The 57,027-nt window shown below is 59.6% G+C and carries 53 protein-coding genes and 4 tRNA genes (1 of these 57 running past the window's edge); 36 read left to right on the top strand and 21 right to left on the bottom strand.

The window, feature by feature from the left end; translation table 11 throughout:
- The first annotated feature begins 212 nt into the window (after positions 1-212).
- Positions 213-635, top strand: coding sequence for a DUF4124 domain-containing protein (locus ACWIKB_RS19725; RefSeq protein ID WP_475268931.1), 423 nt, complete (start codon positions 213-215; stop codon positions 633-635).
- Positions 636-742: 107 nt separating this feature from the next.
- Here ACWIKB_RS19725 and ACWIKB_RS19720 read toward each other — a convergent pair whose 3' ends face one another.
- Genes ACWIKB_RS19720 through mrcB form a run of 3 tightly spaced genes read right to left on the bottom strand, consistent with a single transcriptional unit; the run spans position 743 to position 4,156 of the window.
- Positions 743-1,078, bottom strand: a complete 336-nt coding sequence (locus ACWIKB_RS19720; protein WP_462019592.1) for a YqcC family protein — start codon at positions 1,076-1,078, stop codon at positions 743-745.
- Entirely contained in the window at positions 1,078-1,815 is a 738-nt protein-coding gene (locus ACWIKB_RS19715; protein ID WP_475268930.1) for a tetratricopeptide repeat protein, read from the bottom strand. Before ACWIKB_RS19715 ends, ACWIKB_RS19720 begins: the two co-directional genes overlap by 1 nt.
- A gap of 16 nt (positions 1,816-1,831) precedes the next feature.
- Positions 1,832-4,156, bottom strand: coding sequence for a penicillin-binding protein 1B (mrcB, locus tag ACWIKB_RS19710; protein ID WP_475268929.1), 2,325 nt, complete (start codon positions 4,154-4,156; stop codon positions 1,832-1,834).
- Between the two features lie 119 nt (positions 4,157-4,275).
- Here mrcB and ACWIKB_RS19705 point away from each other — a divergent pair, with 119 nt between their 5' ends.
- The 4 genes from ACWIKB_RS19705 (at position 4,276) to ACWIKB_RS19690 (ending at position 7,642) form a co-directional block, all read left to right on the top strand.
- Complete coding sequence (locus ACWIKB_RS19705) at positions 4,276-5,832, top strand: bifunctional aminoglycoside phosphotransferase/ATP-binding protein (RefSeq protein WP_475268928.1); 1,557 nt, start codon at positions 4,276-4,278, stop codon at positions 5,830-5,832.
- A gap of 91 nt (positions 5,833-5,923) precedes the next feature.
- Complete coding sequence (locus ACWIKB_RS19700) at positions 5,924-6,268, top strand: pentapeptide repeat-containing protein (RefSeq protein ID WP_149661078.1); 345 nt, start codon at positions 5,924-5,926, stop codon at positions 6,266-6,268.
- A 285-nt stretch (positions 6,269-6,553) separates the two neighbouring features.
- The gene (locus tag ACWIKB_RS19695) at positions 6,554-6,826 is read left to right on the top strand and encodes a TfoX/Sxy family protein (protein WP_007971093.1); all 273 of its coding nucleotides are present in this window, start codon (positions 6,554-6,556) and stop codon (positions 6,824-6,826) included.
- Between the two features lie 15 nt (positions 6,827-6,841).
- Positions 6,842-7,642: a Crp/Fnr family transcriptional regulator gene (locus tag ACWIKB_RS19690; RefSeq protein ID WP_475268927.1), complete on the top strand. Its 801-nt coding sequence runs from the start codon at positions 6,842-6,844 to the stop codon at positions 7,640-7,642.
- Between the two features lie 225 nt (positions 7,643-7,867).
- Here the strand turns inward: ACWIKB_RS19690 and ACWIKB_RS19685 are convergent, their stop codons facing one another.
- The 4 genes from ACWIKB_RS19685 to ACWIKB_RS19670 are packed head-to-tail and all read right to left on the bottom strand — an operon-like array spanning position 7,868 to position 11,414.
- A complete protein-coding gene (locus tag ACWIKB_RS19685; RefSeq protein ID WP_475268926.1) occupies positions 7,868-8,719 on the bottom strand; it encodes a ChaN family lipoprotein in 852 nt (283 codons plus the stop codon).
- A gap of 21 nt (positions 8,720-8,740) precedes the next feature.
- Positions 8,741-9,508, bottom strand: coding sequence for a heme ABC transporter ATP-binding protein (locus ACWIKB_RS19680; protein ID WP_475268925.1), 768 nt, complete (start codon positions 9,506-9,508; stop codon positions 8,741-8,743).
- Positions 9,508-10,491 carry a FecCD family ABC transporter permease gene (locus tag ACWIKB_RS19675; protein WP_475268946.1) on the bottom strand — a complete coding sequence of 328 codons (984 nt, stop codon included), beginning with the start codon at positions 10,489-10,491 and terminating at the stop codon, positions 9,508-9,510. The genes ACWIKB_RS19680 and ACWIKB_RS19675 overlap by 1 nt, the downstream gene beginning before the upstream one ends.
- A 50-nt stretch (positions 10,492-10,541) precedes the next feature.
- Entirely contained in the window at positions 10,542-11,414 is an 873-nt protein-coding gene (locus tag ACWIKB_RS19670; RefSeq protein WP_475268924.1) for a heme/hemin ABC transporter substrate-binding protein, read from the bottom strand.
- A gap of 163 nt (positions 11,415-11,577) precedes the next feature.
- Between ACWIKB_RS19670 and ACWIKB_RS19665 the strand changes: the two genes are divergently transcribed.
- The gene (locus ACWIKB_RS19665) at positions 11,578-11,895 is read left to right on the top strand and encodes a Rieske (2Fe-2S) protein (protein WP_475268923.1); all 318 of its coding nucleotides are present in this window, start codon (positions 11,578-11,580) and stop codon (positions 11,893-11,895) included.
- Here ACWIKB_RS19665 and sfsA read toward each other — a convergent pair.
- Positions 11,892-12,605, bottom strand: coding sequence for a DNA/RNA nuclease SfsA (gene sfsA, locus ACWIKB_RS19660; protein ID WP_475268922.1), 714 nt, complete (start codon positions 12,603-12,605; stop codon positions 11,892-11,894). The genes ACWIKB_RS19665 and sfsA overlap by 4 nt on opposite strands.
- Complete coding sequence (locus tag ACWIKB_RS19655) at positions 12,605-13,777, bottom strand: pyridoxal phosphate-dependent aminotransferase (RefSeq protein WP_475268921.1); 1,173 nt, start codon at positions 13,775-13,777, stop codon at positions 12,605-12,607. The genes sfsA and ACWIKB_RS19655 overlap by 1 nt, the downstream gene beginning before the upstream one ends.
- A 332-nt stretch (positions 13,778-14,109) precedes the next feature.
- On the opposite strand from ACWIKB_RS19655, the gene dksA reads away from it, so the two are divergent.
- The 16 genes from dksA to ACWIKB_RS19575 all read left to right on the top strand — a co-directional run bounded on the left by dksA (position 14,110) and on the right by ACWIKB_RS19575 (position 35,556).
- Complete coding sequence (dksA, locus tag ACWIKB_RS19650) at positions 14,110-14,550, top strand: RNA polymerase-binding protein DksA (RefSeq protein ID WP_007902025.1); 441 nt, start codon at positions 14,110-14,112, stop codon at positions 14,548-14,550.
- A gap of 222 nt (positions 14,551-14,772) precedes the next feature.
- Positions 14,773-15,657 (top strand): tRNA glutamyl-Q(34) synthetase GluQRS, encoded by an 885-nt coding sequence (gluQRS, locus tag ACWIKB_RS19645; protein WP_475268945.1) that lies wholly within the window; start codon positions 14,773-14,775, stop codon positions 15,655-15,657.
- Positions 15,658-15,734: 77 nt separating this feature from the next.
- Positions 15,735-15,911, top strand: coding sequence for a hypothetical protein (locus tag ACWIKB_RS19640; protein WP_003176118.1), 177 nt, complete (start codon positions 15,735-15,737; stop codon positions 15,909-15,911).
- Positions 15,895-18,849 (top strand): sensor histidine kinase, encoded by a 2,955-nt coding sequence (locus ACWIKB_RS19635; RefSeq protein WP_475268920.1) that lies wholly within the window; start codon positions 15,895-15,897, stop codon positions 18,847-18,849. Before ACWIKB_RS19640 ends, ACWIKB_RS19635 begins: the two co-directional genes overlap by 17 nt.
- 22 nt (positions 18,850-18,871) lie before the next feature.
- The gene (locus ACWIKB_RS19630; protein ID WP_475268919.1) at positions 18,872-20,308 is read left to right on the top strand and encodes a sigma-54-dependent transcriptional regulator; all 1,437 of its coding nucleotides are present in this window, start codon (positions 18,872-18,874) and stop codon (positions 20,306-20,308) included.
- A gap of 1,011 nt (positions 20,309-21,319) precedes the next feature.
- On the top strand, positions 21,320-22,720 hold the full coding sequence (locus tag ACWIKB_RS19625; RefSeq protein ID WP_149418339.1) for a polynucleotide adenylyltransferase PcnB: 1,401 nt from the start codon (positions 21,320-21,322) through the stop codon (positions 22,718-22,720).
- Between the two features lie 3 nt (positions 22,721-22,723).
- The gene (gene folK / locus ACWIKB_RS19620; protein WP_475268918.1) at positions 22,724-23,209 is read left to right on the top strand and encodes a 2-amino-4-hydroxy-6-hydroxymethyldihydropteridine diphosphokinase; all 486 of its coding nucleotides are present in this window, start codon (positions 22,724-22,726) and stop codon (positions 23,207-23,209) included.
- A 355-nt stretch (positions 23,210-23,564) separates the two neighbouring features.
- On the top strand, positions 23,565-24,365 hold the full coding sequence (panB, locus tag ACWIKB_RS19615) for a 3-methyl-2-oxobutanoate hydroxymethyltransferase (protein ID WP_475268917.1): 801 nt from the start codon (positions 23,565-23,567) through the stop codon (positions 24,363-24,365).
- Positions 24,362-25,222, top strand: a complete 861-nt coding sequence (gene panC, locus ACWIKB_RS19610) for a pantoate--beta-alanine ligase (RefSeq protein WP_475268916.1) — start codon at positions 24,362-24,364, stop codon at positions 25,220-25,222. Before panB ends, panC begins: the two co-directional genes overlap by 4 nt.
- Positions 25,223-25,417: 195 nt before the next feature.
- Complete coding sequence (gene panD, locus ACWIKB_RS19605; protein WP_084323050.1) at positions 25,418-25,798, top strand: aspartate 1-decarboxylase; 381 nt, start codon at positions 25,418-25,420, stop codon at positions 25,796-25,798.
- Positions 25,799-26,045: 247 nt separating this feature from the next.
- A complete protein-coding gene (gene pgi, locus ACWIKB_RS19600) occupies positions 26,046-27,710 on the top strand; it encodes a glucose-6-phosphate isomerase (protein ID WP_475268915.1) in 1,665 nt (554 codons plus the stop codon).
- Between the two features lie 335 nt (positions 27,711-28,045).
- Complete coding sequence (gene acs, locus ACWIKB_RS19595; protein WP_475268914.1) at positions 28,046-29,983, top strand: acetate--CoA ligase; 1,938 nt, start codon at positions 28,046-28,048, stop codon at positions 29,981-29,983.
- Between the two features lie 143 nt (positions 29,984-30,126).
- Positions 30,127-30,999 (top strand): oxygenase MpaB family protein, encoded by an 873-nt coding sequence (locus ACWIKB_RS19590; RefSeq protein WP_475268913.1) that lies wholly within the window; start codon positions 30,127-30,129, stop codon positions 30,997-30,999.
- Between the two features lie 185 nt (positions 31,000-31,184).
- Positions 31,185-32,201 (top strand): class I SAM-dependent rRNA methyltransferase, encoded by a 1,017-nt coding sequence (locus ACWIKB_RS19585; RefSeq protein WP_475268912.1) that lies wholly within the window; start codon positions 31,185-31,187, stop codon positions 32,199-32,201.
- 116 nt (positions 32,202-32,317) lie between these two features.
- Positions 32,318-35,260, top strand: a complete 2,943-nt coding sequence (locus ACWIKB_RS19580) for a DUF748 domain-containing protein (RefSeq protein WP_475268911.1) — start codon at positions 32,318-32,320, stop codon at positions 35,258-35,260.
- Complete coding sequence (locus ACWIKB_RS19575) at positions 35,260-35,556, top strand: DUF2845 domain-containing protein (RefSeq protein WP_475268910.1); 297 nt, start codon at positions 35,260-35,262, stop codon at positions 35,554-35,556. The genes ACWIKB_RS19580 and ACWIKB_RS19575 overlap by 1 nt, the downstream gene beginning before the upstream one ends.
- A 241-nt stretch (positions 35,557-35,797) precedes the next feature.
- On the opposite strand, the gene ACWIKB_RS19570 is transcribed toward ACWIKB_RS19575, so the two are convergent.
- Both ACWIKB_RS19570 and ACWIKB_RS19565 read right to left on the bottom strand, forming a co-directional pair.
- Positions 35,798-36,148 (bottom strand): BON domain-containing protein, encoded by a 351-nt coding sequence (locus ACWIKB_RS19570; RefSeq protein ID WP_475268909.1) that lies wholly within the window; start codon positions 36,146-36,148, stop codon positions 35,798-35,800.
- A 355-nt stretch (positions 36,149-36,503) separates the two neighbouring features.
- Entirely contained in the window at positions 36,504-36,920 is a 417-nt protein-coding gene (locus ACWIKB_RS19565; RefSeq protein ID WP_475268908.1) for a pilin, read from the bottom strand.
- Positions 36,921-37,145: 225 nt separating this feature from the next.
- Here ACWIKB_RS19565 and pilB point away from each other — a divergent pair, with 225 nt between their 5' ends.
- The 5 genes from pilB to yacG are packed head-to-tail and all read left to right on the top strand — an operon-like array spanning position 37,146 to position 41,757.
- Positions 37,146-38,846 carry a type IV-A pilus assembly ATPase PilB gene (gene pilB / locus ACWIKB_RS19560; RefSeq protein WP_475268907.1) on the top strand — a complete coding sequence of 567 codons (1,701 nt, stop codon included), beginning with the start codon at positions 37,146-37,148 and terminating at the stop codon, positions 38,844-38,846.
- Between the two features lie 2 nt (positions 38,847-38,848).
- Complete coding sequence (locus ACWIKB_RS19555; RefSeq protein ID WP_475268906.1) at positions 38,849-40,066, top strand: type II secretion system F family protein; 1,218 nt, start codon at positions 38,849-38,851, stop codon at positions 40,064-40,066.
- A gap of 1 nt (position 40,067) precedes the next feature.
- Positions 40,068-40,940 carry a prepilin peptidase gene (locus ACWIKB_RS19550; RefSeq protein WP_475268905.1) on the top strand — a complete coding sequence of 291 codons (873 nt, stop codon included), beginning with the start codon at positions 40,068-40,070 and terminating at the stop codon, positions 40,938-40,940.
- Complete coding sequence (coaE, locus tag ACWIKB_RS19545; protein WP_475268904.1) at positions 40,937-41,560, top strand: dephospho-CoA kinase; 624 nt, start codon at positions 40,937-40,939, stop codon at positions 41,558-41,560. The genes ACWIKB_RS19550 and coaE overlap by 4 nt, the downstream gene beginning before the upstream one ends.
- Complete coding sequence (gene yacG, locus ACWIKB_RS19540) at positions 41,557-41,757, top strand: DNA gyrase inhibitor YacG (RefSeq protein WP_123404924.1); 201 nt, start codon at positions 41,557-41,559, stop codon at positions 41,755-41,757. The genes coaE and yacG overlap by 4 nt, the downstream gene beginning before the upstream one ends.
- Before the next feature lie 23 nt (positions 41,758-41,780).
- Here the strand turns inward: yacG and ACWIKB_RS19535 are convergent, their stop codons facing one another.
- Together ACWIKB_RS19535 and ACWIKB_RS19530 are read right to left on the bottom strand one after the other, a co-directional pair.
- On the bottom strand, positions 41,781-41,996 hold the full coding sequence (locus tag ACWIKB_RS19535) for a hypothetical protein (RefSeq protein WP_008033212.1): 216 nt from the start codon (positions 41,994-41,996) through the stop codon (positions 41,781-41,783).
- Positions 41,997-42,060: 64 nt separating this feature from the next.
- Positions 42,061-42,750 (bottom strand): energy-coupling factor ABC transporter permease, encoded by a 690-nt coding sequence (locus ACWIKB_RS19530; RefSeq protein ID WP_475268903.1) that lies wholly within the window; start codon positions 42,748-42,750, stop codon positions 42,061-42,063.
- A 133-nt stretch (positions 42,751-42,883) separates the two neighbouring features.
- Between ACWIKB_RS19530 and ACWIKB_RS19525 the strand changes: the two genes are divergently transcribed.
- From ACWIKB_RS19525 to ACWIKB_RS19505, 5 genes are all read left to right on the top strand, one after another.
- Complete coding sequence (locus ACWIKB_RS19525; RefSeq protein WP_008154887.1) at positions 42,884-43,510, top strand: DUF1780 domain-containing protein; 627 nt, start codon at positions 42,884-42,886, stop codon at positions 43,508-43,510.
- A complete protein-coding gene (locus tag ACWIKB_RS19520) occupies positions 43,507-44,034 on the top strand; it encodes an MOSC domain-containing protein (protein WP_475268902.1) in 528 nt (175 codons plus the stop codon). The genes ACWIKB_RS19525 and ACWIKB_RS19520 overlap by 4 nt, the downstream gene beginning before the upstream one ends.
- Before the next feature lie 54 nt (positions 44,035-44,088).
- Positions 44,089-44,262 (top strand): DUF3094 family protein, encoded by a 174-nt coding sequence (locus ACWIKB_RS19515; RefSeq protein WP_054051322.1) that lies wholly within the window; start codon positions 44,089-44,091, stop codon positions 44,260-44,262.
- Between the two features lie 60 nt (positions 44,263-44,322).
- A complete protein-coding gene (locus ACWIKB_RS19510) occupies positions 44,323-45,621 on the top strand; it encodes an NAD(P)/FAD-dependent oxidoreductase (RefSeq protein ID WP_475268901.1) in 1,299 nt (432 codons plus the stop codon).
- A gap of 317 nt (positions 45,622-45,938) precedes the next feature.
- A complete protein-coding gene (locus ACWIKB_RS19505) occupies positions 45,939-46,337 on the top strand; it encodes an HvfA family oxazolone/thioamide-modified RiPP metallophore (RefSeq protein ID WP_475268900.1) in 399 nt (132 codons plus the stop codon).
- A 63-nt stretch (positions 46,338-46,400) separates the two neighbouring features.
- Here the strand turns inward: ACWIKB_RS19505 and ACWIKB_RS19500 are convergent, their stop codons facing one another.
- The 8 genes from ACWIKB_RS19500 to rluD form a co-directional block, all read right to left on the bottom strand.
- On the bottom strand, positions 46,401-48,026 hold the full coding sequence (locus ACWIKB_RS19500; protein WP_475268899.1) for a methyl-accepting chemotaxis protein: 1,626 nt from the start codon (positions 48,024-48,026) through the stop codon (positions 46,401-46,403).
- 152 nt (positions 48,027-48,178) lie between these two features.
- Positions 48,179-48,255: transfer RNA gene (locus tag ACWIKB_RS19495), tRNA-Pro, on the bottom strand.
- A 96-nt stretch (positions 48,256-48,351) separates the two neighbouring features.
- Positions 48,352-48,427: transfer RNA gene (locus ACWIKB_RS19490), tRNA-Lys, on the bottom strand.
- A gap of 5 nt (positions 48,428-48,432) precedes the next feature.
- Positions 48,433-48,509 (bottom strand) — tRNA-Pro (locus ACWIKB_RS19485).
- Between the two features lie 9 nt (positions 48,510-48,518).
- Positions 48,519-48,594 (bottom strand) — tRNA-Asn (locus ACWIKB_RS19480).
- A gap of 298 nt (positions 48,595-48,892) precedes the next feature.
- The gene (gene clpB, locus ACWIKB_RS19475) at positions 48,893-51,457 is read right to left on the bottom strand and encodes an ATP-dependent chaperone ClpB (RefSeq protein ID WP_475268898.1); all 2,565 of its coding nucleotides are present in this window, start codon (positions 51,455-51,457) and stop codon (positions 48,893-48,895) included.
- A 131-nt stretch (positions 51,458-51,588) separates the two neighbouring features.
- A complete protein-coding gene (gene pgeF, locus ACWIKB_RS19470; RefSeq protein WP_475268897.1) occupies positions 51,589-52,314 on the bottom strand; it encodes a peptidoglycan editing factor PgeF in 726 nt (241 codons plus the stop codon).
- Entirely contained in the window at positions 52,311-53,273 is a 963-nt protein-coding gene (gene rluD, locus ACWIKB_RS19465; protein ID WP_007942311.1) for a 23S rRNA pseudouridine(1911/1915/1917) synthase RluD, read from the bottom strand. The genes pgeF and rluD overlap by 4 nt, the downstream gene beginning before the upstream one ends.
- A gap of 151 nt (positions 53,274-53,424) precedes the next feature.
- Between rluD and ACWIKB_RS19460 the strand changes: the two genes are divergently transcribed.
- The 4 genes from ACWIKB_RS19460 to ACWIKB_RS19445 all read left to right on the top strand — a co-directional run.
- Positions 53,425-54,447, top strand: a complete 1,023-nt coding sequence (locus ACWIKB_RS19460; RefSeq protein WP_475268896.1) for an outer membrane protein assembly factor BamD — start codon at positions 53,425-53,427, stop codon at positions 54,445-54,447.
- Between the two features lie 136 nt (positions 54,448-54,583).
- On the top strand, positions 54,584-54,817 hold the full coding sequence (locus ACWIKB_RS19455) for a PP0621 family protein (protein ID WP_475268895.1): 234 nt from the start codon (positions 54,584-54,586) through the stop codon (positions 54,815-54,817).
- On the top strand, positions 54,807-56,396 hold the full coding sequence (locus ACWIKB_RS19450) for a sensor histidine kinase (protein ID WP_475268894.1): 1,590 nt from the start codon (positions 54,807-54,809) through the stop codon (positions 56,394-56,396). The genes ACWIKB_RS19455 and ACWIKB_RS19450 overlap by 11 nt, the downstream gene beginning before the upstream one ends.
- A 2-nt stretch (positions 56,397-56,398) precedes the next feature.
- Positions 56,399-57,027, top strand: the 5' portion of a protein-coding gene (locus tag ACWIKB_RS19445) for a sigma-54-dependent transcriptional regulator (RefSeq protein WP_475268893.1). Its footprint extends 712 nt past the window's final position; 629 of the gene's 1,341 nt are visible here — the first part of the coding sequence; the start codon lies at positions 56,399-56,401; its stop codon lies off the right edge, out of view.

Genomic DNA, 57,027 nt, shown 5'->3' with positions numbered 1-57,027 from the left:
ACAGGTCGGCGCGGGTATGCGCCTCATGATCTACCGAGTGGGTCTGCTTCTGGCAGTCCCTCTACAGCGGACTTTGGATTCTTCTGTTTCGTCCCCTGCAAGTCAAGTCGTCTATGTGCTTTATTGTGAGTAAGCACATGAGAACGCAAGAAAAAACCCGTAAACCGCGAGTGTGTTAGCTTCAATTGCGCAACTTATGACAAGGAAATGGCATGCGTACGTTCTTCTTCACCGCCAGTCTGCTGATCAGCCTGAGCCCTTTGTGCATGGCCGCTCAGATCTATAAGTGGGTAGATGCCCAAGGCGTGACCCACTTCGACGCCCAGCCGCCCCAAGACCAGCAAGCCACAACGGTGGTCACGCCCGCCTCGCCCGCCGGCAAACCGCCCGCACCTGAACGCAGCAATGTGCTTGGCGATCAGAAGGCCATCGATAAGACTGTGAAAAAGCAGGTGGCCGAGCAGCAAGCCCAGCTCAAGGCGTTCTGTGAGCAGGCGCGGACGAACCTCGCTCAACTGCAGAACAATCCGCGACTACGGGAAGAGGTCGATGGCGAGATGCAACGCCTGACTGACCAGACACGTCAGGAGCGCATGACCGAAGCACAGAAACAGATTGCAGATAACTGCCAATAACCCCTGTAGGAGCGAAGCTTGCTCGCGAAGGCGGCGTAACCTTCAACAAATGAGCTGAATGTTACGCCGCCTTCGCGAGCAAGCTTCGCTCCTACAAAGGATCAGTGTCAGCGGGAGGCGGTGATCAGCAGGTCAAACTCTTTGAGCAGGACCTGAAGCTGCCGATCCTTGCCCTGGACATTGCGAGCGGCGAAGACCATTTCGGCCATCTCCTGAATGCCCGACGCATTGGGCAGCGGCAGATCCTGTTCCAGGATCGCCTTCATGCGCGGCAAGAAGATCCATTGCAGCCATTGCTCGAAGTCCAGTGTGTCGACCGAAAACGGCTCGACACTGGACAGCGCTTCAGCACTCGGAGAGACATCGTCCCACCAGCCCTGAACCCGCAGCTCACGCTCGATCAGCAGCAACTGCTCGGCAATCTTTGGGAAACGTGCATCCATCACAGCGCAACCTTGGCCTTCTGACGGGCCAGTGCTGCGCCAGCGGAATCACCCTGTTTCTCACGCGCCTGAGCGATCAATTCCCACAGGTTGGCCTGAAGATCCGGACGACCATTGGCGAACGTCAGACCACGACGCGCGAACTGCTCGGCCTGTGGTGCATCGCCTTGGGCCATGCGCACTTGCGCCAGGCGATAAAGCACTTGCGGCTCACGTGGCGCAACACGTTGCGCACGCTCCAGGCTGGAGGACGCGCCATTGAGGTCGCCACCGGCCTGTTGCTGTTGAGCGGTAGTCAGCAATGCCAACACTGGACCGTCCAACTGCTCGTCCGCAGACAAGCCACCACCGGTACTCGCCGACGGAATCCCGCTCGGCGTCGACGGCATGCTGTAGCTGCCCTGATTGATCGGCGCAGACTGAACCGGCGACGTATCAATCGGCCCCGGCGTGATCGGACCTGGAGTGATCGGCGAAGTGCTGATCGGTGCCGAGGAAACGGCGCCACCGCCTGGAACCATCACCACCACACCGGTATCACCTTGCGGGATTGCCTGGGTCTGGGCTTGTGCAGGACGTTTCACGGTTGTCTGACGGAAACCGCCATTCGCCGAAATCCGCTCACTGTTCGACACTGCGCTGCCGGAATCCACAACCGGGATCGAACCGCGCTGTACGGTGGAGCAACCGCTGAGCAAAGCCACGGCGGTAACTGCTGGAATCAACCACTTGTTCACTTGAAACCCTCTTTGCTTAATTCATCCAGCCCTTGACCCAATCCATCACCGTTTCACCGGAAGCAGGGGTTTGACCACCGCAAGCGGCGCCGGGAGGCGGTTCGCTGCCGCGAATATACGGCATCTGCACCGCACCTGGGCAGTTGGCATCGGAGCCCTGCCCGGTGCGCGAATCAACCCAGGCCTGAACAATGTTATCCGGCTGCGGCATATCCAGCGGCAGCGGATCGGCCTTGCGCATGAAACTGGTCCAGACCTGCAACGCACCGGTGGCACCGGTGAACGGCGTCTTGCCGTTATCGTCGCGTCCCAGCCAGACCACCGCCAGCAGATCCTGGCTGAAACCGGCGAACCAGCTGTCACGGGAATCGTTACTGGTACCGGTTTTACCGGCCAATGTCAGAGTCTTGGGCAGCACGTTGTAGACAGAGCTGCCGGTGCCTTCACGCATGACTCGCTGCATGGCGCTCTGAATCAGGAAAATCGACGCGGGATCGAAGCGCTGCTGAATCTGGAACGGATAACGCTTGAGCGGCTCGCCCTCGGCGGTCAGCACACTGCGAATCCCGCGCATCGGCGTATTGAAACCGCCGTTAGCCAGGGTCTGGTACATGGTCGCCACTTCCATCGGCGTCAAACCACCCGCACCCAAGAGCATCGACGGGAACGCCGGGAACTCGCGACTCACACCCAGGCGCGCCAAAGTCTTGAGAACGTTCGGCACACCTAGCTCCAACCCGAGACGTGCGGTCGACAGGTTGTAGGAATGCGCCAATCCTTGATACAGGAACACCGTGCCATGGGAGCGGCGGTCGTAGTTCTGCGGTTTCCAGACCTGACCGTCCGCGCCCTTCACCGAAAAGGTGTCATCCGACAGCCAACTGGTCAAAGTGTACTGGCTTGGTTTCTCAAGGGCTGTCAGATAAACCGCCGGCTTGATCAACGAGCCGATCGGCCGTACCGCATCCAGTGCACGGTTGAAACCGGCAAAACTCGCCTGACGGCTGCCGATCATGGCCTGAACTTCGCCGGTTTCCGGGTTGGTCACGACCATGGCCGCTTCGACATCATCCGAACCTTTGCGCCCGGCCAGTCGTTTAAAGGTGTCGTTGACCGACGCTTCGGCTTTCATCTGCAGGATCGGATCGAAACTGGTGAAAATCCGCAGGCCTTCTTCGGTCAAGTCTTCGTCGCGATAGTCTTCACGCAACTGACGTTTGACCAGATCGATAAAGCCCGGGAACGAGCTGTCGGCCAATTTGCCGCGAGTGGTCACGCCCAACGGCATAGCCTTCGCTGCAGCGACCTGTTCGGCGGTGGCGACGCCTTGCTGCTCAAGCACATCGAGCACCAGGTTGCGCCGTTCAAGCGCACGCTCAGGATTGCGACGCGGGTTGTAATAGGACGGTCCCTTGACCATGCCCACCAGTAACGCGACTTGATGCAGTTTCAGCTCAGACAATGGCTGCCCGAAAAAAAACTGACTGGCCAGGCCGAAACCGTGCACCGCGCGCTGACCATCCTGGCCAACGAACACTTCGTTGAGGTAAGCCTCAAGAATGTCCTGTTTGTTGTAATGCAGCTCAAGCAACATCGCCATCATGGCTTCGGTGAGTTTGCGGGTCAGGCTGCGCTCATTGGTCAGGTAGAAGTTTTTGACCAACTGCTGCGTCAGCGTACTGCCACCCTGGGTCATCTTGCCACCAGAAGTGTTGACCCAAATAGCTCGGGCAATCGACTTGGGAGACACGCCCCAGTGGCTGTAATAATCCCGATCTTCCACCGCAACGAGGGTGTCGAGCAGGTACGGCGGAACCTGATCGAGCTTGATCAGAATGCGGTCTTCGAGGTTTTTCGGGTAAATCCCGCCGATCATCAGCGGCTCGAGCCGCACCACAGAAAGCTTCGAACCGTTGGTCGCCGAGAGTTCGGCCACATAGTCGCCGGAGAACCGAACCCGTACGGGTTGGGGCTTCTCCATGCCTTCATAAAACTGGAAGCCGCGGGTATTCAAGTCGACGGTATTGCCGTTGACCGCCGCAGCACCGGGGCCGTTGCTCACAGCTTCGCGCCGGTAGCCCAAGGCGTCGAGTTCGGTAAGGAAGTCGTCCTTGCTCAGCTTCTGGCCGGTAAACAGCTCGAGCGGGCGGGCATACACCTTGGCCGGAATGGTCCAGCGCTTGCCGGAGAACTTCTCCTGGACGATGGCGTCGAGGTAAACCGCAAACCCGGCGAGCACGACGAGGCCGACCAGGCTGAGTTTAATGGCCCAGCTCAGCCAGGGGCTAAGGCCCTTGGAAGGTGGTTTTTTTTTGCTGCGAGGGGATCGAGTACGAGTCATGGCGGCGGATTATACGCACTTTATTCATACTCAACAGGAGCCTGCCGAGGTTTGCGTCAGCCGGACTTGCAGCCATAATGACGGCCGTGAATTTTCCCCCAGACTCTGAAGGATCGCCTGTGAGCCAGTCCCTGATCGCCGCCCTGCAAAACCCGGCCCTCTACCCGCATCCCGTCGACGGGTTCCAGGTTATCGAGACCCATATCTCCTGGGTCATCCTTACGGGTCCCTTTGCTTATAAAGTGAAGAAGCCGGTAAATTTCGGCTTCCTCGACTTCACCAACCTCGACGCCCGTGAACATTTCTGCGGCGAAGAGCTGCGCCTTAACCAGCGTCTGACCAACGACTTGTATCTGGAAGTGTTGCCGATCACCGGCAGCGCCGAAGCACCACAACTGGGCGGCGATGGTCCGGTTGTCGATTACGCACTGAAAATGCGCCAGTTCCCGCAAAGCCAATTGCTCAGCACCCTGCAGGCCAACGGCGAGCTGACCACCGCGCACATCGACGAGATGGCGGCGCAAATTGCGCAGTTCCACCTTACCGCGCCGAAAGTACCGGCCGAACACGAAGCCGGCACCCCGGACAGCGTGATGGCGCCAGTACGCCAGAACTTCGAGCAGATCCGTCCGTTCCTCAGCGACAAGGCCGACCTGTTGCAACTCGACGCTCTGCAAGCCTGGGCCGAAAGCAGCTTCGAACGCCTCAAGCCACTGTTTGCCCAACGCAAGGCTGACGGTTTCATCCGCGAATGCCACGGTGACATTCACCTGGGTAACGCGACTGTGATCGACGGCAAGGTCGTGATCTTCGACTGCATCGAATTCAACGAGCCATTCCGCTTCACCGACGTCTACGCCGACACCGGTTTCCTGGCGATGGACCTTGAAGACCGTGGCCTGAAGAGCCTGGCACGCCGCTTTATCAGCCAGTACCTGGAGCTGACCGGCGACTATCAGGGTCTTGAACTGCTGAACTTCTATAAAGCCTACCGCGCACTGGTTCGTGCCAAGGTCAGCCTGTTCAGCATGCCAGCCGAGGCCGACCCGGTGCAGCGCGCCACCACGTTGCGCCAGTACCGCAACTACGCCAACCTGGCGGAAAGCTATAGCACCATCCCTTCACGTTTCCTGGCCATTACCCACGGCGTATCCGCTGTCGGCAAGAGCCGCGTTGCCATGCGCCTGGTAGAAGCGTTGGGCGCAATTCGCCTGCGTTCCGATGTAGAGCGCAAACGCCTGTTCGGCGAACAAACCGTGCCGAACGATCCACAGGCCGGTATTTATAGCGCCGACGCCAGCGCCGCGACTTACACCCACCTGCATGAAATCGCCTCGGTGATCCTGCGCGCCGGTTTCCCGGTGGTGATCGATGCCACCTACCTCAAGCGCGATCAGCGTGACGGCGCGGCAAAAATTGCCGAAGCCACTGGTGCACCGTTCCTGATTCTGGACTGCAATGCGCCGCAAGCTGTAATAGAGAGCTGGCTGGCCCTGCGCCAAGCAGACAAAAAAGATCCGTCCGACGCCAACCTGGCCGTTATTGCCGCCCAGCAAGCCAGTCGCGAAGCGCTGACGCCAGCCGAGATTCTTTGCAGCAAACGCGTTCAGACCAATGAAAGCGGGACTTTGGACACTGTCGTGGCGCAGATTCGCCAACGCATGCCAGGCCTGTAAGAAACTATTTCAGCCGTGGAGCCTTCGCCGGCTTCACGGCTGTCAAATAGTGGCACTATACTGGCGTCATAAAACCAACAGGTGATGTGACATGAGCCAGCCGAAACTTCTCGACACCCCGCTTTATGCCTTGCTGCACAAAGACGACATCACAGGTTTTAACAAGGAGCGTCCGGTGGACGGCCCAATCGATATGGTTGGTGGCGATTTCCGTGGTCTTGACCTGCGTGAGCTGAACGCCGACGGCGTCGACTTCACCGATGCGTACTTCCGTTCCGCCGACTTGCGCGGTATCGACTTTCGCAATGCGTCCCTGGAAGGCGCGAGCCTGGCCCATGCGCAAATCTCCGGCGCCTACTTCCCGCCAGAGCTGAGTGCCGACGAGATCCTGATGTCGATGAATTTCGGGACACGCCTGCGTTATCGCACCCGCTGATCCCCTGACACGACGCAATCCCTGTGGGAGCGGGCTTGCTCGCGAAAGCGGTTTAACATTCAACATTCATTTCGCCTGACACACCGCTTTCGCGAGCAAGCCCGCTCCCACAAGGGTTTGCGCTGCCCTCCTTCCACTGCGTTCGCAGACATTCCTTCGCTGCCAAACACCCGCCTCTTAGAAGCTTTTGCGTCGAAACCGACCAAACAATCACGCTTTTCCTACTGATGGCTACACTCCTCAAAGGCTCGCCCACGCACCGTTCGGCCGTCGCAAGGAGGCTTGATGAATGATGAACTGCAACACCTGAAGAATCTTGGCAAGACGTCAGCGCAGTGGCTGCATGCCGTGGGCATCCACAGCGCTTCGGACTTGCGTCGCCTGGGGGCGGTGGACGCTTATCGGGCCGTACGCACGCGCGGGTTCCGGGCGTCCAAGGTGTTGCTGTATGCGATCGAAGGCGCGCTGATGGATGTGCACTGGAACGACATCCCTGCCGAACGCAAGGAAGCCCTGAACAAACAACTGGAAGCCATCTCTTCACGCCACAAAAATTGAACATGCGCCATCGCCATGTACCTGCTCGGGGAACAACCGGCTTACGCCGACGCATTGATCAACCGCCTGCAAAACATGCCTGCCCGGTTGCTGGAGGGGTTATCACCCTGCGGCCCGGTCTTGGAACTGCCTGCTGTTGAAGACCTCTCGACGGTACTGCCCGGCGATCAGCTGTTCTTGCTGGACAGCGGTTTGCTGCATGGTTGCGTCGATGAGCGCGCCTTGTTCTATTTGCACGAGGGCGACCTGGTCGGTCTGCGCCAGGACGTTGAACTGCCCCATTGCCGCTTGCGCAGCGACGGCCCGCTGTCCTTGATTCCCTATCTGCGTGCCGAAGTGTTCCAGCATATTTATGCCGACCCGCAACGCTCGGAGTTATTCCTGCAATACCTGGGCGGCCAGACTTCCCTGCTGTCAGACGCTGTCGCGCGCCTGAAACAACCCGAATTTCGCAGCACCCACGGCTTTCAGCGTGTGGCCAGGGGCGAAGTGCTGATTCAGCAAGGCGATGAGCCGGACCATGTGTTCGTCATCATCGAAGGCCACGCCGAAGCGTTTGTCGACGGATATAAAGTCGGCGACGTGCCCAAGGATGAGATTTTCGGCGCCATGGCGGTGTTCACCGGCGAGAAACGCAATGCCAGTGTGATCACCAGCGAACCGAGCACGGTGATGCTGATTCCCAAAGACCAGTTTCTGAGCCTGACGCAAAGCAATCCGAAGATCGCCCACAGCCTGATCGAGAGCATGGCGCGGCGCATCGGTCTGCTGAACAAACAGATCACCCAACTGAGCGCCGCTAAAATTCCGGGTTGAAGCCCAATGAATACGGGGCTTCCAGACGAATCTAAAATTAATGAGAAACAGCGGTTGACTTGGTAATGAGAATCGCTATGATTATCACAACTGGTCGCGAGACTGGTCGATATTCTGAAAAGCCCTTGGTTCGGACTCTCAGATTATCTCCTCATCAGGCTAATCACGGTTATTTGACCCGGCTCTTGCCGGGTCTTTTTTTGCCTGTGGAAAAGTCGCTCTAACTTACTTGCCCATCTGCTTACGCATCTCCGCGCAATAATCCTGCGCCGGCGTAGCAGGCGTGTACCAGACGTAATCGGCCATGGCCGACGTGACCTCACTGCCCTGCTCTGCCAGCATCAAGACGATTGGCGCTTCGGGTTCGCCCAGATCCAGCACATGCAGCGGCACACCGACATCCTTGCGCGCATGGTAGGCACCGGCCAACAGCATTGACGGGGTCGGCGCCGCGAGTAGTCGCTGCGCCATACGCCGATCACGTTGCTGTTGCACCGCCAGCATGGCCGGCATTTGTGAGGTGGGCAGCAGGCCGCAATGGGACCCGCTGATTTGCGCCAGCAACTCTTTCTTGACCGACGGGGCATTGGAGCGCGAACCGCTCACGGTCGGGGATTGGGCGTAGAAGGCACGAACTTCAGCGTTGTCCAGATTGGCCGACAGCAGTGAGTAAGGCTGACTCAAGGCAAAACGCACAATCGGCCCATACAAATCCCAGTCCCAACCAGATTGCCAGGCCAATGCGCCGGGAAGATCAGTTGGCAACGTCGAGGCATGGCGCACGTCATCGACGCGCGGTTGTTGATCCGGCGTGAGCATTTCCAGCAATAGGCTGCCTTGTGCTCGCCGCTGCCCCAGCTCCTGGAGCAACCACAATTGCAGTTGATGGTGATCGCGGTTGTCGTGCTGCTCGCCGACGATCAGCCGCTCAGGCTTGGCCAATCGCGCAACCAGTTCTGGCGCCGTCAGTGACTGACCGCTGCGAAAATCGCGAATCTGGCCGGTAATCGGTGGCGGTGCCGAAACGTGCTGACAGGCACTCAGCAAAAGCACAGCCAGCAGCAAAATCCCTCGCATGTTCTCACCTCGATGAGTGACTCAGCGGGCGATGATCAGCGGATGCCCACGCTCCGGGTGCGGTTGCACCAGCACTTCCAGGCCGAACACCGCTTTGAGCGGTTCCGGGCGCAGCACTTGCTCCGGCGTATCCAGCGCCACCGGGCGCCCGCCTTCGAGCAGCAACAGGCGATCACAATAACGCGCCGCCAGGTTCAGATCATGCAGGATCACCATCACCGCCGCACCGCGATCAGCGAATTCGCGCACCGCTTGCAGTGTGGTGTGCTGATGCAGCGGATCGAGCATCGAGGTCGGCTCATCCAGCAGTAACGTCTGCCCCGCCTCCCCCGGCCAGAGCTGCGCCAATACCCTCGCCAGATGCACACGCTGACGTTCGCCGCCGGACAGCGCCAAATAACTGCGACCGCTCAGATGCCCGGCATCGGCGGCGCCTAATGCGGCGGCGACGATTTCATCATCGCGCACCCGGCCAGTCTGATAGGGCAAGCGGCCCATGCCGACCACTTCCTCGACGCGAAAGCCGAAGTCCAGTGTCGACACTTGCGGTAACACTGCCAGCCGTTGAGCGCGCTGGACGCCGGTGCAATGCCGCAACTCCTGCTCATCCAGCCAGACACGTCCTTCATCGGGATGCAGTTCACCGCACAACGCGCCGAGCAACGTACTCTTGCCAGCCCCGTTTGGTCCCAACACGCCCAGCACTTCGCCGGGTTTGAGTTCGAGGGTGATATCCGTCAGCACGGTTTTGCTGCCCCGGCGGATCAACAGGTTTTCCGTGCGCAGCATCAGGCAGGCCTCCTGAGCAGCAAAAACAGAAAGAATGGCGCACCAATAAACGCCGTGACGATACCGATCGGCAACTCGGCCGGCGCCAGGGCCAGGCGCGCCACCAGATCGGCGAACAGCAGCAGACTGGCCCCCGCCAGCACTGAGGCCGGCAACAATACCTTGTGATCCGGCCCGGCCAGCAGCCGCACCAGATGCGGCACCACCAGCCCGACAAAGCCAATCATGCCTGCCGCCGCCACCGCCGCGCCGACACCCAGCGCGGTGCAGAACACCAATTCACGCTTGAGCCCTTCGACATCAATGCCCAGGTGGCCCGCCTCCGACTCGCCTAGTAACAAAGCATTCAGCGCTTTGGCCCTGCGCGGTAACCACAGCGCCACACCAGCAGTGACCAACAGCAACGGCCAGAGCCGCGAATAACTGGCGCCGTTGAGGCTGCCCAGGTTCCAGAACGTCAGCGTGCGCAAGGTTGCGTCGTCCGCCAGATAGGTAAACAAACCCACGGCCGAACCGGCCAGCGCCGTCAACGCGATCCCCGCCAGCAACATAGTTGCAACGTTGGTTTGGCCGTTACGCCGGCCCAGTCGATACACCAGCGCCGTCACCCCTAGCCCGCCCAGAAAGGCGCACAACGACAGAAGATAAGGCCCGAAGGACTCGGGCAAGCCGCCGAACGCCGAGCCGCCGACAATCGCAATCGCCGCGCCCAGTGCTGCACCGCTGGAAACCCCCACCAGCCCCGGATCGGCCAATGGATTGCGAAACAAGCCCTGCATCGCCACCCCGGACAACGCCAGCACGCCCCCGACCGCAAGGCCCAACAAGGTTCGTGGCAGGCGAATCTGCCCGAGGATCAGTTCAGCCTGCTCCAGTCCATCGGGCGCAATCGGCACACCGATCAGGCGCAGCGCAGCACGCAAAGTGTCGAGCAATGGCAAGCTCACGGGGCCAAGAGCCAACGACAACCAGATCGCCAGCAAACACAGCACACTCAGGCCAATAAACAGCGCGCGAGGTTTAACCAGCGTGGTCATTGGCCGGTCGCGCCGGGATAAAAACCGTCAGACAGCTTTTTCAGCGCCTCGGGCAATCGCGGTCCGAGCCCGCCCACCAACAAAGTCGGGTCGAGTTCCATCACTCGCCCAGCCTTGGCCGCGCGAGTCGAAGACAGGATTGGATTCTCTTTGAACAACGCCGCACGGGCCGCGTCGCCGGTCAGGGCGCGATCGGCGAACACCAGCACTTCAGGGTTCAGGCTGGCCAGGGATTCGTTGGAAAACGGTTTGTAACCGGTATGCGTTGCCAGATTGTGGCCGCCGGCCTGTTGCAGCAACCAATCGGCGGCAGTGTCCTTGCCGGCAATCATCGGCTTGCCGCCCATATGTCCGAGCAACAACAGCACGCCCGGCGCTTTCTGCTTGAGCTGCGCCTGGGTAACCCGGACCTTTTGCTGATCCAGTTGCTGCTGATACGCCTGCAAGGCTTGGGATGCCTGAGCCTCAGCACCGAGCAACTTGCCCAGATGCTCCAGGTTACTTTGCAGTGCGGGCAAATCCGGCTGGGCCGAGAACAGCTCGACTTGAACGCCCGCCGTGCGAATCTGCGAAAGCACCGGCGGCGGCCCCATTTCTTCGGTGCCGACCAGAATCTGCGGGCGCAGGCTCAAGATGCCTTCCGCCGACAACTGCCGCTGATAACCGATGCTCGGCAGGGCCTTGAGGGACTCCGGATGCTGGCTGGTGGTATCGACGCCGACCAGTTTCGATTCGCCACCCAACGCGCTCACCCACTCGGACAGGGCGCCACCGGCGCTGACCCAACGTTGCGGCAGTTCAGCCGCTGTCGCCTGATGGCTGACGAGCAGTCCGACACACAAGGCAAGAACGCGGGGACTCAGGCGCATAAACAGCTTCCTTAAACGGTTTTCCCGGGCATCCGGCGGACAGGCCAAGTATCCTCGGCACACCGCACGCGCGCCATGGGCGGGCGGCCATTTGATAATTGTTTGCATTTGCACGTCAAGCCCGGACATATCTCGTCACGCGCCGCGCCACTTGAGGATAGACATGAAGTTTCTTTGCCCAGGCCCAGAGCTGGCCGATGCCAGCAGCCGCGGTTTCGACATCGACGGCCAGAAGCTCTTCGCCGTGCGCCGGGGCGGTCAGGTTTACGTCTATATCAACCGCTGCCCGCACCGTGGCGTCAGCCTTGAATGGAAACCCGACCAGTTTCTCGACCCCAGCAACAGCCTGATCCAGTGCGCCACCCACGGCGCACTGTTTCTGATCGAAGACGGCGAATGCGTCGCTGGGCCCTGCGCCGGGCAATCCCTGACTGCAATTCCCAGCCGCGAAGATGCGCAGGGAATCTGGGTCAGCCTTTAACCGTTGAGCAACACGTCCAGGCGCCGATCCACCACCATCACTTCGTGACTCAGGCGCACGCCATAGGCCAACACCTCGACACCGCATGCCACCGCTTCGCGCAGTGCCGCTGCGTAGGCCGAATCGATTTCTTCTGCCGGACGCACGGCTTCGATGCCAGTCAGGTTGACGCAATACAACTGCACTGCACGGATTCCGTCCCGGGCCAAATGCGCCAGTTCACGCAAATGCTTGGCTCCGCGCTGGGTCACCGCATCGGGAAACGCTGCCACGGGCGTACCGTCGAAACCCAACGTGACACTTTTGACTTCCACGTACGCCGGCCCGCTCGGGTAATCGAGGCGGAAATCGATGCGGCTGCTTTCCTGACCGTAAGCGACTTCGCGCTTCAGCTCGGTAAAGCCGTTCAACTCGGTGATCACGCCTGCCCGCAACGCTTCTTCGATCAAACCATTGGCCCGCCCGGTGTTCACGCAAAACAAACGCCCTTGCGGGGTTTCTCCGATTTCCCAGGTGCCCGGCAATTTGCGCTTGGGGTCGTTGGAGCGGCTGAACCAGACTTGCCCGCCCTCGACCTGGCAATTGAGCATCGAACCGGTGTTGGGGCAGTGAATGGTCAGCAACTCGCCGCTAACGGTTTCGATATCGGCGAGAAAACGCTTGTAACGACGAATCAAACGACCTTCTTCGAGGGGAGGATGAAAGCGCATCAGCCTTGCCAACTCTTCAAGCCGCGCGCGATGCGTTCTACCGCTTCCTGCAAACGCGGCAGGCTTTGGGTATAGGCAAACCGCACGTGATGCCCGGCCTGATAACGCCCGAAGTCCAGCCCCGGAGTGATAGCCACATGCTCGGTTTCGAGGAAGTGACGGCAGAACGCGAAGGCATCGCCGCCGAACTGGCTGATATCGGCGTACAAGTAGAACGCGCCTTCCGGCTCCACAGCGATACCGAATCCGAGTTGACGCAAGGCCGGCAGCAGGAAATCGCGACGACGACCGAATTCGGCACGGCGCTCTTCCAGAATGCTGATGGTCGCCGGTTCGAAGCAGGCCAATGCGGCGTGCTGGGCCATGCTCGGGGCGCTGATGTAGAGGTTTTGCGCGAGTTTTTCCAGTTCACCAACCGCCGCTTCCGGCGCCACCAGCCAACCGAGGCGCCAGCCAGTCATGCCGAAATACTTGGAAAAACTATTCAGGACGAAGGCGCTGTCGTCAACTTCCAGCACACTGGCCGCGTCGGTGCCGTAGGTCAGGCCGTGATAGATCTCGTCCACCACCAGGTGACCGTGGCGCTGCTTGATCGCTGCCGAAAGTCCGGCCAGCTCATCGCGGGTCAGGATGGTCCCGGTCGGGTTGGCCGGTGAGGCCACCAGGGCGCCGACGCTGTCGTGATCCCAATGCCGCGCCACCAAATCAGGGGTCAGTTGATAACGTACATCCGGACCGACAGGCACCAGTTGCGCCGCGCCTTCTACCAAACGCAGGAAATGCCGGTTGCACGGATAACCCGGGTCCGCCAACAGCCAGTGTTTACCGGGATCGACCAGCAGGGCGCTGGCCAGCAGCAACGCGCCGGAGCCGCCCGGCGTTACCAGAATGCGCTGTGGATCGATGTTCAGCCCGTACCGCTGCTGATAAAAACCCGAAATGGCTTCGCGCAGTTCGGGAATACCCCGGGCCGCGGTGTAACGAGTCTTGCCTGCGGTCAGCGCAGCCTGGCCGGCCTGGATGATCGGTTCGGCAGTGGTGAAGTCCGGCTCGCCGATTTCCAGGTGGATCACGTCGTGGCCGGCAGCCTGCAATTCATTGGCCCGCGCCAGCAGCGCCATGACATGGAACGGTTCGATCGCACGACTGCGCGCACTGTAGGGCTGAGCCATTAGCCTTCCTTCAACGGGGAAAAGAATCGATTCTACCTATCCGCTGGAACGAGGGAGAACCTAAAGCGGTCAGAGCCGTATAACCGGGGCTGCAAACGACTCGAGCGAGTGTCTCAGGTTTGACTAAAATCAATATTTGATCAGGTCTCCAACACCACCAGACAAGGCTTTGCAATCATTTGCAAGGCCTTCGGGCCACCACCTCGACATCCGGGAGTAGCGCGGCCCGTTTTGATCTGGTAAGTTCGCCCGCTTGCAGCCGCAGGGCCGGCAGGTGTCGGTGATGGAGCAATCCTGCGCAATGGATTACAAGAGTAGAGGCGGTCCATTTCATGCCCACCCAAGCAAAGCAGCAAAACCAGTCGATCAGCGGCTTCGAACCCTACAAAGAAGTTAAGGGCGAGGAGTACATGGGCAAGCCCATGCGCGCTCACTTCACCAAGATCCTGAATAAGTGGAAACAGGACTTGATGCAGGAAGTCGACCGCACGGTTGATCACATGAAAGACGAAGCGGCCAACTTCCCTGACCCGGCAGATCGTGCCAGCCAGGAAGAAGAATTCAGCCTTGAATTGCGCGCCCGCGACCGTGAGCGCAAGTTGATCAAGAAGATCGACAAAACGCTGCAATTGATCGAAGACGAAGAATATGGCTGGTGCGAGTCCTGCGGCGTCGAGATCGGCGTCAAGCGACTGGAAGCCCGCCCTACCGCCGACATGTGCGTTGACTGCAAGACCCTGGCGGAAATCAAGGAAAAGCAAGTCGGCAAGTAATCTCGACTTGAACGAAAAACGGAGCGTGCGAACGCTCCGTTTTTGTTTCCGCAATTCGCCCCGCCACAAATCCTGTGGAAACCCTGTGGGAGCGGGCTTGCTCGCGAAAGCGGTGTGTCAGCCAACATAAATGTTGAATGTCCGACAGCTTTCGCGAGCAAGCCCGCTCCCACAGGGTGGCCGGTGTACGACCCTACGACGTAACATCACTCCATGACTGTCATCGCCTCCCCCTATATCGGCCGTTTCGCCCCCACGCCCAGTGGCCACCTGCACTTCGGTTCGCTGGTCGCCGCCCTGGCCTCGTACCTTGACGCGCATTCGGTGGGCGGTCGCTGGTTGATGCGCATGGAAGACCTCGACCCGCCCCGGGAAGAACCCGGCGCCCAGGTCGCGATTCTCAAGGCGCTGGAAAGCTATGGTTTCGAGTGGGATGGCGAGATGGTTCGCCAGAGCGACCGACACGACGCCTACGCCGAAGTGCTCAATCGCCTGTTCAATCATGGTCTGGCCTACGCTTGCACCTGTTCACGCAAACAATTGGAGCCGTATCACGGCATCTATCCTGGCCTGTGCCGCAATGCCGGGCATGGCACTGAAGATGCGGCCATCCGCCTGCGCGTGCCGGAGCTGGAATACCACTTCATCGACCGGGTGCAAGGCGAATTCCGCCAACACCTGGGCCGGGAAGTCGGGGATTTCGTGATTCGCCGCCGCGACGGGCTCTATGCCTATCAACTGGCCGTGGTGCTGGATGACGCTTGGCAAGGCATCACCGATATCGTGCGCGGCGCTGACTTGCTCGATTCCACGCCACGCCAGCTCTACCTGCAAGAACTGCTCGGCCTGCCGCAACCGCGTTACCTGCACGTCCCGCTGATTACTCAGCCGGACGGTAACAAACTCGGCAAATCCTACCGTTCGCCACCTTTGGCTGCCGATCAAGCCACGCCGCTGTTACTGCGGGCACTGCGGGCGCTGGGACAAAATCCGGGCACTGAACTGGCTTACGCCACACCACGGGAAGTGCTGAATTGGGGCATCGCCCACTGGGATGCCGCACAGATCCCGCGCACACTGACCCTGCCCGAGGCGCAACTACAGTAATGGCACTTGCAGTAGCGCTGCCATCCGTTACCATCGCCGCACGTTTTCGGGCACGCGCATAAAAAAGAGAGGCCGGGATGTACATCTATCGCTTGGTCCTGCTTTTGGTAGTGGGGATTTACCTGTTCTCCCCGGCCATCATGGATTGGTGGATCGACGCCACTGGCGCCTGGTATCGCCCTTATCTGCTCTGGCTGATTCTGATCGTCGTGACCTTCATCCTGCAGAGCCAAAAAGATGCCGATGAGCTTTAGCCTGACCCAGATGATCCTGATCAGCGCCGCGTACCTGGCGGTGCTGTTCGGCGTCGCCTGGATCAGCGAACGGGGCATGATCCCCCGGGCGATCATTCGCCACCCGCTGACCTACACCCTGTCGCTGGGGGTTTACGCCAGTGCGTGGGCGTTCTACGGCACGGTCGGCCTGGCCTATCAGTACGGCTACGGCTTTCTCTCCAGCTACCTCGGGGTGTCCGGCGCGTTTCTGCTGGCGCCGGTGTTGCTGTACCCGATCCTGAAAATCACCCGCACCTATCAACTGTCGTCGCTGGCGGACTTATTCGCCTTCCGTTTCCGCAGCACCTGGGCCGGCGCGCTGACCACGATCTTCATGCTGATCGGCGTCTTGCCGCTGCTGGCGTTGCAGATTCAGGCCGTGGCCGACTCCATCGGCATCCTGACTCGCGAACCGGTGCAGCATCGCGTCGCCCTGAGCTTCTGTGCGCTGATTACCCTGTTCACGATCTTCTTCGGCTCGCGCCATATTGCGACGCGGGAGAAACACGAAGGCCTGGTCTTCGCGATTGCCTTTGAATCGGTGATCAAGCTGATCGCCATCGGCGGCGTTGGCCTGTATGCGTTGTACGGCGTTTTCGACGGTCCGCAACAGCTGGAACTGTGGCTGCTGCAAAACCAGACCGCCCTCGCCGCTTTGCACACCCCGTTGCAGGAAGGTCCATGGCGTACGCTGCTGCTGGTGTTTTTCGCTTCGGCGATTGTGATGCCGCACATGTATCACATGACCTTTACCGAAAACCTCAACCCGCGTTCGCTGGTCAGCGCGAGTTGGGGCTTGCCGCTGTTCCTGCTGTTGATGAGCCTCGCGGTGCCGCTGATTCTCTGGGCCGGGTTGAAACTCGGCGCGACCACGAATCCGGAATATTTCACCCTCGGCATCGGCATCGCCGCCAACAGCAAGGCTTTGGCGCTATTGGCTTACGTCGGTGGGTTGTCGGCGGCCAGCGGGTTGATCATCGTCACCACCCTGGCATTGTCCGGGATGGCGCTTAACCATTTGGTCCTGCCGCTGTATCAACCGCCCGCCGAAGGCAACATTTACCGTTGGCTGAAGTGGACCCGTCGGGCATTGATCGTCGCGATCATCATGGCCGGTTACGGTTTCTACCTTCTGTTGGGCGCGGAGCAAGACCTGGCCAACCTCGGCATCGTCGCGTTCGTCGCCACGTTGCAATTCTTGCCGGGCGTTCTATCGGTCCTTTATTGGCCGACCGCCAACCGTCGCGGCTTTATTGCCGGTCTGCTCGCAGGGATTCTGGTGTGGCTGGTGACCATGCTGATGCCGCTGGTGGGCAATCTGCAGGGTTTCTACATTCCGTTGCTGAACATGATCTACGTGCTCGACGACACCAGTTGGCACATGGCGGCAATTGCTTCGCTGGCTGCCAACGTGCTGATGTTCACGCTGATTTCGCTGTTCACCAACGCGAGCCCCGAAGAAGCCAGCGCCGCCGAAGCCTGCGCCGTAGACAACGTCCGTCGCCCGCAACGTCGGGAACTGCACGCCGCCTCGCCTCAGGAATTTGCCACGCAACTGGCCAAACCCTTGGGCGCCAAGGCTGCGCAGAAAGAAGTCGAACAAGCTCTGCGCGATCTTTATCTGCCGTTCGACGAGCGCCGGCCTTACGCCTTGCGCCGTTTGCGTGACCGCATCGAAGCCAACCTTTCGGGCCTGATGGGGCCGAGCGTCGCCCAGGACATGGTCGAAACCTTCCTGCCTTATAAGGCCGGCGGCGAAAACTATGTGACCGAGGACATTCACTTCATCGAAAGCCGTCTCGAGGATTACCACTCGCGCCTGACAGGCCTGGCGGCCGAGCTCGATGCCCTGCGCCGCTACCACCGCCAGACCTTGCAGGAACTGCCGATGGGCGTCTGCTCCCTGGCCAAGGATCAAGAGATCCTGATGTGGAACAAAGCCATGGAAGAACTGACCGGGATTGCTGCGCAACGTGTGGTCGGTTCGCGCCTGAGCACCATTGGCGATCCGTGGAAAGAACTACTGCAAGGCTTCATCAATCTGCCCGACGAACATTTGCATAAACAGCATTTGGCCCTCGATGGCCAGACCCGCTGGCTGAACCTGCACAAAGCCGCAATCGACGAACCGCTGGCGCCGGGCAATAGTGGCCTGGTGCTGCTGGTGGAAGACCTGACCGAAACCCAGATGCTCGAAGACAAACTGGTGCACTCCGAGCGGCTGGCGAGCATTGGCCGACTGGCGGCAGGTGTGGCCCATGAAATCGGCAATCCGATCACCGGCATCGCCTGCCTGGCGCAGAACCTGCGCGAAGAGCGCGAGGAAGACGCCGAGCTGACGGAAATCAGCGGGCAGATTCTGGAGCAGACCAAACGCGTGTCGCGCATCGTGCAGTCATTGATGAGCTTCGCCCACGCCGGCAGTCACCAGCACAGCGACGAGCCCGTCTGTCTGGCCGAAGTGGCTCAGGATGCCATCGGCCTGCTGGCCTTGAACCGGCGCAATTTCGAAGTACAGTTCTACAACCTGTGCGACCCCGATCACTGGGTCGAAGGCGATCCTCAGCGGCTCGCCCAGGTGTTGATCAATCTGCTCTCCAACGCCCGCGACGCCTCGCCGCCTCACAGTGCAGTGCGGGTCAAAAGCGAAGCCGGCGAACACACGGTCGATCTGATCGTGGAAGACGAAGGCAGCGGAATTCCGAAGAACATCATGGATAGATTGTTCGAACCTTTCTTCACCACCAAGGATCCTGGCGAAGGCACCGGTCTGGGCCTTGCACTGGTCTATTCCATCGTTGAAGAGCATTATGGACAAATCACCATCGACAGCCCGGCTGATGTTCAAAGCCAACGCGGCACCCGTATCCGGGTGACATTACCGCGTCATGTCGAAGCGACGTCCGCTGTGAACTGAGACCGTCGAGAGTATCGAATCAATGCCGCACATTTTGATCGTCGAAGACGAAACAATTATCCGCTCCGCCTTGCGCCGCCTGCTGGAACGTAATCAGTACCAGGTCAGCGAAGCCGGATCCGTGCAGGAAGCACAAGAGCGTTTCAGCATTCCCACGTTTGACCTGATCGTCAGTGACCTGCGCCTGCCTGGCGCACCGGGCACTGAACTGATCAAGCTTGGCCAAGGCACTCCGGTGCTGATCATGACCAGCTATGCAAGCCTGCGTTCGGCCGTCGATTCCATGAAGATGGGCGCGGTGGATTACATCGCCAAGCCTTTCGATCACGACGAAATGCTCCAGGCCGTTGCGCGAATCCTGCGTGATCGCCAATCGGCGCCCGCCGCCGGTGAACCGGTGGTCGGCAAAGCCGCCAATGGCGCGGCGAAACCGAGCGTCGATAACAGTAACGGCGAGATTGGCATTATCGGCTCCTGTCCGCCGATGCAGGACCTGTACAGCAAGATCCGCAAAGTCGCGCCCACCGATTCCAATGTCCTGATCCAGGGCGAGTCCGGTACCGGTAAAGAACTGGTGGCCCGCGCTCTGCACAACCTCTCCAAACGCGCCAAGGCACCGATGATTTCGGTGAACTGCGCGGCCATTCCGGAAAGCCTGATCGAGTCCGAACTGTTCGGCCACGAAAAAGGCGCGTTCACTGGCGCCAGCGCCGGGCGTGCCGGGCTGGTGGAAGCGGCGGACGGCGGCACCTTGTTCCTTGATGAAATCGGCGAACTGCCACTCGAAGCCCAGGCTCGCTTGCTGCGCGTGTTGCAGGAAGGCGAGATTCGCCGGGTCGGTTCGGTGCAGTCGCAGAAAGTCGACGTACGCCTGATCGCCGCCACCCACCGGGACCTCAAGAGCCTGGCGAAGATCGGCCAGTTCCGTGAAGACCTTTATTACCGCCTGCACGTAATTGCCCTGAAACTGCCAGCCCTGCGCGAGCGCGGTGCGGACGTCAACGAAATTGCCAATGCGTTCCTGGCGCGGCAGAGTGCGCGGGTCAACCGCACCGACCTGAAGTTTGCCCCGGATGCCGAGCAGGCGATTCGTCACTACACCTGGCCGGGTAACGTTCGTGAGCTGGAAAATGCGGTCGAACGCGCGGTGATCCTGTGCGAGAGCCCGGAAATCTCCGCCGAGCTGCTGGGCATCGACATTGAACTGAGCGATCTGGACGATGACGATTTCATTGGCCTGCCCCCACAACAGGGCAACGCCGCCGGTAACAACAGCCATGAACCGACCGAAGACTTGTCGCTGGAAGACTACTTCCAGCACTTCGTCCTCGAGCATCAGGACCACATGACCGAAACCGAACTGGCCCGCAAACTCGGGGTCAGCCGCAAGTGCCTGTGGGAACGTCGTCAACGCCTGGGCATTCCACGGCGCAAAACCGGGGTGGCCAGCGAAAGCTGAACGTCACCTGTAAGGTGTGCGGTTATGGCGAGGGAGCTTGCTCCCGCTCGAGTGCGAAGCGCTCGCAAAAATCTCGACAAGGGTTGAGATTTTGGGGCCGCTTCGCAGCCCAGCGGGAGCAAGCTCCCTCGCCACTGACCTCCCCGCGTTACACGTAACAAGGTGAAAAAACTGTTACCCCAGTCTTTTCACGTAACAGAAGCCGGGGCTTACGGTAACGAAGCCCCGGTTTTTTTGGGCCCGGAAAAAGCTCATCCAGCGGCCTAACCCCTTGTTTTGCTGGGCCTCGCAAAAGTTGGCACGCACCCTGCTATATGTTCAGTACAAGAACAATAACAAGCAATGCACAAGACAATAAAAATAAGACGAATCGACTCACGCACAATAAAAACAAGACGGCGAGAGGCGCAGCTAACTGATTCTTTTGGAGAGGCGTTGTATTTGGGGCGTGCCCCACGACCAGGCCGAGAACAACAAAAACTGTCCTAAGACAGAGCCTGAACTGGTTGGATCGCAAGATCACTGCAACACAGCGACCAAAGCAATCCGTTTGCTCTTGGCTCCCGATTGGGAGGGTCATGAAGGAAAAACTTCATGGCGAGGGCACTTAACAAAAACAAAAAGCCCGAAACCAATAATAAAAATAGAGCATGCAACTACTTCTTGGGGAGCTTCGGCTCCCCTTGTAGTTTCTGGCGTTTGAGCCCGCATATAACCCGCATATCGCCCGCACGTAGCAGCTGTCGAGCACCGCGAGGCTGCGTTCGGCGGCGAAGCCGTCGCAAGATAAGCAACCGCGTTTCCCCTGACCCACCGCAATCTCTGGTTTACGACGGCTTCGCCGCCGGACGCTGCCTCGCGCTGCTCGTCAGCTGCTACAGTGCCTTCCAGATATGCCCTCCAAGCTGTTTCGCAGCTTCCTACACCATCCCCCGACTAAATGCTAGAATCCCGGCCCATCATGCGGTCATTCTTCGTTATGGCCGAACATTCCTTCAAACAGTGCATCCCATGCTGAAGAAGTTGTTCCAGTCATTCCGTTCGCCCAAGCGTCATACGCAACACATCCGCAGCACGCCTGAAGTGCTCAACAGCGGCCAACATTCGCTGCAGAAGGCGCAATTCAGCCGTTACGCGGTGAATATCGTTGAACGCCTGCAGAACGCCGGTTACCAGGCCTATCTGGTCGGCGGCTGTGTGCGTGACATGTTGCTCGGCATCACGCCGAAAGATTTCGACGTCGCCACCAGTGCCACCCCTGAGCAAGTACGGGCCGAATTCCGCAATGCGCGGATCATCGGCCGTCGCTTCAAGCTGGTGCACATCCACTTCGGTCGCGAAATCATTGAAGTCGCGACCTTCCGCGCCAATCACCCGCAAAACGATGAAGAGGAAGACAGCAACCAGTCCTCCCGCAACGAAAGCGGGCGCATCCTGCGCGATAACGTCTATGGCACCCTGGAAGAAGACGCGCAACGTCGCGACTTCACCATCAACGCCCTGTATTACGATCCAGTCAGCGAGCGCATTCTCGACTACGCCAACGGCGTACACGACATCCGCAACCACCTGATCCGCCTGATTGGCGACCCGAAGCAACGCTACCAGGAAGACCCGGTACGGATGCTGCGGGCCGTGCGTTTCGCCGCCAAGCTGAATTTCGGTATCGAAAAACACAGCGCCGCGCCGATCCGCGACCTGGCGCCGATGCTGCGCGAGATCCCGTCGGCCCGCCTGTTCGAAGAAGTGCTCAAGCTGTTCCTCTCCGGCCATGCCGCGGACACTTTCGAGATGCTGGTCGACCTGCAGTTGTTCGATCCACTGTTCCCGGCCAGTGCCGAGGCGCTGGAATACAACCCGACCTACACCCATACGCTGATCAGTGAAGCGCTGATCAACACCGACCTGCGGATCAAGCAGAACAAACCGGTTACCCCGGCGTTCCTGTTTGCCGCACTGCTGTGGCCTGCCCTGCCAGCTCGCGTGTTGCGCCTGCAAGAACGTGGCATGCCGCCGATCCCGGCGATGCAGGAAGCAGCTCACGAGCTGATTGCCGAACAGTGTCAGCGCATTGCAATTCCGAAACGCTTCACCATGCCGATCCGCGAAATCTGGGACATGCAGGAGCGCCTGCCACGTCGCAGCGGCAAGCGCGCCGACCTGTTGCTGGACAACCCGCGGTTCCGCGCCGGTTACGACTTCCTGCTGTTGCGCGAAAGCGCCGGCGAGCAGACCGATGGCCTGGGTGAATGGTGGACGGATTATCAGGACGCCAACGACAGCGAACGTCGCGACATGATCCGCGACCTCAGCGGCAAGGATGACGGCACCGGCGCCCCGCGCAAGCGTCGTCGCAGCGGTGGCGCCAAGCGCAAACGCGCCGCCGGTGCACCGAGCACCACGGGCGAATAAGCCATGGAACGCATCTACATCGGCATGGGCAGCAATCTGGCTGACCCCGCCGAACAGTTGCGCAGCGCCGTCGAGGCGCTGGCGCGGTTGCCCCGGACTGAGCTGGTCGGGGTGTCCGGGTTTTATCAAAGCGACTCGTTGCTGCCCGGGCAACCGCGCTACACCAACGCGGTCGCCGCCCTCGACAGCCATCTCGCGCCACTGGACCTGCTCGACGCGCTGCAAGCCATCGAGAACGAACAAGGCAGAGAACGCCTTGAACGTTGGGGACCGCGCACGCTGGATCTCGACATTGTGCTGTTCGGCGATCGCCTGATCGACGAGCCTCGCCTCAAAGTCCCTCATTACCATATGCAGGAACGAGCCTTCGTGCTGTATCCACTGGCCGAACTGGCGCCGGCGGATTTGCATCTGGCGGATGGCCGGGCCCTCGCTGAACTGCTTGCGGCATGTCCGTTCGTCGGCCTGGAACGCCTCTCCAAAAACTGACGCAATTCCCCCTGTGGGAGCGGGCTTGCTCGCGAATACGGTGTGTCATTCAGCTCACATGTTGACTGACACACCGCATTCGCGAGCAAGCCCGCTCCCACATTGGTTTTGTGTTGTACATGCTGAATCGCATCAGTTACCCCGGTAACACCCCACACGTAACAATGCGGTAACACACACAATTGACTTCCCGAGTCCTCCTCACGACTATAGGCGTCCCGCTGCCGCCAACGTGGCGCTAAAGGGCGCAATCCAGGCCTTATAAGCACGACAAAAGACCGTGCGCCTGAGTAAATGAAGAATCACGCGCGTTACTCGCAGTAGTTTCCATAGCGCCTGAACGAGGATTTTTTACATGCCAGCCATCACCCTGACCACGCTCCAGAGCCTCAAGCAGAAAGGTGAAAAAATCACCATGCTGACCTGCTATGACGCGACCTTTGCCCACGCCTGCAATGAGGCTGGTGTCGAAGTGCTGCTGGTGGGCGACTCCCTCGGCATGGTTTTGCAAGGTCACGACAGCACCCTGCCCGTGACCACCGCTGAGATGGCCTACCACGTGGCCGCCGTCAAACGCGGCAATGCCGACGCCCTGATCCTCGCCGACCTGCCATTCATGGCCTATGCCACCCTTGATCAAACCATGACCAACAGCGCCATGCTGATGCAAGCCGGCGCGCACATGATCAAGGTCGAAGGTGCCTTGTGGCTGGCGGACTCGATCCGCCTGCTGGCCGAACGAGGTGTGCCGGTCTGCGCACACATGGGCCTGACACCACAAGCGGTCAACATCCTGGGCGGTTACAAAGTCCAGGGCCGCAGCGAGAACCAGGCGCGGCAGATGCGTGCCGACGCCATCGCCCTGGAACAGGCCGGTGCCTCCATGTTGCTGCTCGAGTGCGTACCCAGCGAACTGGCCCTTGAAATCACCCAAGCCGTGGGTATTCCGGTGATAGGCATCGGCGCCGGCAGCGGCACCGACGGCCAGGTCTTGGTGGTGCACGACATGCTCGGCCTGTCGATCACCGGCCGCGTGCCGAAGTTCGTCAAGAACTTCATGGCCGGACAAGTCAGCATCCAGGCAGCACTCGGCGCTTACGTCTCTGAAGTCAAAGCGGCGACTTTCCCAGGTATCGAACACGGATTCTCTGCATGAACACCGTCAAAACCGTCCGCGAACTGCGGGCTGCCGTCGCCCGTGCCCGCGGCGAAGGCAAGCGCATTGCCTTCGTCCCGACCATGGGCAACCTGCACAGCGGTCATATTGCGCTGATTACCAAAGCCTCCCAACGGGCGGATTTCGTGGTCGCGAGCATCTTCGTCAACCCGCTGCAATTCGGCGCTGGCGAAGACCTCGACAAGTACCCACGCACGTTGGCGGCGGATCAGGAAAAACTGCTCCAGGGCGGCTGCCATCTGCTGTTCGCCCCGACTGTCGAAGAGATGTACCCCGATGGCATGGCCGGCCAGACCCGCGTCAGCGTTCCGCAATTGTCCGAAGGCCTGTGCGGCGCCAGCCGTCCGGGGCATTTCGAAGGGGTGGCGACCGTGGTCAGCAAGCTGTTCAACATGGTTCAGCCGGACCTGGCGATCTTCGGCCAGAAAGACTTCCAGCAACTGGCAGTGATTCGTGCACTGGTGCATGACCTGAACATGCCGATCCAGATCATCGGCGAACCGACCGTTCGCGCCGCCGATGGCTTGGCACTGTCGTCGCGCAATGGCTTCCTCAGCGAAGAACAGCGAGCGACTGCGCCGGTGGTGTATCGCACGCTGTCGACGATTGCCGAGGCGATTAAACAGGGTGAGCGCGATTATCCAGCGCTGATCGATACGCAGATTAAACAGCTTGAAGCGGCTGGTTTGCGCACCGACTACCTGGAAATTCGCCATGCCGCGACGTTGCGTCCGGCTACCCCCGAAGATCGGGACCTGGTGATTCTGGTAGCGGCGTTCCTCGGCACTACGCGGTTGATCGACAACCTGCACCTGAATCTCGACGCGTCCGCCTAAACACCGCAATCCCCCTGTGGGAGCGGGCTTGCTCGCGAATACGGTGTGTCATTCAACAGAGATGTCGATTGATACACCGTATTCGCGAGCAAGCCCGCTCCCACATTGGTTTGTGTTCACTTCTGCATCGTATTGCTGCCCCTCAAGCCTTCGGGCAAACTGCCCGCCGTTCGATTCCGACCTGGGGAAACACTCATGCACGCCATCATGCTCAAGGCCAAGCTGCACCGCGCCGAAGTCACCCACGCAGTACTCGACTACGAAGGTTCTTGCGCCATCGACGGCGAATGGCTGGACCTGTCCGGCATCCGTGAATACGAACAGATCCAGATCTACAACGTCGACAACGGCGAGCGCTTCACCACTTACGCGATTCGTGGTGAAGCGGGTTCGCGCATGATCTCGGTCAACGGTGCTGCGGCGCACAAGGCCAAGGTTGGCGACCGGGTGATCATCTGCGCTTACGCCCACTACAGCGAAGCCGAGCTGCTCAACTTCAAACCGCGCATGCTCTACATGGCGCCGGGCAATGAATTGAGCCACACCAGCAATGCCATTCCGGTCCAGGTCGCCTGACCCGCACCCTCTATTCTCGGCACTGAAAGCCCTCGCCTGTTGTCTGACCTGACGTACCGGTATAAAAAAGTACCGGCCGCAGGTCAGACAAAGCCAAGACAGATCAACACGCGAGGTTTACTGTTACCGCCCTGCGCTATTTAATCGTCTCCAAGCAGATGGACCGGACGTTGCCTACCCTGTGGTCGGGACATTCCGGGATCTTCAGTGTCTTAAAGGCAGTTCACGTAAAAGGAAAACCGCAGCGATGGCGTATTACCGCACTCCTCACGACGTTACCGCTCTGCCCGCCTGGCAAGCGTTGAAAGATCACCGCCAAGCCATGCAGGATTTCAGCATGCGCGAAGCGTTTAATGCCGACCCGCAGCGCTTTACTCAATTCACCCTCAGCAGCTGCGGTCTGTTTCTCGATTATTCGAAGAACCTGATCAACGCCCAAACCCGCAATCTGCTGGTGGGCCTGGCCAACGAAGTCGACCTCAAGGGCGCGATCAAAGCGCTGTTCGACGGCGAAATCGTCAACTCTTCCGAAGGCCGCCCAGCGCTGCACACTGCATTGCGCCGTCCGGTGGGCGACAAATTGTCGGTCAACGGCGTCAACGTGATGCCGGAAGTGCACAAAGTACTGAACCAGATCACTGACCTCGTGGGCCGTATCCATGATGGTCTGTGGCGCGGTTACACCGAGAAGCCGATCACCGACGTGGTGAACATCGGCATCGGTGGCTCGTTCCTCGGCCCGGAACTGGTTTCCGAAGCGCTGTTGTCCTACGCCCAGAAAGGCGTGCGCTGCCATTACCTGGCAAACATCGACGGCAGTGAGTTCCACGAACTGACCATGAAGCTGCGCGCAGAGACCACGCTGTTCATCGTCTCGTCGAAATCCTTCAACACCCTCGAAACCCTGAAGAATGCCCAGGCCGCACGCGCCTGGTATCTGGCTCAGGGTGGTTCGGAAGCCGAACTGTATCGTCACTTCATTGCGGTATCGAGCAACAACGCCGCCGCCGTGGCCTTCGGTATTCGCGAAGAGAACATCTTCCCGATGTGGGACTGGGTCGGCGGTCGTTACTCGCTGTGGTCGGCCATCGGTCTGCCGATTGCCCTGGCCATCGGCATGTCGAACTTCAAGGAACTGCTGTCCGGTGCCTACACCATGGACCAGCACTTCCAGAGCGCACCGTTCGAACAGAACATGCCGGTGCTGCTGGCATTGCTCGGTGTCTGGTACGGCAACTTCTGGGGTGCGCAAAGCCACGCGATCCTGCCGTACGACCACTACCTGCGTAACATCACCAAGCACTTGCAACAGTTGGACATGGAATCCAACGGCAAGAGCGTGCGTCAGGACGGCACGCCAGTGTCTACCGATACCGGCCCGGTAATCTGGGGTGGTGTGGGTTGCAACGGCCAGCACGCCTACCACCAGTTGCTGCACCAGGGCACCCAACTGATTCCGGCCGACTTCATCGTGCCGATCGTCAGCTTCAACCCGGTGTCCGACCACCACCAGTGGCTGTACGCCAACTGCTTGTCGCAAAGCCAGGCACTGATGCTCGGCAAGACCCTTGCCGAAGCTGAAACCGAGCTGCGCGACAAGGGCTTGAGCGAAGAAGAAGTGCACAAACTCGCGCCGCACAAGGTGATCCCGGGCAACCGTCCGAGCAACACCATCGTGGTCGAGCGCATCAGCCCGCGTCGCCTCGGCGCACTGGTGGCGCTGTACGAACACAAAGTCTTCGTGCAAAGCGTGGTCTGGGGCATCAACGCCTTCGACCAGTGGGGCGTGGAGTTGGGTAAAGAGTTGGGCAAAGGCGTCTACAACCGCCTGGTCGGCAGCGAAGAAACCCCGGCTGACGATGCTTCGACTCAAGGCCTGATCAACTACTTCCGCGGCCGTCACCGCGGCTGATCTGACGCTCCCCCTGTAGGAGCGAAGCTTGCTCGCGAAGAACGATGACTCGGTGTACTTGATACACCGAGTCGCCTGCTTCGCGAGCAAGCTTTGCTCCTACAGAGGCCGTCACCGCGGCTGATCTGACGCCACACTGCTACACCCTGTGGGAGCGGGCTTGCTCGCGAAGGCGGAGTGTCATTCAACAGATAAGTTGACTGATCTACCGCATTCGCGAGCAAGTCGAATCGTCGCACCGCCGCTCCCACATTGGTTTTGTGTACGACTTGAACCCGCTGGGCACTCGGCGCATCTTTATGACTTGTTTACCAAAACAAGAATAAGGAACCGCCATGTTCGATATCAGCACGTTCCCCAAAGCCGATGCCGTACGCCGGGCAGCCAACCTGAGTCAGGACGACTACCAGCGTCTCTACCGACAATCCATCGAACACCCCAGCACCTTCTGGGCCGAACAGGCCGAGCGTTTCCTCGACTGGAGCACGCCGTGGCAAACCGTCCAGCGCTATAACCTGAAAACCGGTGAGGCCAGCTGGTTTGCCGGTGGCAAGCTGAACGTCAGTTACAACTGCATCGACCGTCACCTGGAAAAACGTGGCGATCAGACCGCAATCATTTGGGAAGGTGACGACCCCGTCGAATCCGCCCAGATCACTTACAAAAAACTCCATCACAACGTCTGTCGCCTCGCCAACGTCCTGAAAAGTCGTGGCGTGAAGAAAGGCGATCGGGTGTGCATTTACATGCCGATGATTCCCGAAGCGGCCTACGCCATGCTTGCCTGTGCACGGATTGGTGCGATTCATTCGGTGGTATTCGGCGGTTTTTCCCCGGACTCCGTACGCGACCGGATTCTCGACGCCGACTGCCGCACCGTGATCACCGCCGATGAAGGCGTGCGCGGTGGCAAATTCGTGCCGCTCAAGGAGAAGGTCGACAAAGCGCTCGAGAGTTGCCCGAACGTCAGCACGGTCATCGTGGTTGAGCGCACCCAAGGCGAAGTGAACTGGGTCGAAGGCCGAGACATTTGGTATCACCAGGCCCTGCGCGATGTCAGCGACGATTGCCCACCAGAGCCGATGGACGCCGAAGACCCGCTGTTCATCCTCTACACCTCTGGCAGTACCGGCAAACCCAAAGGCGTGCTGCACACCACCGGCGGCTACTTGCTGCAAGCGGCAATGACCTTCAAGTACGTGCTCGATTACCGCGACGGCGAAGTCTTCTGGTGCACCGCCGACGTCGGCTGGGTCACCGGCCACAGCTACATCGTCTACGGCCCGCTGGCCAACGGTGCGACTACGCTGATCTTCGAAGGCGTGCCGAGTTATCCCACCAGTTCGCGCTTCTGGCAGGTCATCGACAAACACCACGTCAACATCTTCTATACCGCACCGACCGCCCTGCGCTCGCTGATGCGCGAAGGCGCCGAGCCGTTGAAGGAAACGTCCCGCGAGAGCCTCAGATTACTCGGCAGCGTCGGTGAGCCGATCAACCCGGAAGCGTGGGATTGGTACTTCAACGTGGTCGGCGAGCAGCGCTGCCCAATCGTCGACACCTGGTGGCAGACCGAAACCGGCGGCATCATGCTCAGCCCGCTGGTCAGCGCCAAGCGCATCAAACCCGGCTGCGCCACGCAACCGATGTTTGGCGTGCAACCGGTGTTGCTGGATGAGGTGGGCAAGGAAATCAAAGGTGCAGGCAGCGGCGTGCTGGCGATCAAGTCCAGTTGGCCGGCGCAGATCCGCAGCGTCTACGGCGACCCGCAACGCATGGTCGAAACCTACTTCAAGCCCTACCCCGGCTACTATTTCACCGGCGACGGCGCACGGCGCGACGAGGACGGCGACTACTGGATCACCGGGCGTATCGACGACGTGATCAACGTCTCCGGGCACCGCATCGGCACCGCCGAAGTGGAAAGCGCCCTGGTGCTGCACGACAGCATCGCCGAGGCCGCAGTGGTCGGTTACCCTCACGACGTCAAAGGCCAAGGCATCTACGCCTTTGTCACGCCCATGAACGGCGCCGAACCTAACGATGAACTAAAGAAAGAACTGCTGGCGCACGTCAGCAAGGAAATCGGCAGCTTCGCCAAGCCAGACCTGATTCAATGGGCGCCGGCCTTGCCGAAAACCCGCTCGGGCAAGATCATGCGGCGGATTCTGCGCAAAATCGCCTGCAACGAACTGGATAGCCTGGGCGACACTTCGACGCTCGCTGATCCGAGTGTGGTGCAGGAGTTGGTCGATAAACGCCTGAATCAATAACACCCCGACCCGGCACGCCTCGCGTAGGAGCTGCCGAAGGCTGCGATCTTTTGATCTTCGTTTCCAAGATCAAACGATCGCAGCCTTCGGCAGCTCCTACACAGGGGCATACCATGTCAGCCTTTTTTCGCCACTGAGTCGCCATGGAATTCATCCGCAGCCGCATCGAAACCCAGCTTATGAGCCTGACCGGTCTGTCGCTGGGCAACCTCGACCTGGAAAACCCCAAGGGCGATCCGGGCCTGTTCGGTCCCGAGTCGGTAAGTTGGCAAGTCCATGGCGATTTCAGCAGCATGCTGATCGGCGGGATCAGTGCACTGATGCTGCAAGCCCTGCATCCACTGGCCCTGGCCGGGGTCTGGGATCATTCGAATTTTCGCGAAGACATGATCGGCCGCTTGCGCCGCACCAGTCAGTTCATCTCCGGGACGACGTTCGGTTCGCGCAAGGACGCCGATTGGCTGATCGAGAAAGTGCGCACCATTCACCTGCAAGTGGTCGGCACCGCGCCGGATGGCCGGCCGTACGCCGCCAGCGATCCCGACTTGCTGACCTGGGTGCATGTGGCTGAGGTCAGCAACTTCCTTGCCGCGCACCTGCGTTATCGCAATCCACACCTGTCCCTGGCGGATCAGGACCGTTACTACGCGGAAATCGCAGTGATCGCCGAGCGCCTGGGAGCCCGCGACGTGCCCCGCAGCCGCAAGGAAATGGCTGAATACCTCCAGAGAATCCGTCCGCAACTGCTGTGTGACGACCGCAGTCGCGAGGTGTTGCGCCTGCTGCTGAATGCACCCTCCCCCAGCCGTATGGCCAAACCGTTTGGTGGCTTGATGATGCAGGCCGGGATCGACCTGCTGCCGGACTGGGCCAGTGACATGCTCGGGGTCAGTCAGAACCCGTTGCAACGCCAGCTGATCCGCGCCAGCGTCAGGCGCAGTGCGCCGATGCTGCGCTGGGCGATGCGCAATGGCTCGGTGCAGCGGGCCAAGCGGCGGATGGGGTTGTTGACCTGACCCGCCGCCCCTGCATCGATATACCTGTGGCGAGGGAGCTTGCTCCCGCTCGAGCGCAAAGCGCTCGCAAAAATCCCGATAATGGCTGAGATTTTGGGGCCGCTTCGCAGCCCAGCGGGAGCAAGCTCCCTCGCCACAGTGTTAAACTCCCGCGCCAAATTCCCTCCTCCTGCAAGGCGCCCAGCATGTCTTCCTTGAATCAGGCGCTGCGCGCCGCCCTCGATCATCGCCAGGACCTGCTTGCCGAACTGCATCAGCAGGGCACCGATTGCTATCGCCTGTTCCATGGCAGCCAGGAAGGCGCCGGCGGCCTGACTATCGACCGCTACGGTCCGCAGTTGCTGGTGCAAAGTTTTCACCAGTCGCTGGAGCGCGACGTGCTGCTGCAACTGCACGACATCATCAATCAACACCTGGGGCTCGACACCCTGCTGGTCTACAACGACCGCTCCAGGGGCAATTCGCGCATTGACCGTGAAGACACTGTCTACCAAGCCGACGACGCAGCGCTGCAAGACCTGATCGGTCACGAATGGGGCCTCAACTACCGGGTTCGCGGCCGTCATGCCGGACAAGACCCGCTGCTGTTCCTCGACCTGCGCAACACCCGCGGCTGGGTCAAGGATCACAGCCAGAACAAAAGTGTGCTGAACCTGTTCGCCTACACCTGCGGCGTCGGCCTGAGTGCGGCGGCGGGCGGCGCTAGCGAAGTCTGCAACCTCGACTTCGCCGAAGGCAACCTGGCCGTTGGCCGCGAAAATGGCCTGCTCAACCCGCAGTTGCCGACGATGGAATTCATTCAGTCCGATTACTTCCCGGCGATCCGCCAACTGGCCGGCCTGCCGATCAGCCAGCGTCGCGGGCAGAAACTGCCGAGCTACCAGCGCCTGGAACAGCGTCAGTACGATCTGGTGCTGCTCGATCCGCCAGCCTGGGCCAAGAGTGCATTCGGCACCGTCGACCTGCTGCGCGACTATCAGAGCCTGCTCAAGCCCGCGCTGTTGACTACCGCCGACAATGGCGTGCTGATCTGCTGCAACAACCTGGCGAAAGTCAGCATGGACGACTGGCGCGAACAGGTGCTGCGCTGTGCGGAGAAGGCCGGACGGACGGTGCGTGAGTGGTCGGTGATGACCCCGGGCGCGGATTTCCCATCGATGGATCAGCAGCCACCGTTGAAAACCCTGATCCTGCAGCTTTGAATCGCGAGGAAGTTTCATACACTTTTTTCTGAACAAACCTGAACAGGGCGAGTACTTCGGAACCGAAAACGCGTGCCATACTCCAAGGCACTCCGATCAGACAAATGAAGCCGCACATGCCCAAAGGATTGATTCGCGCTATCGGCGCCTTGTTGACTGCTCTGGCCCTCTACAGCCTGCTGGGGTTTCTGATTTTGCCGGGCATCGCCTTGCGGATCGCCAACCAGCAGTTAGCCAACTACGCCACAACGCCCGCACATATCCAGCGGATCGAACTCAACCCCTTCAGCCTTGAAGTCACCCTGTGGGGCCTTATCATCGGTGAGCCGGGCAAGGAACAGGTCGGCTTCGAACGGCTTTACGCCAACCTGCAGATCGACAGCCTGTGGACCAAGGCGCTGCACCTGTCCGATATCGAACTGGACAAGCCCAAGACCGAAATCCTCTTCGGCAAGGACGGCAAACTCAACCTGCTCGGTCTGTTCAAAATCCCCGCCAGCGAACCGACCCCGGCCGACCCGAATGCCAAGCCGTTCCCGCTGCGGGTAGAGCGCATCAAACTGGCCGGCGGCTATGTGCACTTCCAGGATGCACGGCCCAGCGAGCCGATCGAATTCCTTTACGACAAACTCGATTTCGAGCTGAAGAACCTCAGCACCCTGCCCGATGACAACGCTGACATGACCCTGGTCGCCGCTGGCCCGGCAGGCGGGCAGATCGACTGGACCGGTAATTTCAGCCTGATCCCGATCGCCTCCGAAGGTAAGTTGAAAGTCACCGACGGCCAGATGAAAGTCTGGTGGCCATACGTGCGTGATGCGTTGCCACTGGCCCTGGAAAACGGCGTGCTGAACCTGAGCACCGACTACAAGCTCAACCTGACCAAGGAAACCGAACTGCTGCTGAGCAACGTCGCGGTCAGCGTCGCGCCATTCGCCATCAATGCACCAGACGGTCGGCCGCTGGTGAAACTTGAACGCCTGGACGTCAGTGAAACCACCGTCGACCTGGCCAAGCAACAAGTGGTGGTCGGCAAGATTCGCAGCAATAAACTCGAAACCTGGGCCGCTCTGGAAGCGGACGGTCAACTGGATTGGCAAAAACTGTTCGCCAGCCAACCGTCTAAAGCGGCGGTCAAAGCCAAAGCCGAACCGGCGGCCACTCCTGCTGCCGCTGACTCACCAAAACCTGAACCGGCGCCACCCAGCAAGCCGTGGCAGGTAATGCTCAAAGACGTACAACTGCGCAATTACCAGGTTCACTTGGCCGACCGCAAGGCACAGCCGCCCGTGGCGCTGGAAGTGGGCCCGCTGAATGTGGACCTGCAGAATTTCGATAGCCTCAATGGCTCGCCTTTCAAGCTCAAGCTCGACACAGGCATCGGCAAGCAAGGCAAGATCACCGCGGACGGCGAGGTCAATCTCGCGCCGGTCAGTGCCAAGTTGAAAGTGCAAACCAAGGACATCGACCTTCGCGTCGCCCAGTCCTACATCACTCCGTTCATTCGCCTGGAGCTGCGCAGCGGCATGCTCGGCAGTGACCTGGCGGTTGACCTCAAAAGCACCGACCCACTGGCCTTCAGCGTGACCGGCCGAGCCCAGGTCGATCAACTGCACACCCTCGACACCCTGAAAACCCGCGACTTCCTCAAGTGGCAGCAACTGGTGCTCGAAGGCCTGAATTATCAGCACGGCGACAGCCTGTCGATCGACAAGGTCAACCTGTTCCAGCCCTATGCGCGTTTCATGATCAATGATGACCGCACCACCAACATCGATGATCTGCTGGTTCCGCAACCGCCTGACGCCGGCGCCAAGACCGCCGCAGCCAAACCGGCGGCCGGCAAGGACAAACCGCTGGCCATTCACGTTGGCGGCATTGCGATCAATGACGGCTCGGCGAACTTTGCCGACTTCAGCCTGACACCGAACTTCGCCACCGCCGTTCAAGAGCTTAACGGAGCGGTCGGCACCATCGACAGCCGTCAGGCGAAACCGGCCAGTGTCGACATCAAGGGCAAGGTCGACCGCTATGCGCCGGTCACCATCAAGGGCGCGGTCAACCCGTTCGACCCGATGGCCAGCCTCGACATCGCCACCAGTTTCAAACGGGTAGAACTGACCACCCTGACGCCCTACTCCGGCAAGTTCGCCGGCTACCGTATCCGCAAGGGCCGGCTCAATCTTGACCTGCATTACCTGATCACCAAAGGCCAGCTCAAGGCCGAAAACAAGGTTGTCGTCGAACAACTGCAACTGGGGGAAAAAGTCGACAGCCCGGACGCCACGAGCCTGCCGCTGAAACTGGCGATCGCCCTGCTCAAGGACGTCGATGGCAAGATCTCCATCGAGCTGCCGGTGACGGGCGACTTGAACAACCCGCAGTTCAGCATCATGCCGATTGTCTGGCAGACCCTGCGCAATCTGATCGTGAAAGCGGCCGCCGCGCCGTTCAAAATGATCGGCGGGCTGATCAGCGGCGGCAGCTCGGAAGATCTGGGCACCGTGTCGTTTGCACCAGGCTCAAGTGACCTGAGCAAAGACGCTGAAGCGTCGCTGATCAAACTCTCCGGCGCACTCAAGGAACGTCCGGCCCTGCGCCTGGAAATCGAAGGCACCGCCGCGCAAAGCAGCGACGGCCCGCTGATCGCCGAGCAACGCCTGGAGCGCGAATACCAGTACAACTACTACAAAATGCTCCAGCGTCGTGGCGACAAGGTCCCGGCCCAGGCGTCCCTGTTGCAGGTACCGGATGGCGAGAAAGGTCCACTGCTGGAAGGGATTTACCGCACCCGCCTCAAGACTCAGCCGCCCGCCGAATGGAAGGATCTGGGCAAGGAAGAACGCACCGCCAAAATGCGCGCGGACGTGATCAAGTTCTGGAGTTCCAGCGATGTGCTGTTGCGGCAACTGGGCCAGGAACGGGCCAGCAGCATCAAGGACTTCCTGGTGGACAAGGCGCAGATGGCCGATGACCGCGTGTACTTTGTCGACGCCAACCTGGGCGAAGCGCAAAGTGATGGTCGGGTGATTACACCCCTGCACCTGGATGCCGAGTGATGATCAAACAATTGCTGATCGGCCTGACCCTGGCGATGTCTGCCAGTCAGGCCAGCGCAGCCGATACCCTGCGCTGTGGCAGTCAGTTGGTCAGCGTGGGCGACCGGTCCAGCGAAGTGCTGCAGAAATGCGGACAACCCGTGGCCCAGGATGCGCTGGGCTACAAGCGCAGCGCCAATCGACGGGAAGAGTTCCAGGTTGAGGAATGGACCTACGGCCCCAACAACGGGATGTATCAATACCTGCGGTTTGAGGGTAATCGGTTGGTGCAGATCACCAGCAAGCGCGGCAATTAAAGTCAAAAGATCGCAGCCTTCGGCAGCTCCTACAAGGTGAATGCATTCCTCTGTAGGAGCTGCCGAAGGCTGCGATCTTTTGCTTTTGTCCTTCCACAATAGAACAGGCCCCCGACACGAATGTCGGAGGCCTGTAATGGCCACATCCTTGTGGCCTTCGCATGAACTCTCCAGAGGCGGCAAACGTATTGCTCAGCCCGTCTGCCACGCCTTCTCCCGGTTCAAGCGGAGAAGTCTTGCCTTACTCGGCTTTCAGGCCGTCAGCGGAGACCGCTTTGACGCCTTTGATTTTCTTGGTGATCGCAACAGCGGTGGACTTCTGAGCTTCGGTAACGGCTACAGTCGACGACAGCGATACCACACCTTTGTTGGTTTCTACTTTGATGTCGGTGCCTGGAATGCCTTTTTCGGTAACCAGGTCGCTTTTGACTTTGGTAGTGATCCAGGTATCGGAAGTGGTTTCTTTAGCTTTGGTCATTTCACCAGCCGCCAGAGTCATCGGGGCTTGGGTGGTAGCGGTGGTCTGTGCAAATGCTGCACCGGCCATAGTCAGGGTCAGCGCGGTAGCAGTAGCAATAGCGAACTTCTTCATACGAGTAACTCCTGTTTTTCTATAAAGTCTGCTGCGTGTCTTCTCAGCAGGGTTACTGGGTATATTGCGAACGCTGTGCCAACTTTGAAAAATCAATTAAATCGTTATAAATCAACACCTTATAAAAACAGGAAATTTCCACAATCATGCAAAATGCATGAAGAGGAGATTAAGTACATGCAACTTGCCGGTTTTCTCGCAGGCCTAAGGCCATGAATTGTCGAGGGTTTCCCTGTTCATGTAAGGGCAGCGAAAAAAGTTGCATCCATCACCTGCTTTTTGAGTAATCGCCCGGCCGACAGGCAAAAAAATACCCCGCCGTTTCGGGCGGGGTATCGATTCTGTTATAGCAACATCAAGCGCCAGGGCAACCCGGGCTGGAAAACTCTTTCAAGGCCGTCGTTGCACATGACCAAGTGCCCGCCTGAGCGCGACTCAGAGTAATGACCTTACCCTGTACAAGCGACGGGGCATTAAGCAGCGTGCAGGTAATAGTCCCGACGCCACTGGCGGTAGTACCCGTTACGGCCAGCGTGCAGTTCGTGGTTGTAGCCCCCGCAGGCGAAACAGTGGTGATCGCGGGATCTGCCGTACCTGTATTCATAACGTCTTCATACGCCACTTTGAGCGCTGAAGCTTCCGCGATCCCGGCGGTGACCTTGGCCCGCGCCTGGTATTTGCTATAAGCCGGTAATGCAAACGTCGCCAGAATCCCGATGATCGCCACCACGATCAACAGCTCGATCAGGGTAAAACCTTTTTGAGTGTTCATAGACAAGCTCCATGCATGAGTCGGAATCTCATGATCTGCATAAGCCCCAGCACGCTCCATGCCAAGCCTTCCAGGCCCTGCCCACAGGGTGCGGCGTGACAACAACGGCCCTTCCTACCCCCGACAACCGCACTATCTGACACTTTTTGTCACCTGAACGCCGCTGGTTTCGCTGCATCCCTTGACTAGGCTATAAGTCATGAACTGTCTGCGTCCGGTATCCCCATGAATGACATCGCCCTTAGCGGTCTGGCCAAGCAATTGGTGCTGGCCGAACTGCTCACTGACAAAAGCGCGCAACAGGCGTATCAGCAAGCCCAACGCAGTCGCATTTCCCTGGTCAGCTACCTGGTGCAAAACAAACTGGTGAAAAGCCGGCAGGTGGCCGAGATCGCCTCAGAACATTTCGGCATGGCCTTGCTGGACCTCCACTGCCTCGACAAGGAAACACAGCCCAAAGGCCTGGTCAGCGAGAAGCTGATTCGCCAGCACCACGCCCTGCCGCTCTGGCGACGCGGCAACAAACTGTTCGTGGGGATTTCCGACCCGACCAACCACCAAGCGATCAACGACATCCAGTTCAGCACCGGCCTGAGCACCGAAGCCATTCTGGTGGAAGACGACAAACTCAGCGACGCTATCGAGAAGTTCTTCGACACCCACACCACCGGCCTGGAAGATATGGCCGATGTTGACCTCGATGGCCTGGACGTCGAATCGATCGACGACAAGCACCAGGACTCCATCGCCGGGCAAGACGCCGATGATGCGCCGGTGGTGCGCTTCGTCCACAAGATGCTGCTCGATGCGATCAAGAGTGGCTCTTCCGACTTGCACTTCGAGCCCTACGAAAAAACCTACCGGGTGCGGATGCGCACCGACGGCATTCTGCGTGAAGTTGCCAAGCCACCGATTCAACTGGCCAACCGCATCGCCGCCCGGCTCAAAGTCATGGCCAGCCTCGACATTTCCGAACGGCGTCGGCCGCAGGACGGGCGGATCAAGTTGCGCCTGTCCAAGAGCAAGTCCATCGATTTTCGGGTCAACACCCTGCCGACCCTGTGGGGCGAAAAAGTGGTGATCCGGATCCTCGACCCGTCCAGCGCCCAAATGGGTATCGATGCCCTCGGTTATGAACCCGACCAGAAAGCCCTGTTCATGGCCGCCCTCAAGCAGCCACAAGGGATGATCCTGGTGACCGGCCCCACCGGCTCGGGTAAAACTGTTTCGCTGTATACCGGGCTGAATATTCTCAACACCGTGGACATCAACATCTCCACCGCCGAAGACCCGGTGGAGATCAACATGGAAGGCGTCAACCAGGTCAACGTCAATCCCAAGCAGGGCCTGGATTTCTCCCAGGCCTTGCGCTCGTTCCTGCGTCAGGACCCGGACGTGATCATGGTCGGCGAGATTCGCGATCTGGAAACCGCAGAAATCGCCATCAAGGCCGCCCAGACCGGGCACCTGGTGCTCTCGACCCTGCACACCAACAGCGCTGCCGAAACCCTGACCCGCCTGCACAACATGGGCATCCCGGGTTTCAACATCGCCACCTCGGTCACCCTCATCATTGCCCAGCGCCTGGCGCGCAAGCTGTGCAGCCACTGCAAGACGCCAATCGAGATTCCCCGAGAGGCGCTGATCAAGGAAGGCTTCCCCGAGGAACGCATCGGCTCATTCACGATCTATGAGCCCGTCGGTTGCGAACACTGCAACAACGGTTACAAAGGACGCGTAGGGATCTATGAAGTGGTGAAAAACACAGCTGAGTTGCAACGGCTGATCATGGCTGAAGGCAACTCCCTGGAAATCGAGATCCAGATGCGCAAGGACGGCTTTAACGACCTGCGTACGTCGGGCCTGAACAAGGCCATGCAAGGCATTACCAGCCTGGAAGAAATCAACCGGGTCACCAAGGACTGAACATGGCGGTCAAGGCAGCAAAAATCAGCGTTTACGCCTGGGAAGGCACGGACAAAAAAGGCACGAAGATGACCGGCGAATTGAGCGGTCAGAACCCGGCGCTGATCAAGGCGCAATTGCGCAAGCAAGGCATCAATCCAGGCAAGGTGCGCAAGAAATCCGCCTCGATTTTCAGTTTTGGCAAACGCATCAAGGCCCAGGACATCTCACTGTTCACCCGGCAGATGGCGACCATGATGAAGGCCGGCGTGCCGCTGTTGCAGTCGTTCGACATCATCGGCGAAGGCTTCGACAACCCGGCGATGCGCAAACTGGTGGACGAGGTAAAACAGGAAGTCGCAGCGGGCAACAGCTTCGCCGCGTCCCTGCGCCGCAAGCCTGAATATTTCGACGAGTTGTACTGCAACCTGGTGGACGCCGGCGAACAGGCCGGCGCCCTCGATACACTGCTGGATCGGGTGGCCACCTATAAGGAAAAGAGCGAAAGCCTCAAGGCCAAAATCAAGAAAGCCATGACCTATCCGCTGGCCGTGGTGTTCGTTGCAATCATCGTCACCGGCATTTTGCTGGTCAAGGTAGTGCCGCAATTCAAAACCGTGTTCGCCGGGTTTGGCGCCGAACTGCCGTCCTTTACGTTGATGGTCATCAGTCTGTCGGAGTTCATGCAAGAGTGGTGGTGGCTGATGCTCGGCGGCCTGATCGCAGCGGTCTTCGGTTTTCGTCGCGCGATGAAAAAGTCCCAGGGTTTTCGCGATCGCATGGACACCTGGCTACTGAAGTTGCCGCTGGTGGGCGCGCTGATGTACAAGTCCGCCGTGGCCCGTTACGCCCGCACGCTATCGACCACGTTTGCCGCCGGGGTGCCGCTGGTGGATGCCCTGGAATCGGTGGCCGGCGCAACCGGTAATATCGTGTTCAAGCGCGCGGTGCTGCGCATCAAGCAGGATGTATCGACCGGCATGCAGCTCAATTTTGCCATGCGCACCTCCGGCGTCTTTCCAAACATGGCGATTCAGATGGCGGCCATCGGTGAAGAGTCCGGCGCGCTGGACGACATGCTCGACAAGGTCGCCAGTTTCTACGAAGACGAAGTGGATAACATGGTCGACAACCTCACCAGCCTGATGGAACCGTTCATCATGGTGGTGCTGGGGGTTGTTGTCGGCGGCCTGGTGGTTGCCATGTACCTGCCCATTTTCCAACTTGGCTCAGCGGTCTGACATGCCCTTGAACGACTATCTGACCCTCTATCCTCTGGCCTTCGTGATCTTCGCGCTGGTGCTTGGCCTGGTGATTGGCAGTTTTCTCAACGTGGTGATCTGGCGCCTGCCGAAAATGCTCGAACGGGAATGGCGCATGCAGGCTCACGATGTTCTCGGCCTCCCCACCGAAACACCCCTGCCGACCTACAACCTGATGCTGCCCCACTCCCAGTGCCCGCACTGTGCTCATAAGATTCGCGCCTGGGAAAATATCCCGGTGCTCAGTTATCTGTTTCTACGCGGTCGCTGCTCCCATTGCGCGGCCCCGATCAGCAAGCGTTACCCATTGACCGAACTGGCCTGCGGTCTGCTCTCGGCGTTCATCGCCTGGCATTTCGGTTTCGGTTGGCCTGGCTGCCTGATGCTGGTGCTGACTTGGGGCCTGTTGGCGATGAGCCTGATTGATGCCGAGCATCAACTGTTGCCCGATGTGTTGGTGCTGCCGCTGTTGTGGCTGGGGCTGATCGTCAACAGCTTCGAGCTGTTCGTGCCGTTGCACGATGCGTTGTGGGGTGCGGTGGCTGGCTACCTGGCGCTGTGGTCGGTGTTCTGGCTGTTCAAGTTGATCACCGGCAAGGACGGCATCGGTCATGGCGACTTCAAGCTGCTGGCGATGCTCGGGGCCTGGGGCGGTTGGCAAGTACTGCCGCTGACCATCCTGTTGTCGTCGCTGGTGGGGGCGATTCTCGGGGTAATTTTGCTGCGCTTGCGTAACGCGAAAACCTCGACACCGATCCCCTTCGGACCCTATCTGGCAATTGCCGGCTGGATTGCGTTGCTCTGGGGTGGTCAAATAACCGACTTCTATTGGCAGTTTGTCGGTTTGAAATGAATACCCCTGTGGAAAAACCCTGGATTCTCGGCTTGACCGGCGGCATCGGCAGCGGCAAAAGCGCGGCGGCCCAACACTTCATCGACCTCGGTGTGCACGTGGTGGACGCCGATCACGCGGCGCGCTGGGTGGTGGAACCGGGGCGTCCGGCGCTTGCGAAAATTACTGAGCACTTCGGCCCCGGCGTGCTGCAAGCCGATGGGCAACTGGATCGCGCCGCGTTGCGCAAACTGATCTTCGAAGTGCCGGAGGAACGCCGCTGGCTCGAGGCGTTACTGCATCCACTGATCGCCAGGGAAATCGTCGACCATCTGGCCAAGGCACAATCGCCTTACGCCATCCTGGTATCGCCGCTGTTGATCGAGTCCGGCCAATACGCCATGACCCAACGGGTGCTGGTGATCGATGCCCCGGAACAACTGCAGATCGAACGCACCCTGCAGCGTGACCAGACCAGCGAACAACAGGTCCAGGCGATCCTCAAGGCCCAGTCCAGCCGCCAGGACCGCGTGAGCCATGCCGACGATGTGGTGGTCAACGACCGCGACCTCGCCTGGCTGCACAGCGAGGTCGAGCGCCTGCATCACTTTTATTTAACTTTGCGTGGAGGCCAGTCATGAGCCAGACCCCAACCGTCAATTGCCCAACCTGCGGCGCCCCTGTCGAATGGAGTGCCACCAGCACCTTCCGGCCTTTCTGTTCGGATCGTTGCAAACTGATCGACCTGGGTGCCTGGGCGTCGGAAGAACACAAGATCCCGGTGAGCCCGGACGCCGAGGACGACCTGTTCAGTGAAGACTTCGAGCCACGTCACTAACCCCCCGTCTTTATCCATAGGCATCAGGGCCGCATAAAGCCGTAGTCCTGACCGTCATCGAGGTTCTCGGCGAGAAACTGCAATTCATCCGCCAGATCCTCGACACTGCGCACCGCCTTGCTCTGCTGCACCACCGCACTGAGCAAGGCGCGCAGGCTCAACCCCGGATCAAACCCCACTTCCTGCGCCGCATCCAGACTGTGACGCAACTCCTGCCTTGCCCATTCGTAGACGCTCATATCGGTGCTCCTGAAAGGTTTCCCGAAGCATGGAAGCGTCAGTGATCAGTCGATTTGATGTGGATCAAGACTTGGGATCGTCGTCTTTCCACGGCGCCGAAAGGTAACGCGTGCGATTGAACGTCTCCAGCCACTCAGGACTGAACACCACCAGCGCGCTGATGATCATCCCGTTGATAAATGCCTCGGGGAAAATCAGCAGCCACAGATAGCCGACAAAATCTTCGAGCCAATACGGCATCGCAAAACGTTCGTCGAACCACAGCAATGTCAGCGCCAGCAGCAGGCACAGCAAGGCCGACAGCGCCGCCGCGAAGAAACCGGAAACGAAGATATACACAAAGGGATTACGCGGCTGGGCACGCTCGACCAGGATCGCGCAGCATTCGGTGACCAGCACCGGCAACAGGATAATCAACGCGCCGTTCACCCCGACGGCGGCCAGATCCTGACGCCCGAGCAGCACCAAACCCAGTTGCGCCACCAGCGCGCCGACAATCGCCAAGGGCCAGTCCAGCAGCAACGTTACCGCCGTCATGCCGATAAAGTGATACGACACGCCGGTATCGAAATCCCGCCGCACCAGCCACAGCATGAACAGCGCGAACACCGTGCCGAACAGCAGATGCTGACGGCGACTGTCGGTGAACAGCTCAACCCATGGCGCGCGGCAGATCGCCCAGATCACCACGGGTACATAAATCAGCCAGCCGACCGCCAGGCTCTGCGGTGATAGCAACTCTGCGCCGATCATGACGCCATCCCCTTGAACACCACGTCACACTCCTTGTTGGGTACGTCTCCATCCCAGCATACACCGGCGCAAAAGTGCCTCCAGTGGATGCAAAGCTTTCTGCTTGTCGCATTTGAACGCTAAGCTTGGGCCTATGGATGACTCAGATTATTTACGCCTGCTGACCATCGCGGCCGAGCAAGCCAACGCGTTCCTGTCCAATGCCCGCAAATGGGAGCGTGAGCGTTGGGTGTGCCAGCGCCTGCTGCAAGGCCTGAACATTCCCTATCGCGCCGACGAATTCGCCCCCGCCGGTGAGCCGCCGGACGTGCTGTTTCGCGATGCCAGTTTCGAGGTGTTCTTCGTACTCGACGAAGGCCGACGCCTCAACGACGAATGGCGCGACGAACTGCAACGCCGGCGCAGCGCGTTTTCCCTGAGTTCGCTGGTGCGTCGCGAGGCCAAGCCCCGGCGCATTCCGGCCAATGAATTCCTGCTGAGACTGGCGCCGACCTTGCGTAAAAAAGCCCACAACTACAAAGAGCGCGGCATGGACCTGGGCGAGCTGGACATCATTGCCTTCGCCAGCCTCAAGCGCGAAGTGCTGGACCTCAACAGCCATTTCCCCCCGCCCACCGAATACTTGCGCCAGGGCTGGCGCTCGTTGTCGCTGGTCGGGCCGACGTTCGCCCGTGTGTTGTTCGCTCATCCGGACGCACCGGATTTTCTGCGCAGCAACCTGGGGCGCAGTATCGTCTTCGACGTCGGGATCAGCCTGTGAGCCCATTGCAGGAATTGATTGCCGAAGTCCCGCAAATCGGCCGTGTACGCTGGATCGGCGTGCGTCCGGAATCGCATGCGCCGATGATTGAACTGGAGGCCGTGGAAGCACGACTTGAGGCCGGTTTGACCGGCGACAAGGCGCGCCCCGGCGTGCGTAATGCGCGGCAGGTGACGTTGATTCAGTGGGAACACCTGGCGGTGATCAGTTCGCTCATGGGCCGCCCGGACGATAAACCGGTGTTACCGAATGATCTGCGGCGCAACATCGTCGTCAGCGGCATCAATCTGTTCAGCCTCAAGGGCCGGCGCTTCAAGATCGGCCAGGCGATTTTCGAAACCACAGGCTGGTGCCAACCGTGCGCACGCCTGCAAAACAACCTCGGCCCCGGGACTTTTCAGGCCGTTCGCGGCCATGGCGGAATCACTGCCCGAGTGTTACAAAGTGGAATCATTCGACTGGACGACACCGTGAGCGTCGAGCCTGTCCCCGACAGCGGCTATGCTCCGTTCAACGTTCGTTAAATCAGCCTGTAGCTTCTACACATTCAGCAACGTCTACCCCTGACGAGGCCCAATATGACCAGCCGCCTGAACCCAGACGACCAGAAGCATGTCGAAGAGTACCTGCACTTGTCCCAACACCGAGTCGAGCGCCGGCCTTTCCGGCCGTGGATGCTCCTGGTGCTGGTGCTGGCAGTGACCATTGGTTTGGGCTTGCTGAGCCGCCTTATCGGTTACCTGACGCTATGAGCTGCCTCGCGCTCGCTCGGGTAATCGCACCGATTTCTTTTAGCCTTGCGAGATATCCCCATGACTCATCGTATTGTCATCGTTGGCGGCGGCGCCGGCGGTCTGGAGTTGGCTACCCGTCTGGGTAAGACTCTGGGCAAGCGTGGCACGGCCAGTGTGATGCTGGTCGACGCGAACCTGACCCACATCTGGAAACCACTGCTGCACGAAGTGGCGGCCGGTTCGCTGAACTCTTCCGAAGACGAACTCAACTATGTTGCCCAAGCCAAATGGAACCACTTCGAGTTCCAGCTGGGGCGCATGAGCGGGCTCGATCGCGCAGAGAAAAAAATCCAGTTGGCCGCCACTTATGACGAAGCCGGCGTGGAATTGGTGCCGGCCCGTGAATTGGGCTACGACTCGCTGGTGATCGCGGTCGGCAGCACCACCAACGATTTCGGCACCCAGGGCGCGGCGCAGCATTGCCTGTTCCTCGACACCCGCAAACAGGCTGAGCGTTTCCATCAGCAACTGCTCAACCACTACCTGCGCGCCCATGCCGGGCAAACGGACGTGGTGGAACAGATCAGCGTGGCCATCGTCGGCGCTGGTGCCACCGGCGTCGAGCTGGCGGCAGAACTGCACAACGCCGCCCACGAACTGGCGGCTTACGGTCTGGACCGGATCAAACCGGAAAACATGCACATCACCCTGATCGAGGCCGGGCCACGGGTGCTGCCCGCCCTGCCGGAACGCATCGGCGGGCCTGTGCATAAAACCCTGGAGAAACTCGGGGTCAACGTGATGACCAATGCCGCGGTCAGCGAAGTCACGACGGATAGCCTGATTACCGCCGATGGCAAAGTGATCAACGCCAGCCTGAAAGTCTGGGCGGCCGGGATTCGTGCACCGGGTTTCCTCAAGGACATCGATGGCCTGGAAACCAACCGCATCAATCAGCTGCAAGTGCTGCCGACCCTGCAAACCACCCGCGACGAGAACATCTTCGCCTTCGGTGACTGCGCCGCTTGCCCGCAACCGGGCACCGACCGCAACGTACCGCCGCGCGCCCAGGCTGCGCACCAGCAGGCGTCGTTGCTGGCCAAATCCCTGAAGCTGCGGATCGAAGGCAAGGCGTTGCCGGAATACAAGTACACCGACTACGGCTCGCTGATCTCGCTGTCACGTTTTTCGGCTGTGGGTAACTTGATGGGCAATCTCACCGGCAGCGTGATGCTGGAAGGTTGGCTGGCGCGGATGTTTTACGTGTCGTTGTATCGCATGCACCAGATGGCGTTGTATGGCGCGTTTCGTACGGCGATGTTGATGTTGGGGAGCAAGATTGGGCGCGGGACTGAGCCGCGACTGAAGCTGCATTAACACAACCCCCCTGTGGGAGCGGGCTTGCTCGCGAATGCGGAGTGTCAGTCGACATCAATGTTGAATGACACACCGCCTTCGCGAGCAAGCCCGCTCCCACATTTGCTCTGCATCAACTCTTGGATGTGTGTCTCACTGTATCCCGCCCCACGATTTCACCCCTTCGCTTACAAACTCCCCCCTTGCACGACACAGTAGCGATACACCCGCCCCGCTAAATGGCCACACCCGAGCAAGGCACCGCCTGCTTCGGTTAACGCCGCACTACGCGGCATCCCTTATCGAGCGGTTGTGTCGTGCAACCCAGGAGAATTGAAATGTCCCGTACCACTAAAAACACTATCGGTCTGCTCGGCGCTGTTTTGGCCGGTGGCATGATGTTGACCGGTTCCGTATTCGCGTCCCAGCCATTGACCCAAGGCTACCTGCTGGCATCGGCCGAGCAGGTCGTGAAAACCCCGGAAGGCAAATGTGGCGAAGGTAAATGCGGCGATGCGTCGATGGCCAAGACCGACACCGATGGCGACGGCAAAGTATCCCGTGCCGAATTCCAGGCCGTTGCGCCGAAGTCCAACTTCGACAAGATCGACACCAACCATGACGGCTTCATCGACGAGCAAGAGGCTTACAACAACGTGAAAGCCAACTTCGAAGCCAATGGCAAGAAAATGCCAAAAGGTCTGTTTGAACACCTGAAAGACCAAGACGGCGCCTAAGCCTCAGTACAAACAAGCCGCGCATTCCCGACCGGAAGCGCGGCTTTTTTGTGTCTGGTGGATTTACACCCGGAAGCGCTGCACCATGCCTTGCAAGGCATTGGCCAGTTTTGAAAGCTCATGGCTGGAAGCGCTGGTCTGATCAGCACCTGCGGCGGAGCGCACCGACAGGTCGCGGATGTTCACCAGGTTGCGATCGACTTCCCGCGCCACTTGCGCCTGTTCTTCAGCCGCGCTGGCGATCACCAGATTGCGCTCATGAATCTCATGCACCGACGCGGTGATGGTTTGCAACGCCTCGCCAGCGCGCTCAGCCAGGACCAATGTGCTGGCAGCCCGGGAAGCGCTGGCCTGCATGGAATCCAGCGCCAGCGTCGATCCGCTGCGCATGCCCTGGACCATTTGTTCGATTTCCTGGGTCGACTGCTGAGTGCGATGTGCCAGCGCTCGCACTTCATCGGCCACCACGGCAAAACCGCGACCGCTCTCCCCCGCCCGTGCCGCTTCAATTGCGGCGTTGAGCGCCAACAGGTTGGTTTGCTCGGCGATGGCGCGAATCACGTCCAGCACCTTGCCAATGTCCTGGGACTGATTGGCCAGCGACTGCACCAACTCACCGGTGTGCTGTACGTCGCTGGCAAGGGCGCTGATCGCGCTGGCGGTTTCGCTGACCCGTTCCTGACCCAGGTGCGCCGACTCGCTGGACTGGCGCGTAGCGTCGGACGTAGACACCGCATTGCGTGCGACTTCTTCCACGGCGGTGGTCATCTCGTTGACCGCCGTCGCGGCTTGTTCGATCTCGTTGTTCTGCTGTTGCAGACCCTGGGTGCTGTCGAGGGTCACCGCGTTCAATTCATCGGCCGCCGTGGCCAGTTGCGTGGCCGAGCCGCTGATGCCTTGCAGGGTTTCACGCAAGTTCTGCTGCATGGTCGCCAGCGCCTTGAGCAAACGGCTGACCTCATCGCTGCCGTGGGTGGCGATAGGGTTGGTGAGATCGCCCCGCGCCACGTTTTCCGCGGCGATCACCGCTTCATTCAACGGGCGCACGATGCTGCGGGTCAGCAACATCGCCAGGCCGACAGTGGCCAGCGCCGCCAGGGCAATGAACAGGCTGACGATGGTGCGCGAGGTTTCGTAATGCGCGGCGGAGTTCTGGCTTTCGGCAGCGACTTGTTTGGCGAACAGATCAGCCAGGTCATTGAGTTGTTTGCCAGAGCCGTCGACCACGGTCTTCATGTCCACCAGCAGCAGTTTGGTCAGCTCATCGCGACGCCCTTGTTCGGCCAGGGTGAACGATTGGGCGATACCTGAGCGGTAGGCGGCGAAAGTACTTTTGAACTGGTCATACAACTGTTTGCCTTCAGCGCTGTTGACCAGCTTGTCATAGGCAGCAATTTTGTCGCTCAGCTCCTTGTCCCGGGTGTCCATCTGGCTACGGTACTGCGCGATGTTCTTCGGGTCCTGGTCCAGGGCCATGCGCAAAGAGATGGTGCGGATACGCAGCATGATCTCGCGGATCTCATCGCCACCACGGATGCTCGGCAGCCATTGGCTTTCAACCGCCACTTCGCTGTCACGAATGCTCGACATCTGCCCCAGTGCGAATACCCCGAGCAACGCCACCAGCACCGCAATCAGGGCAAAACCCAGTGCCGCACGGGGGGCAATATTCAGCTGACGAAGCAACATAACGAGCGCCTTTTGTTTTTATGGCTGGAGATGGACGCGCTGTGCGCGCTCCGTTGGCTCGTTATCGGCAAGTTGTACGATGACTTGAAGCGGATTCGCTTTTTCAAAGACAAAAAAAATCCCCGTATCTTTCGATACGAGGATTTTTAATATGGTCGGGGTAAGGGGATTCGAACTCCTGACATCCTGCTCCCAAAGCAGGCGCGCTACCGGACTGCGCTATACCCCGGTAAAAAAAAGGCGACCTTTACAAGTCGCCTTCTTCGATCAGCGCTTTTGGCCTCTGATCTTAAGATCTGATCCCAGCGTTAACTGGTTTCAAAAATGGTGGGTCGTGTGGGATTCGAACCTACGACCAATTGGTTAAAAGCCAACTGCTCTACCAACTGAGCTAACGACCCAAAAATGGTCGGGGTAAGGGGATTCGAACTCCTGACATCCTGCTCCCAAAGCAGGCGCGCTACCGGACTGCGCTATACCCCGGTTTGAAATTGGCTCCGTGACCAGGACTCGAACCTGGGACCCAATGATTAACAGTCATTTGCTCTACCGACTGAGCTATCACGGAACTACATATTTCAATTTACAACGGTGAAGCTTGCTGCATCTCTTCGACCCGTTCGCATCGCTGCGTTCGTGTGTCTGAGGCGCGCTATTCTACAATCTTAAGCACCTCTGTCAACCCCCTAAATTGCATTCAAGTTAATGATTTGCAACTTATTTCAGATTTCTGCTTGGGGAGCAGAAACCCTTCCGGGTGACTTACTGCGGGGCGCACTTTACAAGCCTTTTCCTTTCAGTTCAACAGCCTGGCGAAAAAAAGGCCTCGCAATGCGAGGCCTTCTTTATTTCACTGGCATTACGACTCAGTCGAAAACGATTTCGTCGTTTTCCACTTTGCCGACGGCGGTCTCGCCCGGCATGAAACGACCGGACAGAATCAGCTGCGCCAGCGGGTTCTCGATCCAGCGCTGGATCGCTCGTTTGAGCGGCCGTGCGCCATACACCGGGTCGTAGCCGACGGCGATCAACTTATCCATCGCCTCAGGGCTGAGCTCCAGTTTCAGCTCACGCTCGGTCAGGCGACTGCGCAGACGACCCAACTGGATCTCGGTGATACCCGCGATCTGATCCCGCGCCAACGGCTCGAAGATCACCACTTCGTCGACCCGGTTGATGAACTCCGGCCGGAAGTGCGTGGAAATCGCGTCCATAACCGCCGCGCGTTGCGCTTCACGATCACCCACCAGTTCCTGGATCTGTACCGACCCCAGGTTGGAGGTCATGACGATCACGGTGTTTTTGAAATCCACCGTGCGGCCATGGCTGTCGGTCAGTCGGCCATCTTCCAACACTTGCAGCAAGATGTTGAACACGTCCGGGTGGGCCTTCTCGACCTCATCCAGGAGGATCACCGAGTAAGGCTTGCGACGCACCGCCTCGGTCAGGTAACCGCCCTCTTCATAGCCTACGTAGCCTGGTGGCGCGCCGATCAGTCGAGCCACGGAATGTTTCTCCATGAACTCGGACATGTCGATGCGAATCATCGCCTCCTCAGTATCGAAGAGGAACTCGGCCAGCGCCTTGCACAGCTCGGTTTTACCGACACCGGTCGGGCCGAGGAACATGAACGAACCACTCGGACGATTCGGATCGGACAACCCGGCCCGTGAACGCCGCACCGCGTTAGAAACCGCGATCACCGCTTCGTTCTGGCCGATTACACGTTGGTGCAACAGGCTTTCCATCTTCATCAGCTTGTCGCGCTCGCCTTCGAGCATTTTCGACACCGGAATACCGGTCCACTTCGACACGACCTCAGCGATCTCTTCTTCAGTCACCTTACTGCGCAGCAACTGGTTTTCGCTCTTGCCGTGCTGGTCGACCATTTGCAGGCTGCGCTCCAGGTCCGGGATGATCCCGTATTGCAGCTCGGCCATGCGGTTCAGGTCGCCTTTGCGGCGGGCAGCTTCCAGTTCCTGACGGGACTGTTCGATTTTCTGCTGGATCTGCGCCGATCCCTGGACTTCGGCTTTCTCCGAGCTCCAGATTTCCTCGAGGTCCGAATATTCGCGCTCAAGACGGACGATTTCTTCCTGGAGTTTTTCCAGGCGTTTAATCGCCGCTTCGTCGCTTTCTTTCTTCAGCGCCTGGGATTCCACCTTGAGCTGAATCAAGCGACGCTCCAGACGGTCCAGCACTTCCGGCTTGGAGTCGATCTCCATGCGGATGCGGCTGGCGGCCTCGTCGATCAGGTCGATGGCCTTGTCCGGCAACTGACGGTCGGTGATGTAGCGGTGGCTCAGCTTGGCCGCCGCGATAATCGCGCCGTCGGTGATCGCCACCTTGTGGTGAACCTCATAACGCTCTTTGAGGCCACGCAGGATCGCGATGGTGTCTTCTTCGCTCGGTTCTTCCACCAGTACTTTCTGGAAGCGTCGCTCGAGGGCCGCATCCTTCTCTATATATTGGCGGTACTCGTTGAGCGTGGTTGCGCCAACGCAGTGCAGTTCGCCGCGTGCCAATGCCGGTTTTAGCATGTTGCCGGCGTCCATCGAGCCTTCGCCTTTACCGGCGCCGACCATGGTGTGCAGCTCGTCGATGAACAGAATGATCTGCCCTTCCTGCTTCGACAGCTCATTGAGCAGGGATTTGAGGCGTTCTTCGAACTCGCCACGGTACTTGGCACCGGCAATCAGCGAGCCCATGTCCAGGGACAACAGGCGCTTGCCTTTGAGGCCGTCCGGCACTTCGCCGTTGATGATGCGTTGGGCCAGGCCTTCGGCAATGGCGGTTTTACCCACGCCAGGCTCGCCGATCAGCACCGGGTTGTTCTTGGTACGGCGTTGCAGGACCTGAATGGTCCGGCGAATTTCGTCGTCACGGCCGATCACCGGGTCGAGCTTGCCTTCTTCGGCACGCTTGGTCAGGTCGACGGTGTATTTATCCAGAGCCTGACGCGACTCCTCGTGGTTGGCGTCATTGACCGCTTCGCCGCCACGCAGGTTATTGATCGCGTTTTCCAGGGCTTTTTTACTCACGCCCTGGCCAAGCAGTAATTTGCCGAGCTTGCTGTTGTCGTCCATGGCGGCGAGCAACACCAGTTCGCTGGAGATGAACTGATCACCCTTCTGCTGGGCCAGGCGATCCGCCTGATTGAGCAGACGCGCCAAATCCTGCGACATATTGACGTCGCCGGTCGGGTTCTGGATTTTCGGGAGCTGGTCGAGCTCTTTGGTCAGCTCTTTGCGCAGGCTGTTGACGTCAAAGCCCACTTGCATCAACAGAGGTTTGATCGAACCACCCTGTTGTTCAAGCATCGCTTGCATCAAGTGCGCCGGTTCAATGCCCGGATGATCGAGGCCGACGGCCAGGGATTGGGCGTCGGATAGGGCTAACTGCAATTTGCTGGTTAAACGGTCTATACGCATGGGTCACCTTCCTTTTGAGCAGGCCGGACCTAAGAAACCATCCTGAATGAAGAAACCTGCCAGATACCGCTATAGATGCGGTCGATTCTGGGAGTTTCAAGCGTCGTGACGTTGATGCAGGTCAGCTAATTCTAGCGTTCGAGCCAGATCAGGGAGGCAAACCGACCGGTGCGCGGACTGCGGCGGTAAGAAAAGAAGCGAGGATCGGTCACGGTGCAAAAACCGCCACCATAAACAGCGGTGACACCACGGGCCGCCAGACGCAAACGCGCCAGTGCATAGATGTCGGCCATGAACTTGCCGGCGTTCTGGCTCGGGACGAAGGCTTTGGCCGACTCGGGCAGTTGCTGAATGAAGACTTCCCGTACTTCCGGGCCGACTTCGAAGGCTTGCGGGCCAATGGCCGGGCCAAGCCAGACCAGCACGTCTTCCGGCGCCACGGCCAGGCTGTCGAGCGTGGCCTCAAGGACACCAGCAGCCAGCCCGCGCCAACCGGCATGAGCCGCAGCAACGCGAGTACCGGCACGATCGCAAAACAATGCGGGCAGGCAATCGGCAGTCATCGCCGCACAGGCAATACCGGGGGTTTGCGTCCAACTGGCGTCGGCAGTGACTACCTGACTGGGGTCTGCATGAGCCACGACAATGCCGTGAACCTGTTGCAGCCAGGCCGGTTGAATAGCGAAATGATCGGTGAGGCGACGGCGGTTTTCGGCCACGGCTTCGGGGTTGTCATCGACGTGATCGCCGAGATTGAGGCTGTCGAACGGCGCCAGACTGACGCCGCCCGCACGGGTGGTGACGCAGGCTTTCACCCCGGCAGGCGCAGGCCAGTCGGGAATCAGCCAGTCACTCATCCGATGAACGCCTCACGGTCTTGCTTGAGCAGGGTCAGCAACCAGACGAAATCGTCCGGCAATGGCGATTCCCAGCTCATGCGCTTACCGGTGGTCGGATGATCCAGCTCCAGGAACCGCGCGTGCAGTGCCTGACGCGGAAACGCCTTCAACGATTCGACCATGGTCACACTGGCTGCCGGCGGGATGCGGAAACGACCGCCATAGGCAGGATCTCCGACCAACGGGTAGTTGATGTGGGCCATGTGCACACGAATCTGGTGCGTACGACCGGTTTCCAGCTTTACCCGCACATGAGTGTGGGAGCGGAAACGCTCGAGCACGCGATAGTGGCTGACGGCTTGCTTGCCACCTTCCATCACCGCCATACGCTGGCGTTGCTGGCCGTGACGACCGATCGGCGCGTTGATCTTGCCGCCGGCGGTGACCACACCGATCACGATGCACTCGTAGATCCGGCTGACGCTGCGGCTCTGCAACTGTGTAACCAGCTGCGTCTGCGCTTGAATGGTCTTGGCCACCACCATCAGACCGGTGGTGTCCTTGTCCAGGCGATGCACGATACCGGCGCGGGGCACATTGATGATGTCCGGCACGTGGTGCAGCAAGGCGTTGAGCAAGGTGCCATCAGCGTGGCCGGCAGCCGGATGCACCACCAGGCCCGCAGGCTTGTTGATCACCAGGATGTCGTCATCTTCATAGACGATGTCCAGCTCGATGTCCTGAGCGATCCATTCGCCTTGAGCTTCCTGCTCGGCAGTGAGTTCAAGAATGGCACCACCATGAACAATGTCTCGCGGGCGGATAACCGCCCCATCCACAGTCAGGCGGCCGTCTTTGATCCAGGCGGAAAGGCGCGAGCGCGAGTGCTCAGCGAATAATTGTGCGGCGACTTGATCGAGGCGTTGGCCGCCCAATTCGGACGGCACCTCTGCGCGAAGTTCAATTTTATCGGACATGCTCAGACTAGGCGTCGGCACAGCCTTTGGTTTCGGCTGCGCGCTTGTGGTTAAATACGGCGTCTTTTGCCCCGAGGCTATTCAACGGGGCGCTCATCATAACAGGACGGCCCCGCCCAAGACAGCGGCCGTCATAGGGACGCAAGCCGCCATGCAAGTGAAACACCTGCTGCTGATCGCCATCCTCGCATTGACCGCTGCTTGCTCATCGAAGGAAGTCGTAGACGAAAACCTTAGCGAAGTCGAGCTGTACCAGCAGGCTCAGACCGACCTGGACAATAATAGCTACACCAGCGCCACAGCCAAGCTGAAGGCCCTGGAGTCGCGTTATCCGTTCGGACGCTACGCAGATCAGGCTCAACTCGAGCTCATCTACGCCAACTACAAAAACGCCGAGCCTGAGGCTGCGAAGTCTGCCGCTGAGCGTTTCATTCGTTTGCACCCACAGCATCCGAACGTGGATTACGCGTATTACCTGAAAGGTCTGACCTCCTTTGACCAGGACGTCGGCCTGCTGGCGCGCTTCCTGCCGCTGGACATGACCAAGCGTGACCCGGGTGCTGCCCGCGACTCGTACAACGAGTTCGCCCAGCTGACCAGCCGCTACCCGAACAGCCGCTACTCGCCGGATGCCAAGCAGCGCATGATTTACCTGCGCAACCTGCTGGCCTCCTACGAAATTCACGTCGCCGACTACTACCTGACCCGTCAGGCCTACGTCGCCGCCGCGAACCGTGGTCGTTATGTCGTGGAAAACTTCCAGGAAACCCCATCGGTCGGTGACGGCCTGGCGGTAATGGTCGAGGCCTACCAGCGTCTGCACCTGGACGAACTGGCCAACACCAGCCTCGAAACCCTGAAACTCAACTACCCGAACCACCCAAGTCTGGTGGACGGCCAGTTCAAGCCGTCGGTCGACGAAGCGGACAACCGTTCGTGGCTGAGCAAGGCCACCCTGGGCCTGATCGAATCCCGTCCGCCGCTGCCGCCGGGCGAAACCCGCGCCAACCAGGACGTGCAGAAGCAGTTCCAGGACGCGAAAGACTCGATTCCGAACGATCTCAAGCCTAAAGATGAAAACGGCGACGTGATCGAGGAAGAGCAACACGAAGCGGAAGGCAACAACAGCGACCGCTCGTGGTTCAGCTACATGACCTTCGGTGTGTTCGACTGACACCACAGGTTGTGCAAAAAGGGAGACTCTTGAGTCTCCCTTTTTATTGCCCTTTTTTTGCGGAGCGCTTTTTACGCTGTGCGCCTGTCATGTCCTTGGCTAAACTGCCTGATCATCATTCATAAAGCAGCCCGCCATGCTCCGTTTACTGTTCTGGATCGCCCTGATTGCCGCTGCGGTATGGTTTTGGCGCAAGTTCAAGGGCTCGGCATCCGTCGCCCGCCCCAACGCAGAACTGGAAGCAGCACCGATGGTTCGCTGCGCCCACTGTGGCGTGCACCTGCCCCGCGACCGTGCGCTGAGCCTTCAACAACAGTGGTATTGCAGCCAGGCTCACCTTGAGCAAGGCCCGGGTTCCAGTGCTCGCTGAGGCTTCCAGCCCCGGCAGCAAACAGGCCCAGCGACTGCTGCGCCTCTATCACCTCTACCGCTTAAGCGTCGGTATCACCCTGGTGCTGCTGATTTCCAGCAACATGGACAACCAGTTGCTGACGCTTGCCAATAACGACCTGCTGCGCAGTGGCAGCTGGTTGTACCTGGTGCTGAACATCCTGCTGGTGGTTTTCCTGGAAAACACCCGGCGCCCGGTGCAGTTGTTTAGCCTGACCCTGGTCGACGTACTGTTGTTGTGTGGCCTGTTCTATGCCGCCGGCGGCGTGGCCAGCGCCATCGGCAACTTGCTGATCGTCTCGGTGGCCATCGGCAACACTTTGTTGCGCGGGCGTATCGGCCTGCTGATTGCGGCGGTCGCGGCCATTGGCATCGTCGGCTTGAGTTTCCTGCTGAGCTTCACTCGTCCCACCAGCCCCAGCGATTACCTGCAAGCCGGCACCCTCGGCGCCTTGTGCTTTGCTGCGGCGTTGCTGGTGCAAGGCCTGATCCGGCGCCTGGAAGTCAGCGAACACCTCGCCGAGCAGCGGGCCAGTGAAGTGGTCGGCCTTGAAGCCCTCAACGCACTGATTCTGCAACGCATGCGCACCGGCATCCTGGTGCTCGACGACCAGCGGCGAGTGCAATTGGCCAACCACAGTGCCCTGTCCCTGCTGGGCCAGGAACGTCTGGACGGCCAGTTGATCGATGATTACTCACCGCTCCTGGTCGAACGCCTGCACCTGTGGCTCAACAACCCGACCTTGCGCCCCCAGAGCCTGAAAGTCGCCCGCTCCGGTCTAGAGTTGCAACCGAGCTTCATTGCCCTGGACCAAAGCCCGCACCATCAAACCCTGGTCTTTCTCGAAGACCTCGCCCAAATCGCCCAACAGGCTCAGCAACTGAAACTCGCGTCCCTGGGGCGACTGACCGCCGGCATCGCCCATGAGATCCGCAATCCGCTGGGCGCCGTTAGTCATGCCGCGCAGTTGCTGCAGGAATCCGAGGAACTGAACGGTGCGGATCGACGTCTGACCCAGATTATCCAAGATCACTCTCAGCGAATGAATCGGGTTATCGAAAACGTCTTGCAACTGTCCCGCCGCCAGCAAACTACACCGCAACGGCTCGATCTGAAGCCGTGGCTCGAACAGTTCGTCGCCGAAACCCGTGAGGCCGCGACCGAACGCCAGCAGATTCACCTATACATCGGCTCTGGCGACTTCAAAACGTTGATGGACCCGAATCAACTGACGCAAATTCTCGACAATTTGTTGCGCAATGCCTGGCGCCACAGCGCCTTGACCCATGAAACGGCCGAGGTCTGGCTTGAGCTGTTTGTCGACGCTGACAGCCAATTGCCGGTGCTGGAGGTGCTGGATAACGGTCCCGGCGTGGCCCCGGACCAACAGGCGCATCTGTTCGAACCCTTTTTCACCACCAGTAGCCAGGGCACTGGCCTGGGGCTTTATCTGTCCCGTGAGTTGTGCGAAAGCAACCAGGCCCGCCTAGACTTCAAACCACGCCAAGGCGGCGGCTGCTTTCGCATCACCTTTGCACACGGACGGAAACAAAGTTGAACATGAGCCCACGGCAAAAAGTCCTGATCGTCGACGACGAACCGGATATCCGCGAACTCCTGGAAATCACCCTGGGACGGATGAAACTCGACACCTTCAGTGCCCGCAACCTCGGCGAAGCCCAGGCGCTGCTGGGCCGGGAAACATTCGATCTGTGCCTGACCGACATGCGCCTGCCCGACGGTACTGGCCTGGAGCTGGTGCAGCACATCCAGCAACGCTATTCCCAAGTGCCGGTGGCGATGATCACCGCCTACGGCAGCCTGGAAACGGCCATCAACGCCCTCAAGGCCGGCGCTTTCGACTTCCTGACCAAACCGGTGGACCTCACCCGGTTGCGGGAACTGGTCACCAGCGCTCTGCGCCTGCCGGCGCCGGGCGGCGCGAGCACTGCCAGTGATCGCCGGTTACTGGGTGATTCAATGCCGATGCGCAGCCTGCGCAAACAAATCGACAAACTGGCCCGCAGCCAGGCACCGGTGTACATCAGCGGCGAATCCGGCAGCGGCAAGGAGTTGGTCGCCAGGCTGATCCACGAACAGGGCCCGCGCGCCAGCCGGCCCTTCGTCCCGGTCAACTGCGGGGCGATCCCGTCGGAATTGATGGAAAGCGAATTCTTCGGCCATCGCAA

The organism is Pseudomonas sp. 5Vm1k (genome assembly GCF_056161485.1).
The sequence above is the reverse complement of the archived record's forward strand: the minus strand, read 5'-3'. Positions and strand labels throughout refer to the sequence as shown.

Coding starts and splice junctions, on each gene's coding strand:
- ACWIKB_RS19510 (WP_475268901.1), top strand. CDS start 44,323: ATGACTCATCGTATTGTCATCGTTGGCGGCGGCGCCGGCGGTCTGGAG.
- ACWIKB_RS19630 (WP_475268919.1), top strand. CDS start 18,872: ATGCCGCACATTTTGATCGTCGAAGACGAAACAATTATCCGCTCCGCC.
- ACWIKB_RS19695 (WP_007971093.1), top strand. CDS start 6,554: ATGAATGATGAACTGCAACACCTGAAGAATCTTGGCAAGACGTCAGCG.
- ACWIKB_RS19680 (WP_475268925.1), bottom strand. CDS start 9,508: ATGCTGCGCACGGAAAACCTGTTGATCCGCCGGGGCAGCAAAACCGTG.
- ACWIKB_RS19690 (WP_475268927.1), top strand. CDS start 6,842: ATGTACCTGCTCGGGGAACAACCGGCTTACGCCGACGCATTGATCAAC.
- dksA (WP_007902025.1), top strand. CDS start 14,110: ATGCCCACCCAAGCAAAGCAGCAAAACCAGTCGATCAGCGGCTTCGAA.
- pilB (WP_475268907.1), top strand. CDS start 37,146: ATGAATGACATCGCCCTTAGCGGTCTGGCCAAGCAATTGGTGCTGGCC.
- ACWIKB_RS19455 (WP_475268895.1), top strand. CDS start 54,584: ATGCTCCGTTTACTGTTCTGGATCGCCCTGATTGCCGCTGCGGTATGG.
- ACWIKB_RS19725 (WP_475268931.1), top strand. CDS start 213: ATGCGTACGTTCTTCTTCACCGCCAGTCTGCTGATCAGCCTGAGCCCT.
- ACWIKB_RS19720 (WP_462019592.1), bottom strand. CDS start 1,078: ATGGATGCACGTTTCCCAAAGATTGCCGAGCAGTTGCTGCTGATCGAG.
- pgi (WP_475268915.1), top strand. CDS start 26,046: ATGGCGTATTACCGCACTCCTCACGACGTTACCGCTCTGCCCGCCTGG.
- ACWIKB_RS19555 (WP_475268906.1), top strand. CDS start 38,849: ATGGCGGTCAAGGCAGCAAAAATCAGCGTTTACGCCTGGGAAGGCACG.
- clpB (WP_475268898.1), bottom strand. CDS start 51,457: ATGCGTATAGACCGTTTAACCAGCAAATTGCAGTTAGCCCTATCCGAC.
- pgeF (WP_475268897.1), bottom strand. CDS start 52,314: ATGAGTGACTGGCTGATTCCCGACTGGCCTGCGCCTGCCGGGGTGAAA.
- ACWIKB_RS19665 (WP_475268923.1), top strand. CDS start 11,578: ATGAAGTTTCTTTGCCCAGGCCCAGAGCTGGCCGATGCCAGCAGCCGC.
- sfsA (WP_475268922.1), bottom strand. CDS start 12,605: ATGCGCTTTCATCCTCCCCTCGAAGAAGGTCGTTTGATTCGTCGTTAC.
- ACWIKB_RS19570 (WP_475268909.1), bottom strand. CDS start 36,148: ATGAAGAAGTTCGCTATTGCTACTGCTACCGCGCTGACCCTGACTATG.
- ACWIKB_RS19575 (WP_475268910.1), top strand. CDS start 35,260: ATGATCAAACAATTGCTGATCGGCCTGACCCTGGCGATGTCTGCCAGT.
- ACWIKB_RS19640 (WP_003176118.1), top strand. CDS start 15,735: ATGTACATCTATCGCTTGGTCCTGCTTTTGGTAGTGGGGATTTACCTG.
- ACWIKB_RS19670 (WP_475268924.1), bottom strand. CDS start 11,414: ATGCGCCTGAGTCCCCGCGTTCTTGCCTTGTGTGTCGGACTGCTCGTC.
- ACWIKB_RS19655 (WP_475268921.1), bottom strand. CDS start 13,777: ATGGCTCAGCCCTACAGTGCGCGCAGTCGTGCGATCGAACCGTTCCAT.
- ACWIKB_RS19550 (WP_475268905.1), top strand. CDS start 40,068: ATGCCCTTGAACGACTATCTGACCCTCTATCCTCTGGCCTTCGTGATC.
- ACWIKB_RS19515 (WP_054051322.1), top strand. CDS start 44,089: ATGACCAGCCGCCTGAACCCAGACGACCAGAAGCATGTCGAAGAGTAC.
- coaE (WP_475268904.1), top strand. CDS start 40,937: ATGAATACCCCTGTGGAAAAACCCTGGATTCTCGGCTTGACCGGCGGC.
- panC (WP_475268916.1), top strand. CDS start 24,362: ATGAACACCGTCAAAACCGTCCGCGAACTGCGGGCTGCCGTCGCCCGT.
- panB (WP_475268917.1), top strand. CDS start 23,565: ATGCCAGCCATCACCCTGACCACGCTCCAGAGCCTCAAGCAGAAAGGT.
- ACWIKB_RS19525 (WP_008154887.1), top strand. CDS start 42,884: ATGGATGACTCAGATTATTTACGCCTGCTGACCATCGCGGCCGAGCAA.
- rluD (WP_007942311.1), bottom strand. CDS start 53,273: ATGTCCGATAAAATTGAACTTCGCGCAGAGGTGCCGTCCGAATTGGGC.
- ACWIKB_RS19535 (WP_008033212.1), bottom strand. CDS start 41,996: ATGAGCGTCTACGAATGGGCAAGGCAGGAGTTGCGTCACAGTCTGGAT.
- ACWIKB_RS19565 (WP_475268908.1), bottom strand. CDS start 36,920: ATGAACACTCAAAAAGGTTTTACCCTGATCGAGCTGTTGATCGTGGTG.
- ACWIKB_RS19685 (WP_475268926.1), bottom strand. CDS start 8,719: ATGCGAGGGATTTTGCTGCTGGCTGTGCTTTTGCTGAGTGCCTGTCAG.
- ACWIKB_RS19590 (WP_475268913.1), top strand. CDS start 30,127: ATGGAATTCATCCGCAGCCGCATCGAAACCCAGCTTATGAGCCTGACC.
- ACWIKB_RS19505 (WP_475268900.1), top strand. CDS start 45,939: ATGTCCCGTACCACTAAAAACACTATCGGTCTGCTCGGCGCTGTTTTG.
- ACWIKB_RS19625 (WP_149418339.1), top strand. CDS start 21,320: ATGCTGAAGAAGTTGTTCCAGTCATTCCGTTCGCCCAAGCGTCATACG.
- ACWIKB_RS19580 (WP_475268911.1), top strand. CDS start 32,318: ATGCCCAAAGGATTGATTCGCGCTATCGGCGCCTTGTTGACTGCTCTG.
- ACWIKB_RS19460 (WP_475268896.1), top strand. CDS start 53,425: ATGCAAGTGAAACACCTGCTGCTGATCGCCATCCTCGCATTGACCGCT.
- ACWIKB_RS19700 (WP_149661078.1), top strand. CDS start 5,924: ATGAGCCAGCCGAAACTTCTCGACACCCCGCTTTATGCCTTGCTGCAC.
- acs (WP_475268914.1), top strand. CDS start 28,046: ATGTTCGATATCAGCACGTTCCCCAAAGCCGATGCCGTACGCCGGGCA.
- ACWIKB_RS19635 (WP_475268920.1), top strand. CDS start 15,895: ATGCCGATGAGCTTTAGCCTGACCCAGATGATCCTGATCAGCGCCGCG.
- yacG (WP_123404924.1), top strand. CDS start 41,557: ATGAGCCAGACCCCAACCGTCAATTGCCCAACCTGCGGCGCCCCTGTC.
- panD (WP_084323050.1), top strand. CDS start 25,418: ATGCACGCCATCATGCTCAAGGCCAAGCTGCACCGCGCCGAAGTCACC.
- ACWIKB_RS19500 (WP_475268899.1), bottom strand. CDS start 48,026: ATGTTGCTTCGTCAGCTGAATATTGCCCCCCGTGCGGCACTGGGTTTT.
- folK (WP_475268918.1), top strand. CDS start 22,724: ATGGAACGCATCTACATCGGCATGGGCAGCAATCTGGCTGACCCCGCC.
- ACWIKB_RS19530 (WP_475268903.1), bottom strand. CDS start 42,750: ATGATCGGCGCAGAGTTGCTATCACCGCAGAGCCTGGCGGTCGGCTGG.
- mrcB (WP_475268929.1), bottom strand. CDS start 4,156: ATGACTCGTACTCGATCCCCTCGCAGCAAAAAAAAACCACCTTCCAAG.
- ACWIKB_RS19585 (WP_475268912.1), top strand. CDS start 31,185: ATGTCTTCCTTGAATCAGGCGCTGCGCGCCGCCCTCGATCATCGCCAG.